The sequence below is a fragment of the Tolypothrix campylonemoides VB511288_2 genome (assembly GCF_045999855.1).
GTDB classification, from domain to species: domain Bacteria; phylum Cyanobacteriota; class Cyanobacteriia; order Cyanobacteriales; family Nostocaceae; genus Scytonema; species Scytonema bouteillei_A.
The window spans coordinates 1-57,671 of record NZ_JBFPMW010000001.1; the positions used below are offsets into that span (position 1 = coordinate 1).

At 40.6% G+C, this 57,671-nt stretch carries 53 protein-coding genes, 1 tRNA gene and 2 pseudogenes (1 of these 56 running past the window's edge); 36 read left to right on the forward strand and 20 right to left on the reverse strand.

Annotation, left to right across the window (positions count from 1 at the left end; genetic code table 11):
- Window positions 1-86 (forward strand): annotated as a pseudogene (locus AB0756_RS00005) (photosystem II protein D1); the annotation flags it as partial.
- A gap of 169 nt (window positions 87-255) precedes the next feature.
- Here AB0756_RS00005 and AB0756_RS00010 read toward each other — a convergent pair.
- Window positions 256-1,194, reverse strand: a complete 939-nt coding sequence (locus AB0756_RS00010; protein ID WP_137986193.1) for an aldose epimerase family protein — start codon at window positions 1,192-1,194, stop codon at window positions 256-258.
- A 771-nt stretch (window positions 1,195-1,965) separates the two neighbouring features.
- Here AB0756_RS00010 and AB0756_RS00015 point away from each other — a divergent pair.
- From AB0756_RS00015 to AB0756_RS00025, 3 genes are all read left to right on the forward strand, one after another.
- Window positions 1,966-2,124, forward strand: coding sequence for a hypothetical protein (locus tag AB0756_RS00015; RefSeq protein ID WP_038076519.1), 159 nt, complete (start codon window positions 1,966-1,968; stop codon window positions 2,122-2,124).
- Between the two features lie 231 nt (window positions 2,125-2,355).
- Window positions 2,356-2,802 carry a tellurite resistance TerB family protein gene (locus tag AB0756_RS00020; RefSeq protein ID WP_038076517.1) on the forward strand — a complete coding sequence of 149 codons (447 nt, stop codon included), beginning with the start codon at window positions 2,356-2,358 and terminating at the stop codon, window positions 2,800-2,802.
- Between the two features lie 295 nt (window positions 2,803-3,097).
- Entirely contained in the window at window positions 3,098-4,459 is a 1,362-nt protein-coding gene (locus AB0756_RS00025; protein WP_038076514.1) for a UDP-N-acetylmuramoyl-tripeptide--D-alanyl-D-alanine ligase, read from the forward strand.
- Window positions 4,460-5,074: 615 nt separating this feature from the next.
- Here AB0756_RS00025 and AB0756_RS00030 read toward each other — a convergent pair.
- Window positions 5,075-5,146 (reverse strand) — tRNA-Gly (locus AB0756_RS00030).
- 411 nt (window positions 5,147-5,557) lie between these two features.
- Between AB0756_RS00030 and AB0756_RS00035 the strand changes: the two genes are divergently transcribed.
- Entirely contained in the window at window positions 5,558-6,181 is a 624-nt protein-coding gene (locus AB0756_RS00035) for a hypothetical protein (RefSeq protein WP_038076513.1), read from the forward strand.
- A gap of 121 nt (window positions 6,182-6,302) precedes the next feature.
- Here AB0756_RS00035 and AB0756_RS00040 read toward each other — a convergent pair whose 3' ends face one another.
- Window positions 6,303-9,452, reverse strand: coding sequence for an efflux RND transporter permease subunit (locus tag AB0756_RS00040; RefSeq protein ID WP_038076510.1), 3,150 nt, complete (start codon window positions 9,450-9,452; stop codon window positions 6,303-6,305).
- 101 nt (window positions 9,453-9,553) lie between these two features.
- A complete protein-coding gene (locus AB0756_RS00045) occupies window positions 9,554-11,062 on the reverse strand; it encodes an efflux RND transporter periplasmic adaptor subunit (protein WP_038076507.1) in 1,509 nt (502 codons plus the stop codon).
- 371 nt (window positions 11,063-11,433) lie between these two features.
- Here AB0756_RS00045 and AB0756_RS00050 point away from each other — a divergent pair, with 371 nt between their 5' ends.
- On the forward strand, window positions 11,434-12,309 hold the full coding sequence (locus tag AB0756_RS00050) for an Npun_R2479 family HD domain-containing metalloprotein (RefSeq protein ID WP_050045481.1): 876 nt from the start codon (window positions 11,434-11,436) through the stop codon (window positions 12,307-12,309).
- Between the two features lie 79 nt (window positions 12,310-12,388).
- The gene (locus tag AB0756_RS00055) at window positions 12,389-13,507 is read left to right on the forward strand and encodes an ABC transporter permease (protein WP_038076506.1); all 1,119 of its coding nucleotides are present in this window, start codon (window positions 12,389-12,391) and stop codon (window positions 13,505-13,507) included.
- 16 nt (window positions 13,508-13,523) lie between these two features.
- Here AB0756_RS00055 and AB0756_RS00060 read toward each other — a convergent pair whose 3' ends face one another.
- On the reverse strand, window positions 13,524-14,510 hold the full coding sequence (locus AB0756_RS00060) for a PstS family phosphate ABC transporter substrate-binding protein (protein ID WP_050045482.1): 987 nt from the start codon (window positions 14,508-14,510) through the stop codon (window positions 13,524-13,526).
- Between the two features lie 288 nt (window positions 14,511-14,798).
- Here AB0756_RS00060 and AB0756_RS00065 point away from each other — a divergent pair, with 288 nt between their 5' ends.
- The 8 genes from AB0756_RS00065 to AB0756_RS00100 all read left to right on the forward strand — a co-directional run bounded on the left by AB0756_RS00065 (window position 14,799) and on the right by AB0756_RS00100 (window position 22,860).
- Window positions 14,799-15,350, forward strand: coding sequence for a protein-tyrosine phosphatase family protein (locus tag AB0756_RS00065; RefSeq protein WP_038085690.1), 552 nt, complete (start codon window positions 14,799-14,801; stop codon window positions 15,348-15,350).
- A gap of 219 nt (window positions 15,351-15,569) precedes the next feature.
- Window positions 15,570-15,878 (forward strand): ArsR/SmtB family transcription factor, encoded by a 309-nt coding sequence (locus tag AB0756_RS00070; RefSeq protein ID WP_038085687.1) that lies wholly within the window; start codon window positions 15,570-15,572, stop codon window positions 15,876-15,878.
- Between the two features lie 12 nt (window positions 15,879-15,890).
- Window positions 15,891-16,736: a phosphate ABC transporter substrate-binding protein gene (locus tag AB0756_RS00075; RefSeq protein WP_237266041.1), complete on the forward strand. Its 846-nt coding sequence runs from the start codon at window positions 15,891-15,893 to the stop codon at window positions 16,734-16,736.
- The gene (gene pstC, locus AB0756_RS00080; RefSeq protein WP_038085685.1) at window positions 16,693-17,571 is read left to right on the forward strand and encodes a phosphate ABC transporter permease subunit PstC; all 879 of its coding nucleotides are present in this window, start codon (window positions 16,693-16,695) and stop codon (window positions 17,569-17,571) included. The genes AB0756_RS00075 and pstC overlap by 44 nt, the downstream gene beginning before the upstream one ends.
- Entirely contained in the window at window positions 17,564-18,418 is an 855-nt protein-coding gene (pstA, locus tag AB0756_RS00085) for a phosphate ABC transporter permease PstA (protein WP_038085682.1), read from the forward strand. The genes pstC and pstA overlap by 8 nt, the downstream gene beginning before the upstream one ends.
- 19 nt (window positions 18,419-18,437) lie before the next feature.
- Window positions 18,438-19,232: a phosphate ABC transporter ATP-binding protein gene (locus tag AB0756_RS00090; protein WP_038085680.1), complete on the forward strand. Its 795-nt coding sequence runs from the start codon at window positions 18,438-18,440 to the stop codon at window positions 19,230-19,232.
- A gap of 327 nt (window positions 19,233-19,559) precedes the next feature.
- A complete protein-coding gene (locus tag AB0756_RS00095; protein WP_038085678.1) occupies window positions 19,560-22,046 on the forward strand; it encodes a hybrid sensor histidine kinase/response regulator in 2,487 nt (828 codons plus the stop codon).
- 1 nt (window position 22,047) lies between these two features.
- Window positions 22,048-22,860 (forward strand): response regulator, encoded by an 813-nt coding sequence (locus AB0756_RS00100; protein WP_038085676.1) that lies wholly within the window; start codon window positions 22,048-22,050, stop codon window positions 22,858-22,860.
- Window positions 22,861-22,958: 98 nt separating this feature from the next.
- Here the strand turns inward: AB0756_RS00100 and AB0756_RS00105 are convergent, their stop codons facing one another.
- Both AB0756_RS00105 and AB0756_RS00110 read right to left on the reverse strand, forming a co-directional pair.
- Entirely contained in the window at window positions 22,959-24,116 is a 1,158-nt protein-coding gene (locus AB0756_RS00105; RefSeq protein WP_038085674.1) for a cysteine desulfurase family protein, read from the reverse strand.
- Window positions 24,117-24,125: 9 nt separating this feature from the next.
- Window positions 24,126-24,404: a hypothetical protein gene (locus AB0756_RS00110; protein WP_137986194.1), complete on the reverse strand. Its 279-nt coding sequence runs from the start codon at window positions 24,402-24,404 to the stop codon at window positions 24,126-24,128.
- Window positions 24,405-24,662: 258 nt separating this feature from the next.
- Between AB0756_RS00110 and AB0756_RS00115 the strand changes: the two genes are divergently transcribed.
- The 3 genes from AB0756_RS00115 (at window position 24,663) to AB0756_RS00125 (ending at window position 26,960) form a co-directional block, all read left to right on the forward strand.
- Window positions 24,663-26,060, forward strand: a complete 1,398-nt coding sequence (locus AB0756_RS00115) for a phospholipase D-like domain-containing protein (protein ID WP_082051642.1) — start codon at window positions 24,663-24,665, stop codon at window positions 26,058-26,060.
- Window positions 26,061-26,374: 314 nt separating this feature from the next.
- On the forward strand, window positions 26,375-26,611 hold the full coding sequence (locus AB0756_RS00120) for a ChaB family protein (RefSeq protein WP_038085671.1): 237 nt from the start codon (window positions 26,375-26,377) through the stop codon (window positions 26,609-26,611).
- A gap of 157 nt (window positions 26,612-26,768) precedes the next feature.
- Window positions 26,769-26,960, forward strand: coding sequence for a hypothetical protein (locus AB0756_RS00125; RefSeq protein WP_038085669.1), 192 nt, complete (start codon window positions 26,769-26,771; stop codon window positions 26,958-26,960).
- A gap of 88 nt (window positions 26,961-27,048) precedes the next feature.
- Here the strand turns inward: AB0756_RS00125 and AB0756_RS00130 are convergent, their stop codons facing one another.
- Window positions 27,049-27,810 (reverse strand): hypothetical protein, encoded by a 762-nt coding sequence (locus tag AB0756_RS00130; RefSeq protein ID WP_050045484.1) that lies wholly within the window; start codon window positions 27,808-27,810, stop codon window positions 27,049-27,051.
- A gap of 238 nt (window positions 27,811-28,048) precedes the next feature.
- Between AB0756_RS00130 and AB0756_RS00135 the strand changes: the two genes are divergently transcribed.
- A complete protein-coding gene (locus tag AB0756_RS00135; RefSeq protein WP_038085666.1) occupies window positions 28,049-28,867 on the forward strand; it encodes a polyphosphate kinase 2 family protein in 819 nt (272 codons plus the stop codon).
- 325 nt (window positions 28,868-29,192) lie between these two features.
- Here the strand turns inward: AB0756_RS00135 and AB0756_RS00140 are convergent, their stop codons facing one another.
- Complete coding sequence (locus tag AB0756_RS00140) at window positions 29,193-30,653, reverse strand: TIGR03985 family CRISPR-associated protein (RefSeq protein WP_038085664.1); 1,461 nt, start codon at window positions 30,651-30,653, stop codon at window positions 29,193-29,195.
- A 240-nt stretch (window positions 30,654-30,893) separates the two neighbouring features.
- Here AB0756_RS00140 and crn3 point away from each other — a divergent pair, with 240 nt between their 5' ends.
- From crn3 to AB0756_RS00185, 9 genes are read left to right on the forward strand one after another with little or no spacing between them, the layout of a single operon-like run.
- Window positions 30,894-31,892 carry a CRISPR-associated ring nuclease Crn3/Csx3 gene (gene crn3 / locus AB0756_RS00145; RefSeq protein WP_237266040.1) on the forward strand — a complete coding sequence of 333 codons (999 nt, stop codon included), beginning with the start codon at window positions 30,894-30,896 and terminating at the stop codon, window positions 31,890-31,892.
- 31 nt (window positions 31,893-31,923) lie between these two features.
- Window positions 31,924-34,335 carry a type III-A CRISPR-associated protein Cas10/Csm1 gene (cas10, locus tag AB0756_RS00150; RefSeq protein ID WP_038085657.1) on the forward strand — a complete coding sequence of 804 codons (2,412 nt, stop codon included), beginning with the start codon at window positions 31,924-31,926 and terminating at the stop codon, window positions 34,333-34,335.
- A gap of 5 nt (window positions 34,336-34,340) precedes the next feature.
- On the forward strand, window positions 34,341-35,165 hold the full coding sequence (csm2, locus tag AB0756_RS00155) for a type III-A CRISPR-associated protein Csm2 (protein ID WP_137986196.1): 825 nt from the start codon (window positions 34,341-34,343) through the stop codon (window positions 35,163-35,165).
- A gap of 2 nt (window positions 35,166-35,167) precedes the next feature.
- Window positions 35,168-36,214: a type III-A CRISPR-associated RAMP protein Csm3 gene (gene csm3 / locus AB0756_RS00160; protein ID WP_063779471.1), complete on the forward strand. Its 1,047-nt coding sequence runs from the start codon at window positions 35,168-35,170 to the stop codon at window positions 36,212-36,214.
- Window positions 36,215-36,252: 38 nt separating this feature from the next.
- Window positions 36,253-37,350, forward strand: coding sequence for a type III-A CRISPR-associated RAMP protein Csm4 (gene csm4, locus AB0756_RS00165; protein WP_038085654.1), 1,098 nt, complete (start codon window positions 36,253-36,255; stop codon window positions 37,348-37,350).
- A 5-nt stretch (window positions 37,351-37,355) separates the two neighbouring features.
- On the forward strand, window positions 37,356-38,717 hold the full coding sequence (gene csm5 / locus AB0756_RS00170) for a type III-A CRISPR-associated RAMP protein Csm5 (RefSeq protein WP_038085651.1): 1,362 nt from the start codon (window positions 37,356-37,358) through the stop codon (window positions 38,715-38,717).
- Entirely contained in the window at window positions 38,711-39,478 is a 768-nt protein-coding gene (cas6, locus tag AB0756_RS00175; protein ID WP_038085708.1) for a CRISPR system precrRNA processing endoribonuclease RAMP protein Cas6, read from the forward strand. The genes csm5 and cas6 overlap by 7 nt, the downstream gene beginning before the upstream one ends.
- A gap of 21 nt (window positions 39,479-39,499) precedes the next feature.
- Window positions 39,500-40,510: a hypothetical protein gene (locus AB0756_RS00180; RefSeq protein WP_038085648.1), complete on the forward strand. Its 1,011-nt coding sequence runs from the start codon at window positions 39,500-39,502 to the stop codon at window positions 40,508-40,510.
- Window positions 40,511-40,535: 25 nt separating this feature from the next.
- Entirely contained in the window at window positions 40,536-41,036 is a 501-nt protein-coding gene (locus AB0756_RS00185; RefSeq protein WP_038085645.1) for a hypothetical protein, read from the forward strand.
- Here the strand turns inward: AB0756_RS00185 and AB0756_RS00190 are convergent.
- Window positions 41,033-41,650, reverse strand: a complete 618-nt coding sequence (locus tag AB0756_RS00190) for a hypothetical protein (RefSeq protein WP_038085643.1) — start codon at window positions 41,648-41,650, stop codon at window positions 41,033-41,035. The genes AB0756_RS00185 and AB0756_RS00190 overlap by 4 nt on opposite strands.
- Window positions 41,651-42,006: 356 nt before the next feature.
- Here AB0756_RS00190 and AB0756_RS00195 point away from each other — a divergent pair.
- From AB0756_RS00195 to AB0756_RS00205, 3 genes and pseudogenes are all read left to right on the forward strand, one after another.
- Window positions 42,007-42,687 (forward strand): annotated as a pseudogene (locus AB0756_RS00195) (ATP-binding protein); the annotation flags it as partial.
- Between the two features lie 168 nt (window positions 42,688-42,855).
- Window positions 42,856-43,449: a MarC family protein gene (locus AB0756_RS00200; protein ID WP_038085640.1), complete on the forward strand. Its 594-nt coding sequence runs from the start codon at window positions 42,856-42,858 to the stop codon at window positions 43,447-43,449.
- 433 nt (window positions 43,450-43,882) lie between these two features.
- Entirely contained in the window at window positions 43,883-46,846 is a 2,964-nt protein-coding gene (locus AB0756_RS00205; RefSeq protein ID WP_038085639.1) for a zinc-dependent metalloprotease, read from the forward strand.
- Window positions 46,847-46,889: 43 nt separating this feature from the next.
- Here the strand turns inward: AB0756_RS00205 and AB0756_RS00210 are convergent, their stop codons facing one another.
- Window positions 46,890-47,624: a DUF1995 family protein gene (locus tag AB0756_RS00210; protein WP_038085636.1), complete on the reverse strand. Its 735-nt coding sequence runs from the start codon at window positions 47,622-47,624 to the stop codon at window positions 46,890-46,892.
- Between the two features lie 176 nt (window positions 47,625-47,800).
- Window positions 47,801-48,232, reverse strand: a complete 432-nt coding sequence (gene msrB, locus AB0756_RS00215; RefSeq protein ID WP_038085634.1) for a peptide-methionine (R)-S-oxide reductase MsrB — start codon at window positions 48,230-48,232, stop codon at window positions 47,801-47,803.
- 709 nt (window positions 48,233-48,941) lie between these two features.
- Between msrB and AB0756_RS00220 the strand changes: the two genes are divergently transcribed.
- Entirely contained in the window at window positions 48,942-49,130 is a 189-nt protein-coding gene (locus AB0756_RS00220) for a hypothetical protein (RefSeq protein WP_237266038.1), read from the forward strand.
- On the opposite strand, the gene AB0756_RS00225 is transcribed toward AB0756_RS00220, so the two are convergent.
- Window positions 49,127-49,408 (reverse strand): DUF7219 family protein, encoded by a 282-nt coding sequence (locus AB0756_RS00225; RefSeq protein ID WP_038085631.1) that lies wholly within the window; start codon window positions 49,406-49,408, stop codon window positions 49,127-49,129. The genes AB0756_RS00220 and AB0756_RS00225 overlap by 4 nt on opposite strands.
- A gap of 262 nt (window positions 49,409-49,670) precedes the next feature.
- Here AB0756_RS00225 and AB0756_RS00230 point away from each other — a divergent pair, with 262 nt between their 5' ends.
- Complete coding sequence (locus AB0756_RS00230; RefSeq protein ID WP_038085630.1) at window positions 49,671-50,237, forward strand: GNAT family N-acetyltransferase; 567 nt, start codon at window positions 49,671-49,673, stop codon at window positions 50,235-50,237.
- 98 nt (window positions 50,238-50,335) lie between these two features.
- On the opposite strand, the gene AB0756_RS00235 is transcribed toward AB0756_RS00230, so the two are convergent.
- Window positions 50,336-50,683 carry a hypothetical protein gene (locus AB0756_RS00235; RefSeq protein WP_038085628.1) on the reverse strand — a complete coding sequence of 116 codons (348 nt, stop codon included), beginning with the start codon at window positions 50,681-50,683 and terminating at the stop codon, window positions 50,336-50,338.
- 151 nt (window positions 50,684-50,834) lie between these two features.
- On the opposite strand from AB0756_RS00235, the gene AB0756_RS00240 reads away from it, so the two are divergent.
- On the forward strand, window positions 50,835-51,413 hold the full coding sequence (locus tag AB0756_RS00240; protein ID WP_237266037.1) for a GNAT family N-acetyltransferase: 579 nt from the start codon (window positions 50,835-50,837) through the stop codon (window positions 51,411-51,413).
- Window positions 51,414-51,853: 440 nt separating this feature from the next.
- Here AB0756_RS00240 and AB0756_RS00245 read toward each other — a convergent pair whose 3' ends face one another.
- Genes AB0756_RS00245 through AB0756_RS00265 form a run of 5 tightly spaced genes read right to left on the reverse strand, consistent with a single transcriptional unit; the run spans window position 51,854 to window position 55,417 of the window.
- On the reverse strand, window positions 51,854-52,795 hold the full coding sequence (locus AB0756_RS00245; RefSeq protein ID WP_162002296.1) for a GUN4 domain-containing protein: 942 nt from the start codon (window positions 52,793-52,795) through the stop codon (window positions 51,854-51,856).
- A gap of 59 nt (window positions 52,796-52,854) precedes the next feature.
- A complete protein-coding gene (locus tag AB0756_RS00250) occupies window positions 52,855-53,406 on the reverse strand; it encodes a hypothetical protein (protein WP_038085624.1) in 552 nt (183 codons plus the stop codon).
- The gene (locus AB0756_RS00255) at window positions 53,397-54,029 is read right to left on the reverse strand and encodes a hypothetical protein (protein ID WP_038085622.1); all 633 of its coding nucleotides are present in this window, start codon (window positions 54,027-54,029) and stop codon (window positions 53,397-53,399) included. Before AB0756_RS00255 ends, AB0756_RS00250 begins: the two co-directional genes overlap by 10 nt.
- A gap of 43 nt (window positions 54,030-54,072) precedes the next feature.
- Window positions 54,073-55,131: a DUF6745 domain-containing protein gene (locus AB0756_RS00260; protein WP_038085619.1), complete on the reverse strand. Its 1,059-nt coding sequence runs from the start codon at window positions 55,129-55,131 to the stop codon at window positions 54,073-54,075.
- Window positions 55,118-55,417, reverse strand: a complete 300-nt coding sequence (locus AB0756_RS00265; RefSeq protein ID WP_038085617.1) for a hypothetical protein — start codon at window positions 55,415-55,417, stop codon at window positions 55,118-55,120. The genes AB0756_RS00260 and AB0756_RS00265 overlap by 14 nt, the downstream gene beginning before the upstream one ends.
- Before the next feature lie 521 nt (window positions 55,418-55,938).
- Between AB0756_RS00265 and AB0756_RS00270 the strand changes: the two genes are divergently transcribed.
- Window positions 55,939-56,592: a PAP/fibrillin family protein gene (locus AB0756_RS00270; RefSeq protein WP_038085615.1), complete on the forward strand. Its 654-nt coding sequence runs from the start codon at window positions 55,939-55,941 to the stop codon at window positions 56,590-56,592.
- A gap of 258 nt (window positions 56,593-56,850) precedes the next feature.
- Window positions 56,851-57,261: a VOC family protein gene (locus AB0756_RS00275; protein WP_038085614.1), complete on the forward strand. Its 411-nt coding sequence runs from the start codon at window positions 56,851-56,853 to the stop codon at window positions 57,259-57,261.
- Between the two features lie 278 nt (window positions 57,262-57,539).
- Here AB0756_RS00275 and AB0756_RS00280 read toward each other — a convergent pair whose 3' ends face one another.
- Window positions 57,540-57,671 carry the end of a hypothetical protein gene (locus tag AB0756_RS00280; RefSeq protein ID WP_038085611.1) on the reverse strand. 213 nt of this gene lie beyond the right edge of the window, so the window shows 132 of its 345 coding nt (coding positions 214-345); the start codon falls outside the window, past its right edge — the gene reads right to left on this strand; the stop codon is at window positions 57,540-57,542.

The window sequence follows — 57,671 nt, forward strand, 5'->3', positions numbered from 1 at the left end:
AGCGCAACGCTCACAACTTCCCTCTCGACTTGGCTGCAACTGAAGTTGCTCCTGTCGCAATCAGCGCTCCTGCTATCAACGGTTAATCATTAATTCAGAGGCGCGGTTCACCGCGTCTTCAGAAGAGAAAAAGCGCTCCTCATGAGAGGGGCGCTTTTTGATCTTGTATTTCTCCTATTAGGATGCTGTTGGCGTCGGATAATCTCCTCATTTTCAGGCTGAGCTTGGAAACGAGAAATTGAGAGATTATCGAACTTACAAACGCTGTAACTCAACAGTTAAACTCCGGAGTTGTGATGAGTGGGGAGGTAGTAGCGCCGAAGTTCCATTACGACAAGCGATTTCCAGATCGTAAGGAATATTGGTACAAGGTTCTAGCACGAGTACGTAATGATTCTGCCAACCGCCAAAACTAGCAAACACCCAAACATATGGAAAATCAGCAGTATCAAAACTCATGAGCAAAGTAGAAGCCGAGCGCTGATTGCGAATTCCGCATTGCCCTACAGCCAACTGAGAACTATAATAAAATTCCTGTAGTTGTGACGATCGCGGTGGAATACGCTGTACGTTGACTTCACTGCCATCGGCTGCAAAAGCTTTGGGAAAGGGAGTTTTTTCCTGGCGACCAATAATTTTACTGAATTCCAGAACAGCAGGCTCAATAGTGCAGTCTGGAAGGAGAACTTCATCTCCTTCTTCAATAGCTACAGCTGTATGTTGCTTAAATAAAAACGGAATGGTTTCTTCCGACTGATTTTTAAACAAATACTTTATAGTCGCTTTTGCTTGCTTTTCATCAAGAGTAATGGTTTTTTCTACCTGCACTGGTACTGTTTGACAAGCAAGTGCCATCTTGACACTTAAATCAGACTTTTCCAACAATTCCCAAGCTTGCGACCACAATTCACCGTGATCGACCAAGTGCCGATTCTGGAAAACACCCGCCGCATCATTGGGAAAAATTTCATCCCAACCACCAGTCCAATTGCCATCAAAAGATGCACCCACTTCAAGGTTGCGGGATAGCTGTGGATCGTAATCTGAAGGATGCCACAGCCACTCGTGTCCTGTTTTCAAATCTTGCAACTGGTCGATGCGACCGCCAAGGTCTGGTCTAATGGAAAGTTGAATTTCAGAATTTTTCAGGGTAATTGTCATTCCTGGAAAGCGCGATCGCGGTTTTATTGCCAATCAACTCAGAAATTCTACAATTGCGCGGAAATACGTGCTTCTATCGTAGGAATTAACCTCGGATTCTACTGCACAAGCCAACTTATCAAACTCGGCATAACTTTTCTAGGGAATAGGCAAAGAACATAGCTCATAAGGCTTAGCAAAACAGTTCTTCGATCTAAAAAGTTGAGTCTCATTGAGTAAATTGCTCGGGAAAACCAAAGGATTTAAATCAGCAGGAAAGATGAAAAATTCTAACCCATAGAGGCATCCCTTATGGTAAAGCGAGATAGCTTCTACCAAGGGGGAAAACATAATTGGAGTCCACAAGCACAATCTGCTGCTGTAAAAGTAGACAACGACGCGGCTCGTTGCGTACTCATACTGCGGGAGAGGAGTTTGCCAAGGTGAAACCATACTAATACCAGACTCATCTGTCAAAAGGTAGAAGAGGTGTTATCTATCATTTGACTTATAGATACAAGTGATAACAACTACCTTTAGCTAGTTGCTTCTTTTCTAGATGTAATAATGATTATCTAAAAGTACTAGAAGGTTTAAGATGAAGCTCAGTAAAAATACAGGAAACTGCAAGACAAGCTTTTTACTTACCCCAAACTCTGGTAACAAAAATCGAGCCAAGCACGAACAAGAAAAAGTATAAACATCGTTATGAAAGAGCTAAAGTTTTGTTAAGATGCTTATGCTAGTATTTCATCACGAAAAACGCTTATCAAGGTGTGAAGAAATCTGTAAGTACTAGCACCATTGAGTTAAAAAGATCGGACAATGAGCAGCTACATTTTCTTCGACGATGCCCTTCGGATACTTGTAAACGCCTTCCTGGCTTCGGTTTTCTTACTTATTGCTGTTTCTGGCATAGGTTTGGCAATCATCGAAACCATTGAAAAATCGGGCGATCGGGTAGACACAAAGCGATTGAATTAGGATCTACTTACCTAATTTGATACTAATAAATTTTACGTATACCAGAAGTTTTACTCCCTTTAGCGAAAAGTGTGTTTTTTGTCAAGAACCATAAAGCAGAAGTGTTCGTTTGTGAAAAATCTTGGGAACACTAAAGCATAAGAGTCTCATAGCGCTGCACTATCCACCAACAGCGATCCAAGCACGGGTAGAGGCACTGCTGATGAGACACCAATTAGGGAGTAAACAACAATGGGTCTATTTGACAAAGTGTTTGGCGCACACAGCCAAGTCTACGACATCCTTACGCCAGCAGAAGCATTTGCTGCTATCACCTTGGCTGCAACTGCCTCAGACGGATATCTTTCTGATGAGGAGGCTCGTAGTATTTCTGCTACGCTGTCTCGGATGAAGCTCTTCAGAAGTTATTCCAATGATGTCATCAACAGAATGTTCGACAAGCTTCTTGGTATTCTAAGAAGAGACGGTTTAGACGCTTTGTTTAACTTAGCAAAGGAATCTTTACCTTACGACTTGAGGGAAGCAGCTTTCGCAGTCGCTTCGGATTTGGTGCTAGCTGACGGTATCGTGACTCGAGAAGAGCAGGATTTCTTGAACGACTTGTGTCATGCTTTGGATATTTCTCGTAACATTGCTACCCAAATTGTGGAAGTGATGGTAATTAAAAACAGGGGCTAATGCTTTTCTATTTTGAAAATAGAGAATAGGGAGCGGAAATCGGGAAGAGAGATTTTCATAACAGCCAAAACTCATATAGACTCAGTTCAAGAGATTTTTATACATTAGGCTTGCCAAAGGAGTTTTATCTCTTTTGGCTCTACATACATGGCTGGTCAGAGAGTCATGCGATCGCTGTTAAAATTTCCGGGCTGTTCCGGAAAACTTAGAACAGTATTAACATTTAAGGAATCTTGTCCTACTTATGGGCGGGGTACGCCCTAAGTGAAGTCACGAAGATTAAAATTTAGAAAATATGTCTTTTTCTATCACTCTCAGCCAACTAGTTAAAATTCTTTCTGCCCGCTCGGCCAATTTATCTGAAAATGAGCTAGCAAAATCGAGCATCGGTATACAAACAGACAGCCGTATTATCAAGCCTGGTGAAATATTTGTAGCTTTACGCGGTGAAAAATTTGACGGACATGAATTTATTCAAAAGGCAATAGACAAGGGTGCTTTGGCGGCTGTTGTCGATTTTGAATATGAGAATGCTGAATTTCCTATCTTGCAAGTCAACGATACGCTCTTAGCTTATCAGAAAATTGGTAGATGGTGGCGGGAGCAGTTTCAGATTCCAGTTATTGGGGTCACGGGTTCTGTAGGTAAAACCACTACTAAGGAACTTATTGCTGCTGTTTTGGCGACAAAAGGAAAAGCCCTGAAAACCTATGGCAATTACAACAATGAAATTGGAGTGCCAAAAACTCTGCTGCAATTGGCTCCGGAACACGATTTTGCAGTCATTGAAATGGCGATGCGCGGAACAGGACAAATAGCCGAACTCACTCACATAGCGAATCCCACTATCGGAGTGATTACTAACGTTGGCACGGCACACATTGAGCTTTTGGGTTCAGAGGAAGCGATCGCTCGAGCAAAATGTGAGTTGCTTGCAGAAATGCCTAAAGATAGTGTAGCAATTCTCAACCATGATTGTCCGTTATTAATTGAAACAGCAGCGAAAGTGTGGCAGGGAAAAGTTTTAACCTACGGTTTGTCGGGTGGTGATATCCAAGGCAGACTCGTTGATAGTGAAACCATTGAAGTTGGTGGGATACAGTTACCCTTACCTTTACCCGGACGCCACAATGCAACCAACTTTCTAGCAGCTTTAGCAGTCGCGCAAGTGCTGGATATAGATTGGTCGTTTTTAGAATTGGGTGTGATGGTCGAAATGCCAGGAGGACGATCGCAGCGTTTTACTTTATCCAATGATGTGGTTATTTTAGACGAAACCTATAATGCTGCACCAGAAGCAATGCAAGCAGCATTAAACTTACTAGCAGAAACACCCGGTCATCGACGGATAGCCGTACTTGGTGCAATGAAAGAATTGGGAGAGCGATCGCATCACATTCACCAAAAAGTAGGAGAAACAGTGCGAAAATTAAACCTAGACGCTTTGTTAGTTTTGGTGGATGGAAATGATGCCCAAGCTATAGCTGAAAGTGCAGAAGGCGTACCCTGTGAATGCTTTTCAACTCACGGAGAGTTGGTCGATAGGTTAAAGACATTTGTACAAGAGGGCGATCGAATTCTTTTTAAAGCAGCACACTCCATAGGATTAGATAAAGTTGTCAGTCAGTTCCGGACAGAGTTTAACAGTGACCAATGACCAATGACCCCCCTTTTTAAGGGCAGGGCTGTTTCATTCACTCTCTTAAGGATTTTGTCAAGAGTATTAGCCAGAAATTTTCGGCAGTCGGTGAGCGAAAAATGACAAATTCAATCACTAAATTTAAGTGCGTTAGCGCAGCTTGCCGAAGGCATCGCTCTTCTCATGAGCAAACAAAATTTTTGAACTACCTGATTTTTTTGGTTCATACGCTTGTAAATTCAGTCCTTATAGGGAATGAAACAGCCATACTTTTTAAGAGGGGCTTTGCGTCAGTTTTAATATTTAATAAATTTTCTACGTAGCACTGAGTAATTTATGTGTTGATGTCGCCATGGTTTCGTCACAATGAAGCAATATGTTGTTTATTAAAACTTGTCTTTTATGTAAATTTTAAATAAGTTTATATCGGGTTAAAAACGTATTGAAAAACTGCTGTTATATTTGTTTTGGGAAATATATTGTGCGGAAAACAGACTATTTCTTAAGGTAGCCAAATCTGTGCGCTTTATTAACTGAAACAACTTTCTTATGAAGAAAATTAGCAGACGTGTAGAGCGACAAATTATTTGTCCGTGACGACGAATTATTTGTCGCTCTAGAACAAATATTAAAAGCGGGCGATGGGACTCGAACCCACGACGTTCACCTTGGGAAGGTGACATTCTACCACTGAATTACACCCGCAAATAGTTAGTATTGTTATTTAATTTAGTATTGTAGCACAATTTTTTAATCTCGGCTAGCGTGTGGTAAACTTCTTTACAAGATATCAATAATTTTAGTTGTGCTTGATACAGGGCTTGAACTTTTGTCATCTTGCCACATTTATCATAAATTGATATAAGAAAAACGAATTTAACTTCTCAGTATTTTTTGTTCGCTACACGGGTAAAAGTAGCGAATGCAAAATGGGACACAATGTAAAGTTATGTTAAAAAGTTGCGTCAATGAAGAAGCTCATTGTCTTTAGACGTGAGGCACAGGCTGAATTTGACCAAGGAGAAAACGAATCAATATACTTATAATTAAGCTAAGTTGGCTCTACTGTGTAAAACAGTTAGGACGCTTTCTTATTAGCTGGATGTCGGATTTGTTATGTCTAAACCAAAAATTTTACAAGAAGGAACTAGTTACACTTTTCGTTCTTACTTCGAGTTACCTTATGAAACAGAAGATATTTTAGCTGAATTAGGTTATAGCTTTTCACGAGCGCGTATTACTTTACCTTCTTCTCAACGCATACCACAACGTTTACCTGAATTACGTCAGCAAATTGAGGAGTTGTTACCACTAGTTACTTTATCGAGCGAAACTGCACGTCGAGAAATTATGGTAGCACCAGTACTTTCGGAACTAGCGCGTTTTTGTAAGTGTCAAATGCGTTTAGAATATCCTCTCCAGGTAAATTCTCGACTCAAAGGTAATCTAGATTATTTACTGCGAAATATGAACGCAGATGAAAGAGGTAAAAGTTTTCTGGTAGTTGAAGCTAAAAACGACGATTTATCAAGAGGTTTTACTCAACTATCAGCAGAGTTAATTGCTTTGGCAATAGCAGAAGAACAAGATATTCTTTATGGTGCAGTTACAGTAGGTGATACTTGGCGTTTTGGTTTATTAGAACAACAACATCTCCATATTACTCAGGACATTAGTTTGTATCGCGTGCCTGATGATTTAGATGTTTTAATGCAAATATTGATTGGAATTATTGAATAATGAAATTGCAAAGGACTTTCCCAGGCGGAACCTGGGAAAAAGTTGCTCGTTCTGATTCATTAATTTGCCAACAAGACCCTTACGGAAGTTAGAGATCTAAGCCGAAGCAAAATATCTCATTTCAGTTAGCAGGCGGCAAATCCCTTACCACGTTGTTCCCTTCAGCAACATTTCGCCGTTGCTTTTTCTTCATCCCAAAACCGTGTTTAACTATATTCAGCATCCAGTTTTGGAAATCATCAATATATGAGAACAACACGGGTACGACTACCAAGGTTAGCAAAGTAGAAGTGGTAAAACCTCCCAAGATAGCAACACCCATTGATTGACGGACTTCTGCACCAGCACCAATTCCCAATGCTAGGGGAACAGTACCTGCGATGGTTGCTAGTGAAGTCATCATAATTGGGCGCAAACGGGATACTCCTGCTTCTATCAGTGCTTGACGTTGGGTTTTTCCTTCCTCCATGTTGATAATCGTGTAGTCAACTAATAGAATTGAATTTTTTGTGACAATCCCCATCAACAACACAATACCAATCAAAGCATAGATTCCCAAGGCTTTTTGTGCGAGCATCAAACCTACCAACGCGCCACCCAAACAGAAAGGTAACGCAGCCATAATTGTTATGGGGTGGAGGAAGTTATTATACAACAAAACGAGAATTGCATAGATACACATTAAAGCAAGCCCCAATGCACCGCCAAAACGACCGAAGATGTCAGACATAATTTTGGCATCACCAGAGTTTTGCAACGTGACTCCTGGAGGTAGCTTCTGCATAGCAGGTAGTTGATTGACTGCTTTCAAACCATCTCCCAAGGAAATTCCTTCTAAGTTCGCTTCTAAAGAAACTTGACGGGTGCGATCGAAACGGTTTATACTTGCGGGTCCGCTGCCAAAGCGGATATCTGCAACCGCCACTAAGGGAACGACACCTCCGTTAGAAGTGGGAACTTGAAGATTTTTGAGAGTCGTGAGATCCTCACGGGCTTTGGGGTCAATTTGGATGCGGATGGGGATTTGGCGATCGGGTAAATTGTATTTTGCCAAGCTAGCATCATTATCTCCAATCGTAGCAAGAGATGCAGTGCGGGCAATAGATTGCACCGAGACTCCTAAATCAGCCGCCCGTTGCGGATCGGGAACAACCAAAATCTCTGGTTTCACCAAACTTGCACTCGAAGATATCTCTACCAATCCCGGTATTCCCCGCATTTGTTTTTCGATCGCATTTGCGGCTTGGATTAAGGCTTCGGGATTTTCACTGCGTAAGAGTAAAGTTAAATCCTTGCGACCACCAACAGAACCAGCACTTTGGAAACCAATTCTTGCACCCGGAACTTGTTCTAGCAGAGGACGCACGGATTTCTCAAACTCTACTTGAGAAACTTTTCGCCCTTCTTCTTTAGGCTTCAACCGAAGTGTAAGTGTTGCAGTATTTATATCTTCTACAGACAGCACACTCAAAACATTGGGATTGTCCTTAACAAGGTTGGTGATTTGGGTTGCGACCTGTTTGCTATCTTCCAAAGAAGAACCGGGGGGGAGTTCTGCGGAGATAATAGAAATTCCTATATCACCACCATCCACCAATCCCTTGGGAATGAGAGGAACAAGCATCAAACTAGCAATGAAGAATGCGATCGCAATCCCCATCGTAGTTAACCTGTGACGCAATGCGAATCTGAGCAGGGATTTGTAGGGTCGGAAACGCTGACGGGAGGAGGAAAGGTGTGGAGTGGGGGAATGGGAGAACTTGCCATTCTCACCTTCTCTGTTCGGATGCTTATCCTTCATCAAATACGCCCCCATCATTGGCGTAATCATCCTGGCTACCAAAGTTGAGAAGATGGTAGAAACAGCAACAGTCAGACCAAAGGGTTGGAAAAATTGACCGGGAATACCACCCATAAAAGCAACAGGTAGAAATACGGCAATAATTGTTGCTGCACTTGCTATCACAGCCAAACCCACTTCATCAGATGAGTCAAAAGCTGCTTGCCTTGCTGACTTACCCATTGACATGTGCCGTTCCATGTTTTCAATTTCTACGACAGCATCATCTACTAGGTTACCCACTGCTAGGGCAAGTGCCAGTAAGGTCATGTTGTTAAGAGTATAACCCAAAGCATACTGCACGGCAAAGGTCGGAATCATGGAGAGTGGCAATGCTACAGCCGTAATTAATGTTGCTCGCCAGTCACGTAAAAATGCCATGATAACAATGACTGCCAGTATTGAAGCTTGGATTAATTCATCAATTGTACTTTGGTAAGAGTCCCTAACAAAAGCAGCCCTTGTAAAAATTAAGTCCAACTTAACATCAGGGGGAAGGGTCTTTTGCAGTTTTTCGACAGATGCTTTGACACCTTCTTCCACTGTCACCATAACACTACCCGTACTTCGCAGGACTTGGAACGCAACCACAGGTTTGTTATTCAAGCTTGCAGATTGTCGCACATCACCGTAGCTATCTTCTACCGTTCCCAAGCTAGACAAAGGTACAGAACCACCTCCAGGTAAAACAATTTCGTAGTTTCGTAAAACTTGTACGCTAGCAGCACTACCGAGAGTACGAATATTTTGTTCGCTACCACCGAGTTCTGCACGCCCACCTGGTAAGTTAATGTTAAAAGCCCGGATCTGCTCGTTGACTTGAGTAGCAGTAATACCTAAAGATTGCAAGCGAGCCGGATCTAAGTTAATCCGAATTTCTCGGTTCACTCCACCTATCCGATTCACTTGTGCTACCCCTCGCACCGCTAGCAACGCACGGCTGATAGTTTGGTCAACCAGATTGCTTAATTCCTCTACAGAACGCTTATCAGATCTGACTGCATAGGTTAGAATAGCACCCCCAGCAAAGTCTACGCGTTGCACGATAGGGTCATTAATGTCTTGGGGAAGGTTTTGACGAATTTGGGAGACAGCATTGCGAACATCATTTGTAGCGCGGTCTGTGTTTGTCCCCAACACAAAATTAATGGTCGTTGTAGAAACGCCATCGGTGACTGTCGATCGCAATTCGTCAATGTTACCCAGCCCCGCCACAGCGTCTTCAATTTTTTTAGTAACTTGAAATTCCAATTCCGCAGGTCCCGCCCCCGGTTGCGTGACTTTTACCTGTACTGTTGGAACATCAATATTAGGGTTAGTATCAATCCCTAAAGATTGGAAAGAAAACCAACCCACTATCGTCAAAATCAAGAATAATACTATTGTTGGAACTGGCTTTTTTATCGACCAAGCTGAAACATTGAAAGACATGGAAGTTTTGTGAGTAGTAGGTTGTTAGTGGGGGCGCGGCGACCTTGCGCCCGTACAGCTGTTATGCAATGCCTTAGGCCCATTTATTTATGAGTGAGAAATTAACTATCAGCATTAACGACTCGTACTTTGTCACCATCTTTGAGATAACCAGCACCTTGAACAACGATGCGATCGCCACGTTGCAATCCTTTTTTAACTTCCACTCTGCCACCAATAAGAACCTCTCCTAGTTCTACTTTTTGGGCGCGAACGGTGTCTTCACCCGATAGCATGAATACGATGACACTGCCATCAGATTGTGGTAATACGGCTTTTTGCGGTACACCAATACCTGTTGTTGTTGTGCTAGTAATAGCAGCACGAGCAAACATACCTGGTTTCAAAGAAGTCGTAGCAGGTAAATTAATTTTTACCGTTGCTTCGCGCCTTTGCTGATTGACAACAGGTTCTATTTCTCTCACTTTTCCTTCCAATTTCACCCGACTATCCAAAGCGGAAGTGACTTGCACGGGTGCATCAATTCGGACTTGTGGCAATTGAATTTCTGGGACTCGTGCAAGTAACTCCAACTCGCCATCTTGAATAATTGAGAACAATTTTTGTGTTCCACCAACTACAGTTCCAACTTGAGTTTGTGGCGGTACGCCTGTCACATCTCCAACTCGTGCCAATTTTTCTGCCACAACTCCTGAGACAGGGGCGCGAACCACAGTTTGTCCGAGTTGAGTTTTGAGTTGTCCTATTTTAGCCGCACTACTCCTGACATTCGCTTGGGCGCTATTAATATTAGCTCGAGCAATATTGACACCTGCCAATGCACCGCCAATGTTCGCTTGAGCGTTCTTAACATTGGCTTGAGCGCTTTTTATATTGGCTTCTGCAAGGCGTACTGCCTCTCTTGCCGTTGCCAAATTTGTTGTAGCAGTATCAAATTGTTGGAGGCTAATTGCTCCTTCATTCGATAATTTTTGATTGCGATCGAAATTGAGTTGTGCTTCTCTCAATTTTGCTTTAGCTTGAGCTAAGTCAGCTAATTTTTGCTGGACAATTGCTTGATTGGAAGCAACAACTGCTTCGCTCGATGATACTGCTGCTTGTTTCGATATCAAATCAGCTTGTTTGGAAGCAACATCCGCCTGTTTTGCCTCTACTTCCGCTTGTGCTTGCCGAATTTGGTCTTTAAGAAGAGAATCGTCTAAGATAGCCATCACTTGACCGACTTTGACTTTTTCTCCTTCCTTCACAAGAATTTGTTTGATTTGCAAACCATTTGCTTGGGGTAAAACTGGAGTTAGATCGCGTGCTGCTACACTTCCCGTTGCATACAATGTACGAGCAACACGGGTTGTTTCCACTAGTGCAACAGTGACAGTCATGTTTGGTGCTATTGCCACCGATTTAGTTGCAACTGGTTGTTGGTTCACCGAAAGATTACTGAAAAGGCGCATTCCTCCAAAGGAGAGAGCAACACCCAGACCCGTACCTACTAACAACGGTATTAGCCAAGGGTTACCTTGCTTTGGAACCGTTATTTCCTCTTCCCTAATGGCGTCTTTTACCACCACTGACTCTTCTAGTTCTAGTTTCGATAAACTCTCTTCACCCACAGTATGATGCCTCCGCTTTCTAGCAAACCTCGATAAGCAGCTTTGCTTAAGAAAGTTTAAAAATGATTGCTGTACATTAAATATGACGTATTTCTCCTGCTTCCGGTTGTGTGATTCCCCGGAATATACCCATGACAAAAGTCATATCTTTAGCAGTGGCTGGTAAACAGTAAGCCGTCGGGTCACTGGTCACTGCTTTATTGCTGTGCTAAAGTCAGAAAGATTTACTAGTGAATTGGTTGTTTGCCAAGTCACCAGGGAATCTGTTCCATAAAAGCGTTCAAGGGGATACTTGTCTACTCCGGATTTATCATCTAATTATGAAAAATTAAGAGAATCGATAAAAAAATCTTATCACTTGAGTTATTACTATGTTTAATGCAACTGAGATTTTAATAGATAATTTTGTCCAGCAAATTCGTGAAGGATACACTCGTACCTATGGCTGTTACAAGCATGATTACCAAGATATCATAGCTTGGGCAGGTAACATGGCTTTGGAAAATATTGCCAACAGTGATGCTTTGTATCATAACGTAGAACATTCCATCTTAGTCACTTTAGTTGGGCAAGAAATTTTGCGTGGGAAACATATACGTGAAGGGGGGGTTTCCAGTGAAGACTGGTTGCATTTTATTATTTCCTTACTTTGCCATGACATTGGTTATGTGAAAGGGGTATGCCGTCAAGACCGAGAAGAAGAAGGGTTGTATGGTACGGGTAAAGACGGAAAAATGATTAGTCTGTCACCAGGTGCGTCTGATGCCAGCCTCACGCCTTATCACGTTGATAGAGCTAAACTCTTTATAGATGAACGTTTTGGCGGTCATAAACTGATCGATTCTGAGGTAATTAAGAGAAATATTGAATTAACTCGCTTCCCAGTACCAGCTGTCGATGACCACCAAGATACGCATAGCTTTGCAGGGTTGGTGCGTGCGGCTGATTTAATCGGTCAGTTAAGCGACCCCCGTTATTTAAAAAAGATTACTTCCTTATTTTATGAGTTTGAAGAGACTGGGATGAATAAGGTATTGGGTTATCAAAACCCGGCTGACTTACGCAAAAACTACGCCAAGTTTTATTGGAATGTCGTCTATCAATACATTCACGATGCGTTACGTTACCTTTCTCTCACCCAACAAGGCAAACAAATTATTGCCAATCTTTACTCTAACGTGTTCGTTGTAGAACACGAAAAATCTCAAGAAGATAACCTCTTGCTGATGGAGAAACTGCGTGCATAAGGAATTATGAATTAAGAATGCTGAATTATGAATATTACTATATAATTTCATAATTCATAATTTATAATTCATAATTCCTATGAATTGGTGGCACAGACTTAAAAAAAATCCTTTAGCAAAATTTGGGGCAATTGTGCTCTTGATTTTCTACACACTGGTCATTGCAGCTGACTTTGTCGCCCCTTATGACCCCTATGCCTCTCAACCAAACGGTTCTCTACTGCCACCAACTCGCGTTTATTGGGTTTCTCAAGAATCAAAACAATTTATTGGTCCTCACGTTTATCCCACAACTCAGGGCGAAACCAATTTAGAAACAGGCGATCGCGAACTGATTGTCAACTTCAAAAAGCCTTCACCCTTAAGACTTTTCGTACAAGGCTCTACTTACCGTTTATTTCAGTTAAGCCTACCCCTCCCGCCTAAATGGGAAGAAGTCGATATCATTCCCGGTATTCCGTTAAATTGGCATCTATTTGGTGCTGATGGTGAAGCAAAGTTTAACCTTGTCGGTACGGATGACCAAGGACGCGATCAATTAAGTCGCTTGCTTGTTGGTGGTCGAATCAGCTTGTTTATCGGTCTTATAGGAGTCTTACTTACTTTTCCCCTGGGACTGATTATAGGTGGAATCTCTGGATATTTTGGTAGCTGGACAGATAGTATTATCATGCGCTTATCTGAAGTGCTGATGACTTTCCCCAGCATTTATCTTTTGGTCACTTTAGGAGCAGTCTTACCACCGGGTATATCTAACACCCAGCGCTTCTTACTGATTATTGTCATTACTTCCTTTATCAGTTGGGCAGGATTAGCACGGGTTATACGCGGACAAGTGCTTTCCATTAAAGAGAGAGAATATGTCCAAGCCGCTAAAGCGATGGGAGGCAAACCGCTTTACATTATCCTTCGTCACGTACTGCCACAAACCGCCACTTACATCATTATTTCTGCGACTCTCGCTATTCCCGGTTTCATCGGCGCAGAAGCCGTACTCAGTCTGATTGGATTGGGAATTCAGCAGCCAGATCCTTCTTGGGGCAATATGTTATCTCTAGCAACCAACGCTTCTATTCTAGTCTTGCAACCTTGGCTTATCTGGCCGCCAGCTATTTTAATTATTCTGACAGTGCTGTCTTTCAACTTACTGGGTGATGGGCTGAGGGATGCCCTCGATCCCCGTAGTTTGCAACGGTAGTACAGGAGCAAACTCACTAGCGGATGCTGACAAACCCAGCTTTTGTAATTAATTCCTGTCCTTGAGCGGTCAGTAGTAAGCGAGCATAAGCTTCACCTGCTTGTTGGTCAAGCTGATTGTTCTGTTTAATCACCACTAATAATCGCCGACTTAGGGGATACTGACCGCTTAAAAAGGCTTCTACGTTGACTTGGTTGCGTTGTTGCGGACATTGAGACAGGGGAATAAAAGGTAGCTTGTAAGGAGAAACGAGTTCATTGGAGTTACGACCCACTGGCAAAGGCTTAACGTTACACTGCGATATTACCAAGGGCGCAGAGGTGTAATAAATCCCCCCAGGATTGACCGCTACTTGACGCAAAGCCTCTGTTGTCGTTGGCATAAATACAATATGACTCCCAGAATCTCGGTCTTTCTTACCGTAGGGTATAATTTTTAGGTTTGGACCACCCACTTGGTTCCAGTTGGTGATTTTGCCTGCGTAAATATCATTAAATTGGGCTACAGTTAAACCTTTGATATTCAAGCTTGGGTTAACAGCGATCGCAACGCCATCAATTGCCACAGGTATTTCTTGAAGCGAAAAACCCCGCTGTCGCGCTTGCTCGTATGCTTCATTGGGAATCGGAACAGAAGATTGAGAAAACGAGAGTTGATTGTCTAACAACATCTGGATACCTGTCTGAGAACTAGGAGCACTGCGATCGGGATCGGTATAGCGCAAGCGAAACTGAGGCCATACGTTTTCAATAACCGGATCTACTGTTTTGCGGATAGAGACCCAACTCGTGCTACCACCGTAGTTAAACACTCCAGATGGTACGTTCTGTACGGAGGAAAAACTTTCAACTTTGGACTGCCCTAGTGGTTGCGATTGATTGTTGGCTAAACCACCTATATCAAGACCTGAGTGCTTCATGAACCACCAAACACCACCTCCTACTAATCCCACTGTAATAAGCAGAGCCAAAATGAGAACAGTGGTTTCGGACTTTTGGGGCATAGACATATATGAATCGCTCGTACCGCCAGAATGGCTTCTAAAATAGCAGCTTACTCCTTTAGTATAAGTTAAGTAAAAGTTAAACATAAATTATTGTTAATTTAAGAAATCAGACTGCCAAGCACTGATTAACTGAGATAGGAGGGAACGGAAACTGTAAACATAGATAAGTTCGAGGAAGTCAAAATAGACCTCACCTCAAACATTGAGCGCGATCGCGAAGAAGTGTGAGGTTTATTGAAAGCACCTTAAACATTGTCGGTATTATCTGGAGTCAGTTTCAAAGAAATGGTTAAAAGGAGATATAACTTTGCGGCTGCAAGTGACCTCGAACCAATCGTTTTTGGTGCCTCAAGACCGGGGTATTCTGCCCAAAACGTATCCGACTGGATTCACTTTGTAAAGTGTCATGGTATACAACGGGTTTGCTGCTTGCTTCCCGATCTCCAGCTAGCGCGTTACTCAGATCTCTTAGGAACCTACCAACAGGTATTTGGGGTAGAACGAGTTTGTTGGGCACCGATTGAAGACTTTCAACTTGTTAACAGTGAAACCTTGCTCCAAAAGATTCTGCCGTTCCTAGCAGCAGCAGACCAGCTTGGGGAGAAGGTCGTCGTCCACTGTTCTGGCGGGATTGGTCGAACGGGACATGTTCTAGCGGCTTGGTTAGTGAGTAGACGAGGATTATCCAACTCAGAGGCAATTGCATCCGTAAAGCGGACGGGAAGAAATCCGTATGAAGCGGCAATTGTTGCTTTACTTAAAGGTCGCAATCCTTGGAAAGTTGTAGCACAACTGAACGCACTTTTAGATAATTGTCGTGCTAATGATATGTACTAGTTATTAAATTCAGGTATTCCAAAGATTCATTAAACGTGAGATTGACAGACCTCACATTAACTAGAATTCATCAAGGTAGCCTTTTGTATGTAAAAAATGAATGAAAATTCATATGAATCGTTCTTGAATTGCGATCGCAATTTTTAATTTTTGGCTAATACCTCTGCAAGAGATGTTCTGTTAGCTGAAAACTAGAAAAACAAACGGTATGGAGACAATATGAAAAACAGAACAAAGAAGCAAATTGACTGTGTAGAAAAGCTCAAGATACTGGGAGATGACACCCGTCTGTCAGTTTTACAACTCCTCATGAACAGTCCGAGGTATGTGGGGGAGATGAACGCAATTTTGGGTTTGGAACAAAGCCTGCTCTCCCATCATTTGCAAGTTTTGCGTCGGGCAAAGTTGGTTGTGCAAGAGCGTGATGGAAAAGCGGTTCTTTACCGCTTGGCTCCAGAAGTGGAATTGACTGCAAGCAAAGCTTTAAACCTTGGTTGTTGTGTTCTCTATTTTCAAGAAAATTTGTAGTTCGATTTGATTATGCTAAAAAGATCGCAATTTTTGGTTTCTGTTGGAATGGGGCTGCTGAGCTGTGTTTGGCTCCAAAGCTGTTCTTCAGCAAACCAAACAGCAAGTAAGGTTCAAGACAAACTTGTACTGACTGGTTCCAGCACGGTAGCACCGTTAGCAGCAGAAATTGGCAAGCAGTTTGAATCCAAACATCCAGGTGTACGAATTGATGTCCAATCGGGGGGGTCTTCTCGCGGTATTTCCGATACTCGTCAGGGAGTAGCTGATATTGGTATGGTTTCCCGTGCTTTGAAATCAGAAGAACAAGATTTAAAAGCATTCCCAATAGCCAGTGATGGAGTGACGATAATTCTTCACAAAGACAATCCGGTGTCATCTCTAACTGACGCGCAAGTCGTAAATATTTACACTGGTAAATTGACAAACTGGAAGCAGGTGGGAGGTAAGGATGGGGTGATTGCGGTTGTGAATAAAGCAGAAGGGCGTTCTACCCTAGAATTGTTTACCCACTACTTCAAACTAAAAAATACCGATATCAAAGCGCAAGTGGTCATTGGTGATAACGAGCAGGGAATTAAGACTGTAGCAGGAAACCCCAATGCAATTGGCTATGTTTCTATTGGGTCGGCTGAAAATAGCGTGGCTGGTGGAAGCTCGATTAAACTGCTACCTGTTGGTGGTGTGACGGCGACAACAGCCAACGTGCAAAATAGTACTTTTCCTATTTCCCGCCCTCTTAACTTTGTAACCAAAACTGAACCTCAAGGACTGGCAAAAGAATTTATTAATTTCGCACAATCGCAACAGGTAAGTGACATTGTTAAAAAGCAAAACTTTGTTGTCGTTTCCAAATGACCTATGGTTAGTTTGGATACTCCGCTTCCTCACCGTAATAGCAGGAGCGATCGCACTTTTAATTATCGTCTTTTTGATTTTGGAGTCGTTACCAGTCCTCAACCATATAGGGCTCACTCGATTTTTTACCGACTCTTCTTGGAACCCAACTGTAGGGCTGTATAATCTCTTCCCCATGCTTTTGGGTACACTCTTGGCGATGCTTGGGTCTGTGCTAATTGCTACACCAGTTGGAATTTTGTCTGCTGTTTTTTGCCAATTTTACGCTCCAAAAGCAGTCGCAAAGCTCTATCGCCGCTTAATAGAACTATTAGCGGGAATTCCTTCTGTAGTTTATGGTTTCTGGGGACTGGTAGTGCTCGTTCCTTCCATTAGCAAGATACATCCACCAGGACCCAGCCTTATTGCTGGCATTGCTATTCTGACAGTGATGATACTGCCAACCATTGCACTTGTTGCTGATGCAAGTTTGGCAAAAGTCCCAACCTCTTACCTTCAAGGAGCTACAGCCTTGGGATTATCCCGTTGGGCTACCATTCGCAAAGTTGTATTTCCATCTGCCAGATCGGGATTATTCACAGGTTTAATTCTTGAAACTGGTCGTGCGATTGGAGAAACAATGGCAATTTTAATGGTGTGCGGTAATGTCGTACAAGTTCCAAAAAGTCTGTTTGACCCCATACGAACACTAACAGCTAATATTGCCTTGGAAATGGCATACGCTACAGGGGATCACCGTTCTGCATTGTTTGTGAGCGGGTTGGTGCTAATGGGAGCGATTGTATTACTGGTTGCTGTTGCAGAAGTTATCAGTCAGGGAAAAATTTATGACTAAACCCATTTTACGCTCCAAAGATTGGCTCCCTGCAATTGTTGTTTGGACAACTGCTGTTTTGGTGACTGCTCTGTTTTTTTGGATACTCAGCGATCTTCTTTGGCATGGTATGGGGCATGTGTCGTGGAAATTTCTAACGACCGAACCGGAAAACGCGGGTAGAGAGGGGGGAATTGCGAGCATTCTTGTTTCTACTTTCTTGATTATGGGAGTTTGTATGGCAGTTTCCATTCCCATTGGTATTGGTACGGCTGTTTTGCTAGCCGAGTTTACCCCAACACAAAACTGGTTTGGTGCTATGGTGCGGCGTAGTTTAGATGTACTGGCTGGGGTCCCTTCTATCGTCTTTGGATTGTTTGGCAATGTCTTTTTTTGTAAAGTTTTAGGGCTGGGGTTTTCCATATTGTCGGGAGGATTGACCTTGGCGTGTATGGTGCTACCAATCTTAATTCGTTCTACAGAAGAAGGATTTCGCGCTGTTCCAAATGAATATAGATTGGGAGCCGCAGCCCTTGGCTTCTCCCGCACGACCACTCTATTTCAATTGTTGTTACCTGCTGCGGTTCCTGGATTGCTTGTGGGATTGGTGCTTGGTATTGGTCGGGCGATCGCAGAAACTGCTGCTCTAATTTTTACAAGTGGATACGTAGATAGGATGCCAGAATCGCTGCTAGACTCCGGGCGTGCTCTTTCGGTTCATATTTTTGATTTATCAATGAATATCTCTGGAGGAGATGCTAATGCCTACGCTTCAGCATTAGTATTACTGTTAGTATTGCTATTGATTAATGGTACAGCAGCATGGATTGCAGAACGTTGGTTGCATAAAAGATTTTTTTCTATATAAAAAGAACGACAATAAGCCGATGATAGTAAATGCCAGCAATAGAACGACTGAAACATTCATTCAAACAGAAAATTTAACTCTACAATACGGGCAAAAAACAGCCTTCGCTAATGTTAACTTGAGTGTAAATGCAGGGGAAATATTGGCATTAGTTGGCCCTTCAGGTTGTGGGAAAACAAGTTTTCTCAGTTGCTTGAACCGTTTGACAGATATGATTCCAAACTGTCAAGTCAAAGGCGCAATTCGGATTGGTTCTGTAGAGGTACTCAACCCTAAAATTAACGCGACCGCACTGCGGCGTCAAGTCGGGATGATTTTTCAAAAACCCAATCCCTTTCCTTTATCCATTTGGAAGAATATGGAATTACCACTGCGAGAACACGGTATCCGCAACCGCGAGGAAATTGATAGGATTGTAGAAACAAGCCTACTGGATGTGGGATTGTGGGATGAAGTCAAAGACCGATTGCATACTTCTGCTTTAGCACTTTCAGGCGGACAGCAACAGCGTTTGTGTATAGCGAGAGCTTTGGGTTTGCAACCAGAAGCCCTGCTTTTGGATGAACCTTGTAGCGCCCTCGATCCCATTTCCAGTGGGATTGTCGAAGATTTAATTACTAGTTTGCGTCAGCGCTATACCTTAATAATTGTGACGCACAACTTAGCCCAAGCCAAGCGCATTGCAGACAAAGTTGCCTTATTTTGGGTTCAGGGCGGCGTTGGACAGCTCGTTGAGTCGGGAAAGGTGGAGCAAATTTTTAATTCTCCCCAACATCCCCTGACAGCTGCTTATATAACGGGTGCAAGGGGTTAACTGTTAAGTTTAACATCCAAAACAGTATGACGTTTCTTTTGGGCTAGTTGCTCCTGATGGTGCGTATTGAACCAAAAATAAGTGGAGCTTGATTTTCCCAATCTTTAGACGCTAGGAAAGATGGTTGGGAAATACCTTTTATAATAAAGATTGATTTTTACCCAAGTAGGTCGGCAAAAAACCAAACTCTATAACGAAAAGTAAAATCTTTATATTTTGCTCTGAGTTTTGCTTTAGCGTGGCAAAGCGCAACTACAAACCAATGATAATTACAAACACCAACTTACTTATTAAGGCAGCACGATCGACAAAAGCATCCGTAAATTTATGAATTCTTGGAATCAGCACTTAACCACCAAAGTCGCCAGTTCATTTCTCATTTTATCTTTATTTACTGTCGGTGTTGTGGGAGGCGTCGCCTTTTTTAAAGCGAGGGAGGCGCTAAAAACGTCTGCTTTCAATCAGTTGCGCGTGACTGCAACCCTCAAGGAAGGAGAAATTACTCGTTGGTTTGAGGATCAACAGCGAGATTTTTTGCTTGTCACTCAGTTTCCTGATGTACAAGCAAACGTCAAGGTACTCTTAAATAACCCAATAACTGACCCAAAATATAAAACTTCTCACGAGATTCTCTCTGAATATTTAAAGAACGTTGTTAAACTCAAACTAAATTTTAAAGAAATTTTTATTATCGATCGCACAAACAAAGTCATTTTATCCACAAACAAAGGACGTGAAAATGAGTACGAAATTTTAGCCAGTATTACGTATATTGAAACAGTAGAACCGGGCAGTTCTTTCGATCCAATTTTTTATGTTTCTCCTGAGACAAATAAACCATCAGTCACCTTAGCAGCGCCTCTTCGCGATGCTAAAGGGACTCGCCAGGGAGTCATTTTAGCTCATCTCAATTTAGAAAGAATCGATCGAATTGTTCGAGAACGAAAAGGTTTGGGAAAAAGCGGTGAAACTTATTTAGTTGGTTCCCTCATCACGCAAAACACTTTTATCTCTAAAGAATCTTCCAATATTCAAGAATATCCTGAGGGTGTAAGCAGCAAAGGTATAGATGATGCGATGAATGGCATCAGTGGAGAAGATTTATATAAAAACTATGCCAATATACCAGTGATTGGAGTTTACCGTTGGCTAAACGATCAAGACCTTGCTCTTTTAATAGAAATGCATCAAGAAGAAGCTTTTTTGCCCGCACGTCAACTAGCAGGAACAATTGTGTTAGTAGGGCTAGTATCGGTGGGATTCCTCTTGGTTGGAGTTTATTGGCTGACACGACAATTAAAAATTTCCCGACAGCAACTAGAGAATTACAGTTCCAAATTAGAACAAAAAGCTCATGAAGCAGAAGCAGCTAACCGCGCTAAAAGTGAATTTTTAGCGAATATGAGCCACGAACTCCGGACTCCCCTCAATACAATCCTCGGCTTTACCCAACTCTTGACTCGCGATCCATCTTTCCAATCTTCCCAAATCGAACAACTTGAAATTATCAGTCGCAGTGGCGAGCATTTGTTAACCTTAATTAACGATGTGCTTTCCATGTCAAAAATTGAGGCGGGCAGAACAACACTGAATGAAAATGGTTTTGATATGTATGGTATGCTGGACTCCTTAGAGGAGATGTTCCGACAAAAAGGAGAATCTAAAGGTTTAAAACTGATATTTGAGCGTTACCCTGAAGTTCCCAGATATGTGCAAACAGATGAAAGCAAATTGCGCCAGGTTTTAATCAACTTAATTGGTAATGCGATTAAATTTACAGAAGAAGGCGGTGTGGCGGTTCGCGTGAAAATGGGGAACGAACAAACAAACCAGCAGGCTCCCCAATTAGATACAGACTCACGATACAAGATCTCGACAACTCGTAAACTTCATTTTGAAGTAGAAGATACTGGTTCCGGAATTGCACCCTCTGAGATGGAGAGATTGTTTAGACCTTTTGTTCAGACAGAAACTGGTCGGAAATCTCAGCAAGGGACAGGTTTGGGTTTAACCATCAGCCAACAATTCGTGCATCTGATGGGAGGTGAGATTACTGTAAGCAGTACATTGGGTCATGGGACCATTTTTTCTTTTGACATACGAGTTGTCCCGATGGAAAGGCTGGAAACTCAAATTCAGCAAAAACGACGGCGCGTTCTTGCTGTCGCTCCAAATCAGCCCAAATACCGCATTTTGATAGTTGAGGATAAATGGGAGAATCGCTACCTCTTGCTCCAAATGCTGACATCTCTGGGCTTTGAGGTCCGGGGAGCAGAAAATGGTTTAGAAGGGATTCGTTTGTGGGAAACTTGGGAACCGCATCTAATTTTAATGGATATGCGGATGCCAGTCATGGATGGGTATGAAGCAACTAAACGCATCAAAGGTCATTTAAGAGGTCAAGCGACGACCATCATTGCTTTGACAGCAAGTGCATTTGATGAGGAAAGAGCTGTCGTTTTGTCTGCGGGATGCGATGATTTTGTACGCAAGCCCTTCCGGGAAGAAGTCATTCTAGAAAAAATGGCTCAGTTTTTAGGAGTTCGTTATGTCTATGATGTCAAGGATGAAGTTAAAAGCAGCAAGGATGAAACAACGCCTTCGTCCTTTACCCTAGAACCCTCATCCTTGGGAGTTATGTCTCCTGAATGGATAACACAACTTCATCAAGCCGCGCTTTGCACTGATGAGAAGCAAATTTTTAGCTTGATCGAAGAAATACCAGAAGAATATGCAACTCTTGCAAATTCCTTAATTGATTTAGTTGAAAATTTCCGGATTGATAAAATCATAGATTTAACACAACCCAATTGAGATGAACAACCGTCAAGAGCAACCGCCAAAAGCAAATATTTTAGTTGTAGATGATACACCGGACAATCTGCGACTTTTATCCGCCATGCTCACTCAACTTGGGTATGAAGTTCGCCGAGTGATTAACGGACAAACAGCTTTAAAGACAGCACAAGCAGCGCCCCCAGATTTGATTTTACTGGATATTATGATGCCTGACATGAACGGTTATGAGGTTTGCCAACGTCTTAAGACATCACCCCTGACTCGCGAGATTCCAGTGATTTTTATTAGTGCTTTAGATGAGGTTCTTGATAAGGTAAAAGCTTTTGCTGTGGGGGGTGTTGATTACATTACCAAACCATTTAGTGAAGAAGAAGTTTTTGCTCGTGTGGAAAATAGTTTGACTATTAGAAGGCTGCAAAAGCAACTCACGGCTCAAAATATGCGCCTGCAACAAGAAATTTGCGATCGCCAAAAAGCAGAATTAGCGCTGTACCTTTCCCAGTTTTATTTAGACAATTATAAAGATGCTATCTATTTTGTAAATTCCAATGCGCGACTTATTTATGTTAATGAAGCAGCGACTCAACATTTGGGCTATACTCGCGAAGAACTATTAACCATGACAGTTCCCGATCTAGATCCCAATTTTTCAATAGATCTTTGGCAATCCTACTGGCAAAGCTGGAAACAGAAGCGCTGTTCAACTTTTGAAACTCTCCATCAAGCAAAAGACGGTCAACTTATTAAAGTAGAAGTTACTGTTAATTATATAGAATTTAACGGCGAAGGATACCATTGTGCCACCGTCCAAAAACTTCCCAACTTTTAAATGTCACTGGTTATCGATCGCCGATCGAGCAGCTTTATTAAACGCGTGTAAAACCCCGTCTCTTGTGGGTGGTGCAGTTGACTTTATAACTGCTTTTTTCAAGAGAAGCTCAGTGTCAATCTTTCTAAAATTTGCTTCAGTACCATTGCCGTCCAATCGACATCAAGTTCAGTTGTCTCACGTCCTAAGGTCATACGAATAGCGCCTAAAGCAACATTTTCTGCATATCCCATTGCTAATAATATGGGGCTGGGATTGAGTTTGCCACTATGACAAGCAGCACCCGCACTAATACCAATACCAGCTAAATTCATTTGTCTCACGAGCGTTTTTCCACTCAGCTTTTCCCCATCTGCATATTCCAGGCAAAAACTCACGTGGTGAGGCAATCGGTTTGTCAGATCGCCTGTAGGGATTAAACCAGGAATGTCGGCAAGTTGGGCAAACAAGCGATCGCGCAATGCAATCAACCGAGGTATTTCCACAGCCATTTCTTGGGCTGCTAATTCTGCAGCCACTCCAAATCCTGCAATTGCAGGTACTGCGTGAGTACCGGAACGCAGCCGATGTTCTTGTCCCCCACCTCCCAACATGGGTACTAACTCCACACCAGAACCTACATACAATGCTCCAGCCCCTTGAGGTCCGTAAATTTTGTGACTTGAAAGGCTTAATAAATCCACAGGTAAACTTTGTACATCTATTGGCAAGCGTCCCACAGCTTGCACTGCGTCGGTATGGAACAAAACACCAGCACTGCGAGCAATAGTCGCTAATTCCTCAATTGGTTGTATGGTACCAACTTCACTTTGACCGCAAACAACTGATACCAATACAGTATTGTCTTGTAACGCTGCCTGCAAATCTTTTGGGTTGACTCTTCCTTTAGAATCGACCCCCAAACGAGTCACTTGCCAACCCCATACCTCTAACAATCTGGCTGGTTCAGCAACAGCAGAATGCTCAACACTAGAAATAATGATGTGTTGGGGTCGAGTGTACAAACGGGCAACACCCATAATAGCGAGATTATCTGATTCAGTACCTCCAGAAGTAAAAACAATAGATTCGGGCTGACAAGCGTTAATCAAACCAGCAACCTGCATTCTTGCTTGTTCCACAACTGTTGCTGCCCGTTGTCCCCATTCATGCAAACTAGAAGGATTACCCCACTGTTGGGTAAGGGCTGCTTGCATGGCAGCTATAGCTTCTGAGCGAATGGGAGTTGTTGCACTGTAGTCAAGGTAAATTTGCATAATTTTAAATTAGGCGAGAACACACATAACTGGGCAGCTAGTTCTTTTTATTTTGAGCTTATATATTTCATTTGCCCAATTATTACCACCTCTGGGCATCAATTCGTAAGCGTACAGATGGATTTTTGGTAACGGATGCGGTAACAGGTATAACGAGCGCTGGTTACCGCTTACCGATCGCTGTCGTGAAACTACTGATGGCGATCGCAATAACACTAAATTAACTTCCGCAATTGCCATCTTGTTATTCTTGTTATTTAAAACAATACTAGTAGAGGTCTTATTCACAATAATTTATAGTTGATAATTCAATCCGTTTCAGATCTGACTCGCTCTCCCCTAGTCCCCCTTAAAAATGGGAATTGGGGATTTCTTTAAGGAGTAGATATTGTTAAATGAACCGTTTTCTTTGATATTTCCACACTAAATTTATAAAATATCAACAACTATTAATTGGAGAGAATTACCTACTCTAATTTTAATGAATTAGTTTATAAATGTTTGTTAACAGGGTGAAATTCATGTCATTTTTATTCTCTTACTATCATGAAATTTATCCTGAATCTTATAGCTCTTAAAAAAGATAAAATTCCCTACAAAAGCATCCTTTTTCTCTTGTTACTGCTGATTGGTGGAATAACATTATTTAATAATTTTCAGCAATCCTCAAAGGAAACGCTTCTTAAACCACTTCCTCAAGACCCTGCTATTAAAGTTTATTTTAACCACAATCCAATTTCCTTTTATAAAGATCCTTACAGAAACTTTACTCGGAAAGGGGATAATTTAGAACAGCAAATTATTGACACTATTAGTCAAGCACGATTCACTGTAGACATAGCTGTGATGGAATTAAGACTTCCAAAAGTTGTGGAAGCCTTAACTCTTGCCCACAAACGTGGAGTAAAAGTCAGGGTATTAATAGACAGCAAATATAATAAGACAATAGCTGATTATACACCAGAAGAAATCGCCAAAATGAATCAACATGACAAGCGAGCTTATGAAGAATTAAAGCGATATCCTGTTGATGCTCTGGCTATATTACGTGCTAGTGGAATTGAGATAAAAGACGACACATCGAGCCGTGCGCCCAAAGGCAGTGGGCTTATGCATCACAAATTTGTGGTTGTAGATGGAAAGACAACGATTATATCTAGCGGCAATTTGACAAATTCTGACTTACATGGGGACTTTAGCAATTTAGACAGTCGGGGAAATCCCAATAACACTATTGTAATTCCAGACAACAAACAAATTGCTAGCGTTTTTACTCAAGAATTCAATTATATGTGGCAGGGATTATTTAAATCCTATAAACCAAAAAGAAATCTGGTTGAAATTCCGGTTGGACGTGGGACGATCGCAGTTAACTTCTCTCCAAATCGCAAAAAAGACAATATTGCAACTACGAGTAATGGAATTATTGCTTCTTACATACAACAAGCCCAAAAGAGCATACACATTGCCGTGTTTGTGTATTCCGATCAAAAAATTAGCGATACTCTTGGAGAAGTTCGCGATCGCGGAATTGAAGACATCAAAGTGTTGATAGATCCTGATTTTTTTAGACAACCTTACTCCAAAGCATATGATGCTATGGGTGTTTGTCCGCACCCAAGCAAAAGCAGTCGGTTTATCAAAGTGAAACCTTGGAAGCGTCCTATAACAACTGTGGGTTTTCCTACAGGACTGATGGGCGATCGCGGAGTACACAGTAAGATGGCTGTTTTAGATGGGGTATTAGCGATCGCGGGAAGTCATAATTGGTCTAATTCAGGAAATTACTTAAACGACGAGACTTTAGTATTCATTAAAAATTCCATTGTTGCCGCACATTATGAAAGAGAATTTAATCGGCTATATGAAACAGCAGAGTTGGGACTAAAAACTCTACCATCTGCACGGAAATGTAGTATTATATCAATCCTAAATCAATTGTAAAAAATTTGGATTGCTAATAGCTAATAGCTAATAGTTAATTGCCAGTTTTTTATTAGCCATTAGCCATTAGCAGTCTTCACTCTTATTCTTATATTTTATTTAGGACTGCTATATTAGTTAGCGTTTAGTGGTTGGTAGGGTGTGCATTACCCGCTATATAAAGCATTTGTGTGTCATAATCCTACCTATCAACCACTAACTCTCTAACTCTCTATCAAAAGGAAGGTTGTGATTTATCTCTACTTTGAGAAAGAGGAAAATTTATCTTCTCACTTTCTAGGATAAAACCAAAGCTAGAGAATAGGAGAACATTGATGAAAGTTGATGAATTAGCACAAGACCTCAGAGAGCAATTACCCCAAGAAGCCCAGCAGATTTTCGTTGCAGCTTTCAATGCTGCTCAAAGCGACGGTATTAGCGAAGACGGTGCGCGTCAAATTGCTTGGAACAGCGTTCGCAACCAGTACGGTCAAGACAAAAATGGTAATTGGTATGCGAAGGGTGAAGTCACTGCTCAGCACTACAAAGCTGTTACCTCTGGTGGTAACTAGGACTCCTTACATAAAGTTATCAGTTTAAGGGAACAGCAGAAAATAAATTACTCCCGGAATGTGGGATGGGCGTCCTTGCCCATCCCTAGCTATTATTTGCTAAGATGCCAGTACAGCAAAAAATTTTGAGACATTTTTGTCTTAATGGTTTAAGTATATGCAAGACTCTGTATTTGTTATATTTATTGCTTTCGGGTGTATATGGATCTTAATGGGAGGAGCGGCTTTAATAGCTTTCCTAAAGTCAGAAGGAGAAGAAATTCGATTTGGGAAATGGGGGTTGATTGTTGCCATCCCGATTGTTATCCCCATCGTCGTTGCGCTTATCATTGGCGCATTTTATCATTAAAAGCTTACGATCTTCTTTTTTCCCACTAAAGCAATAAAAAAATATATGCCTTCGCATATATTTAGTAAAAATCACTTAATAAATTTTATTAACGATCGACGTCAACCCGTATTTTCTCGCGGGGACAGCGCCAAGGTTGAGCATTTCTTGTCCCAACATAGACACAACCTTGCGATCGCATAGCATCATCAGAGACACCATCTGGTTTATAGAAACGCCAGCGTCCTTGGTCATCCGGTCCCGATACTGCTCGGATTGTGCGTCTTTCATAGGATCGCCTGTCGTATCGGTCGTCGTAGCGATCGCCATAATTTCTATCAGAAACTTGCACCGAAATTCTCCGACTCGGACAGCGCCAAGGGATTTGCGTTCCAACATTAACGCAGCCTTCTGCTCTCATAGCGTCATCGGAAACATCGTTTGGCTTGTAAAAGCGCCACCGTCCTTGGTCGTCAGGACCAGATACCGCACGCAGAGTTTGGCTATAGGAACCTCCGCGATCGTATCGGTCATCATAGCGATCGTTATCATCCCGACTTTCAATTTCTACCCGAATTGTGTCGCGAGGACAGCGCCAACGTTGTGCATTTCTCGAACCAACATCAACGCAACCCTGTGCTCGCATTTCGTCACTAGAGACATTACTGGGTTTGTTGAACCGCCACCGTCCTTGGTCATCCGGTCCCGATACCGCTCGGATTGTGCGTTTGTCCCTATACCTCTGAGAGATTACTAAGGGAGAATCAAAAGCTTTTACTTCCTCTGCGGAGACAATAGGTGCATGCATTCCTACGGTTGTCGCAGAGATTAACAAAGCCACAGATAAAGCAGAAGTTTGATAGAGATACATTTTCGTATGGTGATGATATTTGCTTGCTTTTTAAACTGAGACCTACTTAAGAACCACTACTGAAAGAGGGTTAATAACAGGTTTGCCGATCTATGTATAATGACGGAATAATTAACAACTGAGTTCCTAAATTTTAACAGCAAGCAGTGACCAGTAACTAATGACAGAGGTCGCAAACGCTGAGATTCTTTAGGGTAAGAAATAATGCGATCGCACTTCCAGCATACAGAAAATTACTATGAATACACCAAGTAATGTTAGCTATCAAGTTCGACCAAACAAACCAATTGTCTTAGCTAAGATCGATCCCAATGCCTCTGAAAATTACAAAAACAAAAAAGACGTTGAAGAGGAGCTAGAATACCAGCGCCAGCGTCTTCAAACTTTACAAGAGAGATTGTACGCAGAACATCAACGCAGTCTACTGATTGTGTTGCAAGCCATGGACACAGGTGGCAAAGATGGCACAATCAAACACGTTTTTAGCGGAGTTAACCCCCAAGGCTGTCAGGTGTGGTCGTTTAAAACACCCTCTCAAGAGGAGTTAAGTCATGATTTTCTCTGGCGTTATCATCACCGAGTCCCACAGCAAGGAATGATTTCTATCTTTAACCGCTCTCACTATGAAGATGTTTTGATTGTTAGAGTCAAGCAGCTAGTCCCTCAAGAAGTTTGGGAAAAACGCTATCAAGTTATTAATGAGTTCGAGCATATGCTGACTCTTAACAAGATTAAGATAATTAAATTTTTTCTACATATTTCTAAAGACGAACAGAAACGACGGTTGGAAAGTCGGTTGCAAAATCCCAACAAGCATTGGAAATTTTCCCATAACGATCTTAAAGAGCGTTTGCTTTGGGATGACTACCAAGCAGCCTTTGAAGACGCAATTAATTATTGCTCAACCGCTCATGCTCCGTGGTACGTAGTTCCTGCTAACAAGAAGTGGTATCGAAATTTAGTTATTGCACGTACAATTGCTGATACCCTGGAATCGATGAATCCACAATATCCGCCAGCAGAAACGGGCTTGGATAAAATTGTTATTCCAGATTAAGAAGAGAAATGAAAAGATTGAGGCGATTGGAAATCGCGTCTATACAAGCAAAGTCCACCTACGTGGACTTCATCTTAAGTGTGTGCAAATGGACTTAGGTTTCACCGAAAACCCTAATTGTTGAGATAATTTCTTTGTGCGATCGCGCTCCAACCACCATCAATAAATAAACAAAATTCCTACTTTCACAAATCCAATGGGATTACCGCCCGAGTGCAAATTGATAATAACTCTAACTAAGGCAAAACCCCAAAAATCTTGTGGAGAACGAGGGGAAATATATTTGCTCAGTTCGTTTGCTTTTTCTGTTTAGAGAGTGGAGTTGTTATTTTTCAGAATAATTCGCTAATTCTTGTGCTACTTCTGCTATCATTTGTCTCCGAATCGATAAGGGAGCAATAACTTCGCCTTTCGGTCGCCATTCTCGCAGGCGCATCAGGACGTTGATATCGCCGTCTCGTATCCAGGCGTTGTAATAAGCATCGTCTTTAGAACGTTGACTGATAATTTCTAACAACTGTTGGCGTTCTTGCTCGTTTGAAATATTTTGAGCAATTAATTTAGGGAGTTGGTTATAGGAAACTTCACAAAAAGTAGGATGTCTTATTGTGTTTTCTACGTACCACTTGGCAAATTCTTTTGGGAAACGGAGAATGAGCCATTCTTTTTTAAGATAGAAATTGAGCCCCCAAGCATCTTTCAACTCTCGATCGACATCCGATGGGATTGGTAAATTTCCTGTTTGCCACATCTGCTTTAAGATGGTAGGAATGAGGGGATCGTTCCATGCCAGCAGTTGCAGGCGATCGCAAGCAATGCGGTCTAGGCGGTAGTTGTGCCATGCTACATTATTATCGGGATCTGTGCCATATGCACTGAGGTATTTAGCACGGCGTCGATAATGCAGGCAAACTGGGTAAACAGTCACTTTGACTTTGCTTTCAGTTGCTGCTATCCAATACTCGAACTGCACTACGCTACCAGAGGATTTGCGCCAAAGCTGTTCTAGCTGTTCCTGGTAATTATCAACTCGGTCTTGCATTTGTGGAGAAAGGATATAGTCTAGGTGTAGGAATATTCTTTGGTGCGGGTCTTTGGCATAAAGTCCTCTAGAGGCGGAAGAACTGGCTATTTGCTCCCATAACTTTCCTATAATTAACGATAAGTTTGGCTGTACAAAGGCGATGGATTCCAAGATTTGCAGGAGTTCCCACGTCTGTGCTAGGTCTAGAGAAAACAGACTCAGTTCTGGGGTTGTTTGAGTTGGGGGCGTTGGTAAATCTTTTATTAAAACAGAACGATACTTTTGTATTTCTGTAATTTGCAACCAACCCAGGCGGACTAGTTGTTTGAGATCGTCCCTTAAAGAACGATGCACGGTGGCAAAAGGATGTTGTTGTAGAGCCTTTTGTAATTCCTCTTCGCTCATTCCTGTCAGTTGAATTATGGATTGCTGCCATTTGTCAACGCTCAGATGGAAGTTTTGCTCGAAGACTATTTCTGAAAAAGTTTGATGGCAAATGCAATTGCGATCGCTACATTGGGCGGTGATGTCTTGAGCGTTTATGCGATCGCTTTTGGGATGACGGTAGGCAAATAAGCAGTCCCGCAACTGTGAGTATGTAAATGGTGTTGGGAGTTTGTTTACCCAGTTGGTTTGACTGCTGTAGAGTTTGTTGATGAGCACCCACAATCGCAGCGATCGTTGTAGTCGGTTAGCAAGTTGTCCTGCAGCCAGCCATTGCAAAATTTCTGGGGTAGGTGGGAGAAACGAATTTTCAGTCAATTTTACAACCTATCTATAATATGAGATCGTCACAATTTGTATTATCCTTTTCGGCAATTTAAAGTATTTAATAATACTTAAACAAAAGATTATCATTTACATAAAACTTAATTGTCTCCTGTAAAGCCTTGTGCAGCAATAGTTTTCCCAACTAGTTCTGAAAGTATCGGCATTTTGATGAATAGAATTGTAACAATAATATGTTTAATAGAAGACCCCTCTTCTACTGAATATGCAATAATGTCAGAGAAACAAAAGTTACCAATCAGTATGAGTGAGGCTACTATCCCAGCTTTGCGCCTGCACCTGAGTGAATCAGTGGTAGCACAAGGTTTTAAATACCAAGTGCTATCGATTGAGTTAACGAAAAACGATCGTTTGATAGAACCGCAAGATATACAAAATCTAGAATTGCCTCCTGGGATTGATACCACTGGTGGCGTGGCGATCTCCGGTCGCGCCCCGATGTGGCTTTATTCTTACCTCACTCATAAACTGGATAGTACCGATTGGGTGGCTTGCTATGACCCTCGTTTGGGAGCAGTCGTGTCTGTCACGCACTCTCATCAAGTCCGTATCGGTCAAGTTATTCCTATGAGTCCACCAAATGGAAGCCAAAATCATCCATTTGGTAAGGAAAAAAGAAACATGGAAGCTGGGCTATGTCCGGCGTTGATGATAGTAGGACCGCCAGATAGCGGTAAAAGCGTACTCTCCCATGCTTTGTTTCAAGCTTTATTATCTGACCATCCTGAGATTTACTTACAACGCGCTCACTGGGATGGAGAAGGGAACTACATTTTGGAATTAAGTGCAGAGGCGACTCATGATGAGATCGAAGCCTTCAAGAAACTTAATAAGGGGGCTTTGACAGAACGGTTTTTTCCCTATCATGCTCAAGCAATATTACAACTGCGGAAGCAAAAGTCTTTGGTGATTGTAGATGTTGGGGGGATGGTACAGCCAGAGAAACTGCCTATTTTAGAAGCTTGTACTCACTACTTGATTATTAGCTCCAAGTCAGAAGAAGTGGATGCTTGGCATGAGTTTTGTCGGGACAGGGGAAATTTAAAGCCTGTAGCAGTGATTCACAGTCGTTTGGAGGAGATAGAAGAGGTTCACAAACAGGAGCCATATTTGGAAATAACTTGCGGTCCTTGGGTAAGGGGACAGGTGAAAAGTGTTTCGGATGTGTTGCTTAAGCAAGTCAAAAAGCTGCTACAGCATTCTGCCCAATGATGAAGACTGGCTTAGCCAGCACAAGGATGTTATGACAAATTTACCAACTTCTGCCAAAAATGTCGCCTTAATCATTGCCCAACAAGCTATGTGGGCTATGGCAAAATGGGCTGATGCTAATTTACCAAGTGATTGTTACTTTCCTGAAGATTGTCATGCTACTAAGAAAGCTAAAGCTGAAGAACAGCTAAATTGGTGCGACAATACCATACTGCAAAAGCCGCCTGATAATATTTTTAAGCCTTTGCGTTTGTTATTTGACCATGTGAAACTGGATAAAGGTCAAGACAAACATCATTATTGGGAAGCACAAGCGATTGAAAATAAAGATAAGTATCCCATTATTCCCTATCCTCAATTCTATCCTCAAAATCAGAAGCCGGGACAAGATAAATTGGAGGGATTGAAACAGCAAATTAAAGATGAGATTGAGAAGCTTCAGTTAAAGCTTTATGACTGGGAAAATCTCTCTTTCTTGATGATGGTTTTGGAGAAGTTTGGCTCCTACATCAGCTTTGGTGAGGCGGATGATATAGCCCTAATTGATATGGTACGGGTAACAGCAGCAGTAGCAGCTGCCCTGGCTCATAATTCTGCATCCGACAATCTCAGTTTAATTGCAGGTGATTTATCAGGTATTCAAAAATTTATTTATACTATTTCTTCTGATGGTGCCCTAAAATCTTTAAGGGCAAGAAGTTTTTATTTGGAATTAGTTACAGAGGAAATTGTACAGCAAATATTGGATAGATTAGATTTACCACGCACAAATGTTATTTATGCTGGTGGAGGAAATTTTTACATTTTAGCATATGGCGATACAAAACAAGTAGATAATGTTGTCAAGTCTGTACGAAATAGCTTTAACAAGTGGCTAATGAACAGTTTTCAAGGAAAACTATTTTTAGCAATTGATTACTTACCTTTTTCTACTCAATATGTCAATAAAAAAGAATTCGCTACGTATTGGAAGCAGATAACAACTAAACAGTTACCTGTGCATAAAAATCGGAAATTTGAAATGTACCTTAGCGATTTTCTCAAGCGAAAAGCCAGTTATGAAACATGTCGAGTTTGTCATAGAGATGATATACCAAAACTCAAACCTTTAAAAGATTTAGATTCTTCTCCTGCTTGCTGGCTCTGTCGGAAAATGTTTGAATTAGGAGATAAATTGTTTAAAGTCAAGGCAATCGTTCGTTCATATAGAGCCACTTTCAAGAAAGAAGTAAAGGTAGAGAAGATGTACAGGTTTTATGTCTCGGGCGTGTACTACTTCTTATTTGAAGATATCAATAACGCTATGACTGTTGATGATGCTGAAAATATTTTTTTAATTAACAATTGGCAATTAAAGAACTACCGACATGAAAATATAACACCACTGCTTCTGGGAAACTATGGTCAACTCACTCAAATTGAAGGTGAATCAGGCTATATTCGATCTGGTGAAATGGCAAAAAAATCAGAAGAATCAGGGTGTATTCCTAGAGTAGGTTATTTACAAATGGATGTTGATAAACTGGGGAGGATATTTGCTGAAGGTATAAATGAAGAAAGGCAAAAATTATACTTACTGAGAATGGCTGGACTATCACGACAAATGAGTTACTTTTTTAAAGTCTATCTTAATAGTTTAGCGGCTCAACGTGAAGATACTTTTATCATACCTATTAATAATCAAGTTAAAGTTTTAGAAAAAGTAAAAATTTTAAGTAAGAATGAACGAAAAAATTTACTCTTTATATATGCTGGAGGTGATGATTTATTTATCAGTGGTTCATGGAATGAAATAGTTGAATTAGCCTTTGATATCTATCAATGCTTTCGTGCATATACAGGCCATAATCCAGATATTACTCTATCTGGAGGAATAAGTATTGATGAACCAAAATTTCCTCTTTATCAAGCTGCTTCTGCTTCAAAACAAGCGGAAGAAGCAGCTAAAGAAAAAGGTAGAGATAGGTTAGGTTTATTTGGTGAGTTTTTCAAATGGGAAGAATGGATAACTACAGAAGATTTGTCAAGCGTTATAGAAGATTTATCAAATGTTTTTAATAAGAAAGATAAAACTTTATATTATCTTAGACTAGAAACCCAGCCAGAAATCTTTGGTGTTTTAAATTTTGTCAAACAACTAACTGAACAACTAGAACCTAGTTCTGACTACTCGCGTAGTTTCATTCGCAGTCTTTTAGATACTGCTGAAGCACAAGATATAATGATCGAAAAAAAAGTAGAACAACAAAATGCTGAACAAGAAAACCAGATCCGCTACTACTTGCATCTACCTAAATTAGCTTATGCTTTTTCTCGTCTACCAGCAACAGTACGCGATAAACCAGAATTCTCTCCTATTCGTCAATCTTTAATGAATCCTCTAAACGCACGTTATTTTCGTGCGATCGCTACTTGGATTGAACTTCTTAATCGTTCTCGGTAATTAAAATGAGTAATAGCATTATCGCAAAAAGTGACAAGATTGCTAAAAGAATTCGTGACTTACGTAACCAAAAAGGACAGCCAGGAACTTTAAAAGACTATGATAAAAATCAGATGCTTCAAGATGCTGAGTCTTTTGCTGATGACATTTGGCTTTTTGGGCTAGAACTTAGTCAAATAACTTCTTTTTTAAAAAATGTAGATAGTCTTAAAAGAGAAAATAATTTTTCTAAAATTAGTTCTGAGTTACCTAAAATTAAACAAAGTCTTCAGATGCCTGCTCAAGACAATGAAGCGATTAAATCTATTAAAATGATTATAGATGCTGCAAGCGATAAGGTGAAAGATTTACAAGACTTTAAAAATTTCATTCAACTTATTGAGTTATTTACAGAAATTACTGATAAAATTATCAGAACTATCAAGAAAGGAAAAAATATAGGTCTTAAAGATTATCCGATTCGTCAACTTGTTAAAGATTCTGAAGAATTTGGCTATTATCTAAAAACAAATGGTTTAAAGACTAATCAAATTCGCAAATTTCTAGATACTGTTAATCGTCTAAAAATAGAAATAGCTGTAAAAAGCAAAGATATAGAACCTGATTCAGGAGTAATTTCCTTACAAAAAATACCTAAAATTGACACACAAGTAGTCTTACTAAAACAAAAACTAGCTTATGCTACTGCTAGAGCACCTGTAGTACAACCTTTAAAAGAAGTCATGGACGTGGCAATTGACCAAGTACATGACACCGATGATTTTGAGCGTTTCTTTCAACTTGTTGAATCGATTATCGCTTATCACAAAGCTGCTGGAGGAGGAGATTAATTATGACTGTACCATTAGCACAAAAAAGATTATTAGGCAAAGTGTATATTAAAGCCACCTTAGTTGTGGAAACAGGGCTGCACATTGGTGGGGGTGAGGGTAAACTCGATATCGGTGGAATTGATAAACTTGTTGTTCGTGAACCGATCACAAAACATCCTTACTTACCTGGTTCATCTATTAAAGGTAAGTTGCGTTCAATTCTAGAACGTTTTTTAAATAAACCTTTGAATCGCGATTCTGCTGGAGTTTGGCGCTATGAAAGTGATGACATCCTAGATGGATATACAGAAATTACACAGAAAGAGAATAAAGATAATATCTTAGTTTTGTATCAAGGTTCTCAAAGCTGTGAACTCAGTCGTTTGTTTGGTGCAACTGGTAAAGATTGCTGGTTAAAAATATCTGATGCTGATGCTGATGGATTACCTTATTTAGAAAAACCTAGAAAAATTAAAAAGAACAGTACCAATTATGGTGAGTTTGATGAAAGTGGAGAAGAATATGTAAAGGTTAAAGGAAGAAATACACCTGCACGCTTGATTGTTCGAGATTCTCATCTACTACAAGAGTCTATTAAAAAACTTGAAAAAATTGATACAGGTTTATTTATGACCGAACGCAAATTCGAGAATGGTTTAGATAGAATTACAGCTGCTGCAACTCCTAGACAATTTGAACGAGTTCCAAAAGGAGCGAGATTTGATTTAGAAATGATCTATAGTGTAGAAGTTGAAAATAAAAATGAAGTCAAAACAGATTTAATAAATATTGCACTTACCCTTGCAATGCTTGAAGATGATGCTTTAGGTGGGCATGGTTCACGAGGCTATGGTAAGGTAAAATTTGAAAACTTTGTGCTAACCCAACATAAGTATTCTTTAGATGAAAGCGGTGGCTCTATCTCGATAAAATCGACTTCCGATACAAATCCTAATTTAGATATTAAGAATACCACTGATTTATTCAAACAGTTAGACACAGAAAATAGCCAGTTACAGCAGCTTCTACAAATTAGCGAAGCGCAAGAGACTGTTGCTGTAAAATAGTAAAAATTTTTATTTATTCCTATAGTGGTGAACGTGAAGTGTGCTGTAAAATAGTAAAACTTGATTTTGGTAGTAACCTTGCTCATTTTGGTGAGTTAGGCATTGGTATTGAACAAACTAGTGAAAGAGTGCGTTCTGATACTCTCTTTAGTGCTTGGATAAGTTCTTACGCCAAATTCTTTGGTAAAGAAGATGCTGGAGATTTACTAGATAGATTAGTGAAAAATCCTCAATCACTATTTCAACTTAGTTCTACTTTTATCTACTCTAAAGAAGGTAGCCGCTATACCTATTATTTACCTAAACCATTACTTTTACCAAATGGGTACCCACAAAATGATTTAAAATTTACTAAAAAGTATAAGAAACTTAACTACTTACCCTTAAAAATCTGGCATCGTTGGTATCAAACTCAAGAGGGATTTACTGAAGATGATGAAGATGAATTAGAAAATTACCCTGAGGTTTCTCTAGCTTTAAATAAAGCAGGAACATTTAATTATCAAAAAGTTTACACAATTAGTCTTGTCCCCAAAGTTGCTGTAGACCGTACTACAAGAGCAACAAATTTCTACCATACTGGCTTTGTGCAATTTCTCTCGAAACCAGATGAAGATAAACAAGCTGGTTTATACTTTATCATTAAATTCCCTAAACCAGTAGATGAGAAACTTGTACAAAGACTAAAATTAGCTCTCGACCTTTTGGGAGAAGAAGGATTAGGCGGTGAAAGATCTAGTGGTGCAGGAAGATTTAAACCTAATTGGATAAACGAAGAAGAGAAAGAATTTGAGAAGGATTGGAAAAATATATTAAACCCATCTGAGGTAAATAAGAATAAGCCAAACTACTGCTTAATTAGCTTGTATTGGCAAAATTCGCTACCAGATGGACTACTAGACGAATCTGCTGCTTACGAGATTCAAGAACGAGGGGGTTGGATTGTATCTCCATTTTCTGGTCGTCAACTACGCCGTCAATCTTTGCGAATGTTTACTGAAGGTTCAGTTTTTCCATGTTCTCCTTTAGGAGAACTAGCTGATGTGACGCCAAAAGAATTTCATAAATATCCAGATACACACAAAATATATCGTAGTGGAATTAGCTTTAGTCTTTCAATTAACGCCCCGGAGTAGAAATTATGGTCAGTTCTCCCAACACCATCCGGAATAAACTAAACACTTACAAGGAATGCAACTATAAATCTCAACGTATTCAGTTAACAAGTCCTTTAATTCATATTGGAGCAGCAGAATCTGCTCTAACTCCCTTTGACTATATTCAGAGAGATATACGTAGTAGAGAACAAGTACATCGATTGATTTACTTTCCCAATAATAATGCTTTAATAACAGTTTTATCTCAACAGGGAAAACTAGATAATTATATTATGCTTATCAAGCACTATATTAATGAAAAAAATGCTTATAGGTTAACTCAAAGACGTGAGAGTATCCTAGAATTGCTTGAAGAAATACTGGGTAAAAAATGGTGGAATTATACTCATATTTTTCCCGCTACAAGTATTAGCCACAAACGGACAAAAGAAGAAATTAAAAAACTAAGACCTTCAATTCGCAATGGTTTTGGAGAATTATATATACCTGGCACATCTATTAAAGGAGCAATTAGAACTGCGATTGCTTACTATTTACTTAAATATCAAGTATCTACGACAAGGCTGAGTGACATTGAGCAAAAATTAAGGCAACTTAACTCCGTCTTTATTAAAAGAAAAAAGGCTTACCTAGATGACGAAAGATTAATTAAATTGGCTAACAATCAAGAAATATCTTTGAGCAGTTACTTATTCTCGAATTTTAAATTCACCCACAAATATCGCCCTTCTCAAGAAATAGATACTCCTAATACAGATTTTATGAGAGCTATAAAAGTTACTGATTCTTACTCATTAGAAAAAAATGATACTGACAATTTATCTATAGTAGCCGAAGTGATTTCCTCTAGTTTTTATGCCAATGATAGTGGAAGATTAGCTAAAGAAAGTGCGAAAAGTAATTTTGTAGAAATGGTTTGGAATGTTCAAGCAGAATTTAATCTTACTATTGATACGGAAATGCTATCCCAGTTTCAGCATGAACAGGGAATGCAGTTACCTCGCCAACTATGGACTATAGAAGGCATTCTAGAAATTTGTCAAGAATTTGCACAAGCACAATGGGAGCATGAAAAAAGATATTGGAACGGTATTCAAGATAATCCTAATGATGAAAAACTAAACTTTAGTCGTATTCGCCAGTTCTATAATAATAATTGTTCCTATAATCTTAGACTTGGCTGGGGAAGTGGAATGATGGGAACCACAATTGGTTTACATTGTCACGAAGAAACTCGAGAACACATTCGTAACGCTTGCGGTATTTCCACCAATTCTTCAGAGACTCCAAAATCTAGACGCACTGCAATAATTCCTACTCGAACCAGCACAACCAAACGACCTTTGGGATGGGTTCAGCTTACTTCTATGGAGGCCGTATGCTAATTCGATCTACTTGGACATTAACTGTATCCGAGCCAGTTTTTCTACCCCGAGCTTATAGCTTGGAACTAGTGAAGGACTTGCACAGAAGAATGCAAATATCCTTTGCCGATATAAAAATCCCTGCTGTTACTTATTCAGGAATCATTGGTTCTTGTTCTACCTCCGGAGACTTTATAACTTTTAGTCCAAATAATTTTTACAAATTATCCCTTTGTGGTTTACAAGATATGACAGCAAAGGTAATTTCTAACCTAGATCTATCTCCTTACTTTGAGTTTTTAGGAACAAAGTTTGATGTAGTAAATCGACAAAATGAAACTACCAGCTACGAACATCTTTATCACACTCTCGTTGCATCTGAACCGGAACCTATTAAGCGATTTTATCTAGACTTCATTACTCCTACTGTTTTTGCTCAACAGAGAACTCGTTTAGCCTTACCTGTACCTTACTTGATGTTTCGTAGTTGGTTAGAACGATGGAATCATTTTGCACCAGTTTACTTAGGTAGTGATGAATTAATGACTTTTTTGAGTGATGTAATTACACTGAGAAAGCATAAAATTCAAACTAGAATATTTAAATTAGCAAATGGATTTGTCAATGGTTTCACAGGTAATGTAACCCTACAAGTTTTGCACGGTACTGAGCCATTATTGGCAAATGTTGCGAATCTTCTAGTTAACTATGCTCAGTTTACAGGTACAGGAATGAAAACTAGATTAGGCATGGGTTTAACGAACATTAATTTAATGTATTAATTATATAATCTGGAGAAAAATATGGGAGTTTATCATTTAATGGGCTTGGGTCTTTCACCAGGAGTAGTTACAGGTCCAATTTCTTATCTAGCTAAACTTTATAATAATTGGGAAGTTGAAGGAAAAGAGTTCTTTGCCCGTTCAGGTGAAGAAAAGCAAAGAGAAAAAGGTGATCAAGTAGGTGGTATACAATTACTTATCCTTTTTACCACTAAAGAAGTTATTAATGGTGAAGTTGACTGCAAACCATACATAAAGAATCCTTACGGAAAAATAGGAGGCAACCCTGAGAAACGAACTGATACTATGAAAAAGATACTTGAGCCTCTTTTGATACAAGAGTGGTCAAAAATTAAAAGTAGTCAAAATAATACTGGTATTATTTACTGGTGTGAAGTGGAATTAAGTGATATTAAGACAACGTATGAAAGAATTGCTAAAGTAGTAGCTTCACTGGCAAAGGGAGGCGGTAAGCAAGGCAAAGAAATATGGATGAATCTTACAGGCGGCAATAATGTGATTAATTCGGCTTTACAAATGGTAGCTTCTTTATCACATGAAGTTTCTCGTCTTTATTATGTTCAATCTGCTAATGAAAAAGCAGAAAAATGTGTATATTTCACTAGTGAAAAAAGAGAAGAATACTGGGTAGAATTACCAGTTATACCTTTGGTTCTAAGTGATTTAAATAATGCAGTTTTAGAGATACCTAATTTAGAATTAGGTATCTCATCAAAAGAAGTTTATGGACGATTAAAGGGTCACGAACGTTATTCTATTCTCATAGAAGGAATAGATTTTGAACAATTTAGGGATACAACTTTGCGTTCGATGAATAAGTTAGGTTTAATAACAGTAAGAAAAGAATATGAAACAGGTAATGGCATCTGTACTCTAGGCCCTCAATGGGAATTGATTTTAAAATACGAAAGTATTATGAATGAAGCTAAAGCAGGTGAAGAGGTATTGACTATTGAGAAGTTAGAGCAACAAAAAACTTGGATTAATCGCCAAGAAATTAGACTTAACTAAGAGTAGTTAAAAATCAATCTATAAAATGTCCAAAATCCTTTTAGTCACTATCGGGGGTTCTTTCCAACCCATCATCACCACTATCCAAAGCTTACAACCCGACAGGGTGATATTCATTGCTTCTGATGGTGAAAAGGGTAGCAAGTCCCAAGTCATAGGTGAAGGAACTCCCTGCGAGGTGCGTCGGGGTGCAGAAGTTATCGAACGACTACCCAATATTCCCACACAAGTGGGGTTAGGCGATCGCTTTCAACCACAACGGGATTTAATTCTCGTACAAAACCCGGACGATTTAGGCGAATGCTATTCTAAAATTCGCGATCGCATCTCTAATTTACAGCAAGAAAACAGTCATGAGATTATGGCTGATTACACGGGTGGAACCAAAAGTTTATCGGCGGCGATGGCAATGGCTGCTATTGACTGCGGAATTTCACTATATATTACCATTGCTGCAAGGGATAACTTGGTGAAGGTAGAACGGGGAGAAGTTACGCAAAGAGTAGACACCAGTTTTCGTTCCTAGGAAACGAGATTGTTTAGCTGTCTTTCACACTGTTGAAATATGTAGTTAACAACAGCAAATAATTTCTCTAGCTCTTGGATTGTGTAAAAGGTAATATTTCTACTAAAAACATCTGCTTCTAGCTTGCCAAATTGCCAGCGATCGCCATTAGAAGCAATACCATAGATAATTATTTGCATATCTCCATTAAGTTTTTGAGCAGCAATCATTTCTGCCAAACATTGCGCCCAAGCAGCTTCAAAGTTATCCTGTTTGGCCTCGACCAAAATGAAGTATGGCTTATCAAACACCACTTTTCCTAAAGGAGATTTTCTCGCTACAATATACTCCGGGAAACCTGAAAGTTTCTCGTCATAATTTAAAGAATGATGACTCCAAAGAATGAAATGACTGCGATAGAATTTCCAAACTTCTTTGAGAACTGGATAAACTAAATTTTCACAAATAGCAAATTCTGAGTTATCAACAACACCATCTCTCATCATGATTTGTAAATCTTCTCGAAAATAATCAGAGATATTAAACTCTGTTTCTCCAAGAAAATTAGATTCTGTATAGGTAACCTGAAATTCTACGAGAACTTCACTTAAAGTTTTATAATTACTGAAAGCCATAATCTCCTCAAAAATTACCGATTTGACGTAAGAATTTTTTGTTTGATCTTAAAGCACACAGGCAATACAGTGCGTTAGGCGGTTTCTTAACACTCATGCATCTAGGAGCATCCCAATGAATGCACGTTACCTTCAGAATAGAAGAACCTATATACACAAAGCTTGCCTTCGCAGGCTATTAGTCCGCGTAGGCGGACTTCGTTTGTGTAGCCGTGATTTCCAATCACTTAATGTTTTTCCAAATTGCGATGCTCCCCACATCAGCCGTGCCCCTAGGACTGTGGTCTATTTACCTGAAAATGGCTGTAAAGTTAAGGTAAACTCACAAAGTGTCCGCCCGAACAGAGTGTTGTTGCATGCCTCGTTGGTTCAACATTGCAGGTCCTTGCCAAGAAGATATCCACTATATGCTACCGCCAACAGCTAGGTTGCCAGATATAGAGGAGTTAATTCAACAACGGAGTTACTTTGTAGTTCATGCACCTCGACAAACAGGCAAAACAACCGCAATGTTAGCCTTAGCAAAACAACTGACAGAAAGTGGGCGTTACACGGCAGTTGTGGTATCGGTAGAAGTGGGAAGCGCGTTTAATAATGATATAGGTGCAGCAGAATTAGCGATTCTTGGAACTTGGCGCGATACAATTGAAGTCCGACTACCCAAAGATTTGCAACCACCTGTTTGGAATAAAGAAGAACCCGGACGGAGAATTCGAGCCTCTTTACAGACTTGGGCGCAAGCGTCTTCCCGACCTTTGGTAATATTTATTGATGAAATTGACTCGCTACAAAATGAAACATTGATTTCGGTGTTACGCCAGTTACGCGATGGTTATCCCAATCGTCCTCATAACTTTCCATTATCTGTGGGGTTGATTGGTTTGCGCGATGTACGCGATTATAAAGTAGCTTCCGGTGGTAGCGATCGCTTAAATACGGCGAGTCCCTTCAATATTAAAGTGAGTTCCCTCACACTCAGAAATTTTAACGCCCAAGAAGTAGCAGCATTATACCAACAGCATACTGATGAGACTGGTCTACGCTCTCGCAAGCAGCTTTGAAGTACGATCGCGTACTTTTATGTATTATATGTATTACTCAATTATGGCTTAATTTGTTCAGGAGATTTGTTAACCTATGGGTTGAGTGAAAGTACTCTAAATTTCAGTACCTTTGTTAGAGTAACTTGGTTTAAGCTATCTACTGTGGACACTTCTATTCTGCTTAAAACTTTTCTTGCTGTCTTTGTTCTTGCAGATGCTATTGGAAACATACCCATACTCTTGGTTTTAACTAAAGGTATGGAACCAGAGCGCAGAAACAAAGTTATAGATAAAGCTATTTTGGTAGCAATTGCAGTTCTTTTAGTTTTTGCCTTTGGTGGCAGATTTATCTTAAGTTACTTGGATATTAGTTTGGGATCTTTGCGAGTAGCGGGGGGACTGCTGCTGTTGTTAATCGCTTTACAAATGCTTCAAGGAGATTTAGATACACCAATTATCGATCGCGATCGCGATGTTGCGATTACACCATTAGCTTTGCCATTGCTAGCAGGACCGGGTACTCTGACAACAGTGATGTTACTAATGGCTGAATCCCCCAGCCCTCATATCAGCGTCATTGGGGGTATTGTGGGAGCAATGTTTCTGAGTTGGTTAATTTTACGTTTATCAAATCAGATTGATAAATGGATTGGTGCAGAAGGAGAGGTCATTATTACTCAGCTTTTGGGTTTTTTGTTAGCGGCGCTAGCAATTGAAATTGGTAGTACGGGGATCAAGGAATTATTTCTTGCGTAGTTAAATAAGCTTAAGTTTTACCCCTTCCCTTTCACGTTAGGACTCAAGGGAGGTAAAGCCAAGATCTTAATTTTTGTTACATAAAAGTTGCCTAACTAAAGATAAATGCATTAACACGCTATATTTTATACTAAAAAAATACGGAAAAGTCTTGGATAACTATAATTCGGTTGCGGCTTGGCTGCCACTAATTAAAATCTATATATGGATAGATGTAAAGATAATACGTACCATGTGAGACAGAAGCAATTATTGGGAAAAATATTACAGTAAGACACAGCAACAAAGTTAAGCAACTGACACTAGGAATTTAACTGTCTGGTGTACAGCAGCTAAGGATCTTTTCCAGATCGCTTCTAAGGTTAAGCGAAATTAGCTTTGTTGGGTAGGTATCAAACAGAGTAGATAGGGAGCAGTACTGGAGATAGATTGAATGAAAAAATTTACCTTTTATGTTGTTTTGTTGCATTGCTTATTTTTAGGGATGTCATCTGCTAAAGCAACGGATGGCAAACCAGATGTAACCCAAGCAACAGATTTAGTGGATAGGTTATCCATGAAGGATGGAAATGTAAATTATGATACAAAATATACGGATAAATCTATTCTAGATACATCTTCTCGCACGGGGCTAAAGCGAGACCAAGTTTGGGTGCTTGACCAAAAAAACTCGCAAGCACAACGCAAATCTTTTACGTGGGTTGTAAATGATACTAAGAAAGTGGGGCGGCAACCTTTTCTCCAAGTACAGAAAAATTTAGATAAGTCTGAAGAAACTGGCGAAAAAGCAGGCTCTACTGCAAAACCAGCACCAAAGGAGGAATTTGAAGCTTTTGACAAAGTTATTAAAGATACCGAAAAACTTGAAGGGTTATTCACTTTATACCGAAATAAAGAACAGAATAAGATATATTTAGAAATTAAACCGACTCAATTAAATAAAAATTACTTGGCTACAGCAACGTTGGAATCTGGTATTGGTGAAGCTGGAATCTACAGTGGTATGCCCTTACAAGATTTCTTATTTTACTTTCAACGGACAAATAAAAATATCCAATTTGTAGTTCGTAACGTCAATTTTCGCGCTCGTGAAGGAGATCCCCAACAGCGATCGCTCGCCCGCTCTTTTAGCGATTCAGTTCTTTATTCGATACCAATCAAAAGCATTCATCCACAAAGCAAAACCGTACTTATAGACTTAGGCGAACTCCTGCTAACAGATTTAGCAGGATTATCTTATAGTTTGGGAATCTCCCCAGGTACGGATAAGTCATATTTTGGGAACGCTAAAGCTTTTCCTCTCAACATGGAAGTGGAGTCAGTTTTAAATTTCTCCAGTGCTAGCGGTAGCGACAGCAACATATTTCGTTATGCTTCTCTAGCAGACAGCCGTGGATTTACTTTGCGCGTTCACTACAGTTTCTCCGAACTTCCCAACAACGGTTACCGCCCCCGCCTAGCAGATGAGCGAGTCGGTTATTTTATTAGTGCGTACCAAGACTTGTCAGATGACGATCGCAAAGAACCCTTCGTCCGCTATATCAACCGATGGAACCTAGAAAAACAAGATCCCAAAGCAGCTATTTCACCACCTAAAAAACCAATTATTTTCTGGATTGACAACGCAATTCCCCTAGAGTATCGAGACGCTGTTAAAGAAGGTGTCTTGATGTGGAATAAAGCCTTTGAAAAAGTTGGATTCAAAGATGCAATTCAAGTTCGTCAAATGCCAGATAATGCGACTTGGGACCCTGCAGATATACGTTATAACACCATTCGATGGATTAACACGGTAGATGGTTATTTTGCTTTAGGACCATCTCGTGTCAATCCCTTAACAGGAGAAATTTTGGATGCTGATATTCTCGTTGATGCTAGCTTTATCAGAGCGCTGAAGGGCGAATATCGCAAACTCGTCCAACCCAACCAAGCACAAGCCCGAACTCCCCTATCAACATTGATGCAGGAACGTCTCTTGTGTAACAATCGCTTGGACGCTAAAAACAATGATACTTCCAACCAAAATCAATCAACAGAAGGACTCAACAACCGACTGTCTCAATTAGCAGGCGCATTCGATCTTTGCTATGGAATGGAAGCAGCCAACCAATTTGCTTTTGGTTCTATGGCAATTTCACTGTTGCAAGACACACCTCCAAGCAGCGAACAAATAAAAAACTATATTCATCAGTATTTACGTCTTATTATTGCTCACGAAGTCGGACATACTTTAGGGTTAAGGCACAACTTCCGTGGAAGTACTTTGCTTGCTCCCGAACAATTGAACAATACAGAACTTACTCGCAGCAAGGGTCTTATCTCATCGGTGATGGATTACATTCCACCTAATATTGCACCTAAAGGGACCAAGCAAGGGGATTATTTTCCCAGTATGATAGGAATTTACGATGAGTGGGTCATTAAGTACGGTTACGCACCCCTATCTGTTGCATCCACTACTGCTGAAAAGCCCTTGTTGGATAAAATCGCCAGTGAATCTTACAAACCCGAATTAAGTTACTCCACAGACGAAGATGTTTTAGACCTCGACCCAACTTCTAATGCATGGGACAATAGCAGTAACGTTCTAGCATATTCTCAGGGACAGTTAGACAATGCACGGTTTATGTGGGAACGTCTGAACAAAAATTACCCCAGTGCAGGTGAAAGTTTCAGTGATGTCAAAGAACGATTTGGCACTGTATTTAGTAATTACGTTCAGAATATTTACTATACTTCAAAATACATAGGCGGTCAGTCTTTCTACAGAGTTAATCCAGACAATCCCCAAGGGGAATTACCCTTTCAACCCGTACCCGTCGCACAACAACGACAAGCACTTGAGATTTTGCAAAAATATGTCTTTGCTGAAGATGCTTTAATTTTCCCACCAGAACTGCTGAATAAATTGGCTCCTTCTCGCTGGCGTCACTGGGGAAGCGCACCCCGAACCGGGCGATTGGATTATCCAATTCACGATTTGGTGTTATTTATGCAAGGCTCCGTGTTAACAGATTTGCTTTCAGGCGATCGCCTTTCCCGTCTTAAAGACCTCGAACTGAAAAGCAAACCCGAACAAGCACTGACTTTACCAGAACTATTTGATACCTTACAAAATGGAATTTGGAGTGAGGTCCTCAAACCAAACGGTAAACCCATTAAAATATCTAGTTTGCGTCGGGGTTTGCAGAGAGAATATCTCGACCTTTTAATGAGTATGGTATTGCGTAAAAGCAACGTTCCAGAAGATGCTCGCACGCTAGCATGGTATAAACTAAGACAGTTAAATGAAAAACTGGATGGAGCGAATTCCAACGACGATTACACCAAAGCTCATTTGCTGGAAACGCATGACAGAATTAACAAAGCGTTAAATGCTCAGTTAGAGGCAAAGTAAGAAGTTAGTGGTTAGTGGTTAACAACTAACCACCTACAACAAATTAATTCCTTAACGCACGTAAGAAACGTTGCAAACTTTTAAACATATTGGGCTTTTTCGCAACTGGTGTCCCTTGTGTTTCAGATGCAGAACCTTGTTTCGCTAGAATCGTATCTAGATCATCTCCTGAGGGCTTTTGCGGGAGTTCTGCAATTTTTTGATACTCCCCACGGTTTTCTAACCAGACTTCCCACTGACCGGGATAACAGCGAAAGACCGCAGTTTCATTATCTATAGGGCGAAGATAATAGCAGTTTTCAATTGTACTGATAAAGCGATCGCGTAACTGTCTCGCTGCATAACCAATACCCACCGCCCCTAAATCTTCCAAACGCGGATTTAAGATGACGAGCGGGCGATCTCCTACCAGTTGAGCCATCTTTTCGACTTCCCCAACTTCTACGACAGTAGGAGCAATCAGAAAGAAGATTTCGTCCTCTGGCTCAATTTTCTTCTCCAAAGACAATCTACCAGTGCCTATGTCAAAAATTTTAAATGGCACATCCGTCCACTCTCGACTTGCAAGGGCGGCTCCTCCAGCATCGGGAAAGAAAACCTTAAGTTTTGACCCATACTCTGCAAAAACTGCTAGAAATTGTTCTGCTACAGGCATGGGTTTGAGTTCTGGAAACAAAAAGTCAACTTGTATCCGCTTGCATCCATCTGCTAGTGCTGTTTTAGTTGCCTCGCGAGCTTGAGCGATCGCATCTTCAAGACTGTTTGGAAGTTCTGCCATGTTAAATAAAGTTTTGATTTAAGACTTTAGATCTTAACAACAGATGGGCTTGCAAGATCCCCAACAACTCAAAGGTTACTGATAGCGAATGAGGGGTGATACCCCCCACCCAGCACAAAATTTCCGTTTTCCTCTTGTTCCCAGGTTAAGCCTGGAAATGCCTTTGAAGTATTGTTTTATTTAGAACTTCCTGAATCTGAGTCTGGAATAAACTTTAGAGCAACACCATTGATACAGTAGCGTTTGCCAGTGGGTTTGGGACCGTCATCAAAGACATGACCCAAATGACCGCCACAACGACTGCAATGAACTTCAATTCTAGTCATAAATAAAGACCGATCCACAGTTGTATCGATCGCACCTTCAATGGGATTAAAGAAACTAGGCCAGCCGGTCCCACTGTTATACTTAGTATCTGAGACAAATAGCGGTTGACTGCATCCCGCACACTGATAAATACCTTGAGCGTACTCCTTGTTTAGTGGACTTGTATGAGGACGTTCTGTCGCATGTTGGCGGAGTACGCAAAACTGCTCTTGGCTCAAAGTCTCTTGCCATTCTTGTTCGGTTTTCTTGACTTCAAACTCTGTATTTTTTGAAGTTGTCATAACTTTTGATTCCCCTAATATATATAGTCATCCTAAATCATTCTTGGAAAAATTTTAGGAACTGTAAGGTAGGCATTCCTCACCAAAAGTATGTAGGGTTAGCAATGCCAACCCTATATAGATTTCAAAGATTGCCATTAGTTTTGTTAATAATTAACTGTTAACCCTATACAAGAAGGGCTTTTTTTTTAAATGTTTTTGAATTAATCTTTCATAATTATGTTATGATATCCAAATTATTTAAATATTAAAAAACAATTAAAATTACCTTAAAAAATGTTTGAAAAGTCCTTTCATCAGTAGCAAAACATTCAATAGCCTCCTAAATCCCCCGATAAATTGGGGGACTTTAAGAGTATTTTTCCCGTTTTAAGGGGGGCTAGCGGGGATCGCTAAGTGCCTAAAATCAGCTAACCACTTTTCAAACAACCCCTTATTTCAATCTAAGGAAGTCAGAGACAAAAACGCAACTATATAACGATTGAGTAAAAGCTTTGTATTTGGCTTGGAGTAGTGCTGAGAGCGTATGTACTGCAAGCATAACCCAGTGATGATTATTTGCGATCGCTGACTTCTTGCAGTTCATAAATATTTTTGTGCAAGTCAAGATAAGATTAAGATGAGGTTATCCAATTCTTCGGAATTTACTTGTATAAATTTTTTGTATTTTTCAGTGAGGAGTGCTATTAACCCCAAAATAGGAGACAAGGTGCTGATTTTACGTCCAGCATACGTAGCTGGCAAAATAGGGGAGATTTGCGGTCAAGAAGCTTCGGGTGATGGCACTCCAGAACGGTGGCTTATCCGGATTGAAGATGAAAATGCCACACAAAGTTTAGTGGTATCGCTGTTTCCAAAAGAGTTTGAGGTCTTCAAGAATGACTTTGAGCCATTTTAGGGTTCATCTGGTGGAAGTTCTATATTGTTAGGTGGCTCATCGCCGATTCCCAATTCCTTTTTGCTGCGCTTCAGCTGTTTCCAGAGGGCTTTAACCTGGTCGTAAGCTTCTTCAGGAGAAAGTTTCCCAGATGTTTCTAAACTGGTGATAATGCCTACTTTCTGGGCAAATTCTTGAAGATTGGCGTTAAAAATTAAATTTTCAGGTTTGACTTGACCGTAATAGCGACCTCGAGGGTAGAGAAAATTTTCTTTGTCTTCTTCGTTTGACTGTTCCATCTGCTTACTTCCGTTGCGATTATTTTTCTATTATACTTAATCTTTTGTTAATCTAAGTAAATTTTGTAACATAAAAAATTAAAATTACGTGGCAGATTCTATGAGATAGATTTTCCCGAGCAAAAAAAGTACACTATTTCAGGGCAACACTTAACAGAGAACATCCTGCTAAAAATTCTCTTCTTTGTCGCGAACAGCGACTTCTCTTATACGCTATTAAGTAATATTTCTGAACCTGAACGTTTAAGTCTTAACTTTAGTAATGAGTATTTATCTTCCCCTAGAAACACCACGTCTTATACTCCGGGACTTTGTAGAATCAGACTCGCAAGGAGTCCATGACTATGCTTCCGATCCAGAAGTCGTTCGTTACTTACCTTTTGGTCCCAACAGCGCAGAAGACACCAAAAATTATCTACAAACAGAGATTAAAGCTCACCGAAAAAGAAACCGCCAGCATTTTGCCCTTGCAGTCACTTTAAAAGAGGACAAGCAATTGATTGGCGCTTGTCGTATTTCCATCACAGATGCCAATAAGCCAGAAGCTTCTATAGGGTTTTCCTTGGCTAAGAAATTCTGGGGGCAAGGCTATGCAACGGAAGTTGGAGAAAAACTTTTAGAATTTGGTTTCCAGCAGTTAAAATTGCATCGCATTTTTGCGATTTGTGACTCTCAGAATAATCTCTCTGCAAGAGTTTTAGTAAAAATTGGCATGAGACAGGAAGGCTATCTGCGCGAATATGAATCGATGCGAGGAGAATGGCGAGATATGTTGCTGTACGCAATTTTAGAGAAGGATTGGATACAGATGCAGATTCGGAATATTTAGCTTGAACAGCAACTAGTTATTTTTTTGTCCTCTACGACCTGCCAATCTTATCCTTCAATCATCTTTAGCTTAATCGGTTAAACATTCCGAGCAAGAATTCACGCTGTGTATTCTCCAATAACTTCAATTTGACCCACAATGTTTTTATTCAACTGTTCCAGTTCCTCAGCAGGAACCCACCATTCCTTGTGATATGACGCTCCTACTTGATGAATTTCATATTTATCCATGAATTCTTTCTTAACCTTAAAGCGTGTCACATAACCCACCCCACTGTCTTTAACATTCCACTTAGTAGCAATTTCTTTGGCATATTCTTCGTTTGTCACGGGGTAAAAAATTGGTTGTTCGGGTAGTCGAGGTGGCCATTGAGTATAGCCACTTTGTTTAACTAATTCCAGTTCTTTCGGTCCAGTAGGACGGTATAGAGTTACTGTTTCTTCCATATTTTTTTCTGTGAATCATCATACTTGTCTATTATTGACATATTGCGATCGTGACAGCACGGGTTCAAGAGCAATACTGTTGCTCAGAATGAGCACCAGGCGATCGCACCTGACAGTTCGTCATGTATGGCAGTACACGCCCAATTGACCCATGTTGCAGTTTTCAGACCATTTCATTTATAAAAGAAATGAAGCCGTAAGTTGTTTATTATTTGTAGTTTATCCAATGGAAATTAGAAAATTAACAAAACATGATGCAGAAGATTATAGAAATATTAGATTAGAAGCTTTATATAACAATCCAGATTCTTTTGGCTCAATGTATACTGAAGAATCTTGGAAAACGATAGATGAATTTAGAGATAAAATACCTGAAGACAACAATAACTTTATCTTAGGCTATTATGAGGATAAAGAGTTAATTGGAATTGTTGCATTTCATCAGGAATCAAGAATAAAACTCAGGCATAAAGCATATATTCGCTCTATGTACGTTCAACCAGAAGCTCGGGGAAAAGGTATAGGGAAGTTATTACTCAATGAATTAATCAAAAGAGCAAAAACTATGAATGAGATAGAAATCTTATTACTTGATGTTGTTACAAATAATAGAAAGGCAAAACAACTTTATGTATCTTTTAAATTTCAAACCTATGGAGTAGAGAAAAAGGCGTATAAATTGAATGATAAATATTTTGATATAGAATCCATGTCTTTACAGATTAAATAATAAAAAACAAAAATGCTTGTAGAAAACGGGAGCATCCCAATTTGGAAAAACCACACCTGCGATGTTCTCAATCGCAGCTATACAAACGCTCGTCCCTCCGGGTATCTCAGGAGCACAGACGCTAAGCGCAAAGCGCACGCTCCGCGATGCCGCAGGCTATGCCCGTAAGGGCTATACGCGTTGCGAAGCTATGCCCGCAGGGCTATACGCTAGTTCCCAGGGCGCGGGAAACCCCTCCGGGTATCTCCTGACGGAGACGCTTCGCGTTGCGAAGCTATGCCCGCAGGGCTATACGCCAGTTGCCAGGGTGCGGGAAACCCGCCTACAGCAATGGACTCACCACCTGCTTTCCCTAGACTCACCGCCTGCGCGGACTGCTCTTAAGCCTGCGAAGGCAGGCTTGCTTGTATAGCCCCAGAATTCCATTCTGAGGGCAATATCTATAAATCGCTTTTGAATTCCTTGGTCAAAATCAGTTGCATAACTTCTTCCTTCGTTCCAAGTCCCCACCATTCCAAACAAGGAAGATGACCGACTCGGGCACACAGATTAAATTGAACGTCTTCCAGCCAAACCCATCGATTTTTATCTAATCTCCAACCCACGCGATCGCCAAATTTTTCCCACACTTCTTTCTCATCTCTTAGACCTAGTTTGCCACCGCACTCCAAAAAAATTTGTTTTTGAACGCTAAATCCAAATCGCCCCTGGCTGTATGTTATCCACAGTCGATCGATTATCTGTACATCTGCTTCTGCAATGTTCAAAATTCCTTTTAACGGTAACCAGTAATCATCATCTCGAATGGAATATTCTCCTCCAGCCAGTTCAAATACCAGCTTGCGAGTTTCACTGTCTGCATTCTTCCAGTATCCGGCTTGCAGAAACTCGTGCAAATTGCGATACTTTTGTGGAATGTTATTCAATTCAGCCATTAGCACCTTTGGTTGAGGTTTACGTCTCGGTTGCAAGCAGGGGATTTCTTGCAAGTATAAAGGGCTGTCCGGTAACTGGGAAACAGCCCGAGCTAGAGCAATATAAGCAGCTATTTGAAACGAAGAAGCTCGGGAATCAATGGGATGGTAAGAGCCTCCTGTAATTCTGACATTCGTGTTTTGATAAGGAAAGGGCACATATTGCGTGTAGCGGTAATCTTCTACTTCTTCAACAAGCGCTTCACACAACCCTTGATAAACAGCCTTCAAATAAGACTCTGTGATTAAGTATTCACGATTAAAGTTTGGGATGTGGTTTTGGGTAACTGACCACAACATAAAACACCCATCTGTATTTGGATTCGGTTCCAACTGAAGAATGACGTGTCCGTAACCATGACCATCTGCACGAATATATTGACCTTCACCAATAATCGAGGTTTGCACCTGTGGAAGGCTCCTGAAATCGCTTTTAGGTTTGTGAATCAGTGGATAATGGCTCATTCCTACCTTACCCAATCCGGCTTAATTCCATCGAGCCAAGGACGCAGCATTTTCCCAACTACCTCAACTGCGATCGCCCTTGGCGCAAGCTGGGTACAGCTTATCGCATCTTCTTGGCGGCGGAGTATGGCGTAGGGAGTATAAGCTTCAAAAGCGTCCATACATTGATGGCAACCTTCTTTGCAAAAAGCAGCAAATGCAGGAATGGAATCAAGGTTCTCCGGCCAGTAAATTGTTTCTCCATTGCGCTCTACACAATAAACTCGATACTCCAAACGCCCGAGATTGGGCAGGTTAACAGTGTCGTCATCATAATCAACTTCTGCCCGAGCGGCTGCTTCAAAATCGGGGGTATCTAAAACAGAGTAAATCAAGCAATAATGAACCGCATCTGATGCCTCATCACTCCAGTACTGAGCCACCATCATTGCCGCCGATCGCAAGGAGGGATATTTTTGAAAGTTCATTTGCACAACAGGGATGACAAACTCATCCATCAACTTTTGCCGCATTTGTGCTGCTTGCTTTTTCGTGTAAAGGTGTTCTAGTTCCATTGTTCTACTTGTTCGGTACGTTGTGCTAAAGAAAGTTTGTGCAAGTAGCACTCCAAAATGACGGGTATTCCATCACCAGATCGCTCTTTTACCCAATCCAAACCAAAAGTATCTTTGGTAATGGGCTGGTGTATATCAGCACTTCCGGTATTACTTGATACGTGTAATTCCTGAAGGCCCTCGTATTCTTGCAAGCGCCTCCAAACGTTTTCACTCATCGCCCCCTGGCATAACTGAATGTAAACGTGAGACACATCAACCGCCAGCTGCAAACCCAAATCCATTGCCCAAGCTACTTCTTCGCCATTACCCAAGCAGTACTCTGGATACATGGTTTCTAGAATCAAATGATGGTAATCGCCCAGCTTAACTCGACTGTCCCACAACTTAGCACATGGATGGTTCTTGAGAGGAGGATGTATCGAATTTGAATTAACAACACAATCGCCATTGTCGCTCCACACTTTGGCTCTCAACCGACGCCAGCTAAAACCATGATGGGTACGGACTGAAATTTGTTTTTCCTCCAGCCAATCCTGAAAGCCTTCAGTTGGAACCAACCCAGGTGTCAGCTGCAAGCCACCTATACCCAAGCTGAGTAATTCTTCAGCCGCTGATTGCATGGGTCTTCCTTGGAGACACGAGAGAGCAAGATACAACATAACCTTAAGTTTGTAAGCTAAATTCAGTGGGATCGATCCCCCAATTCACCCAACGAATGGCTTCTCTTGCACTGGTAATATCCGGAGGGACTCTCAAAGCGTGTACGTGGGCGGTACTGGGACAGGTCATTGCTAGCAGGTGAATGGGTTCTACATCATTAATGGCATCAATTTTTAATAACCTGTATTCCTGCCAAGTATCTAGTTTCTTAGCTTGCAGTTCTTGGCAAATTTTGGAGTAGCCAATACCTTGGATCAAAACCCGCCGCAATTCGGCATTGTTTTCTGTTAGCAGCCATTGAGATCGCCATTTGTTTGGATGTACCATACCGTATTTTTCCGGTAATATCACGCCATGATAAGCATAAATACTACTGAAACCATCTCTGAGTTGAATTGCCGGGTGTCCTTCACCGTGGAGCAATCCTTGAGAATCTCTCTCAAGATGGTAAGGGCGATCGCACACCAAACACACCCCTTCATAAGTCCACAGCCAACCGCAATGCTGAACCAACAATTGATAAGCCTGCCATAACTCTCGGTTAATAGAACAGTTGAGAACCGAATAGCAAAAGTCGAACAAGCAAGCCATTGAAACCAAATATTCAGTTGGAACGCAGTCTTGGGCGGGATTGAAGTAACTGGATGCATCTTCGTCATTTAAAGAGTGTATCAACTGCGATTGCTCCACAACCGCAGTGTAAATTCTCCGCCCAATTGAGTTCCACAACTCCTGGTGCAATGCTTCATACAGCTTTGAATGCAGTTCCAACCAAAGTTCGTGACTGAGTTGTTTTCTAACACTCTGTATTAACTGAGTTTCAATATCGATTGTTTGGTTTCCCCAAATCTTTAAAAAGTCAAATTGTTCTATAGCCGCGATGGGGCTGGCAAAATAAAAGACGCTGGGTTTGGGCTTACCCATCAAACTGTAAATTGCTTCCACAGCAGTTGTGGCTTGCTCGATTTCAACCTCTTGAGTGGAAAGAGCCAACTTGCACCACTTGTCCCGGTAAGTTGAAATCAGCGCTTGTTGTTCGGTTGTCAGTTTAATCTGCAACATATCTCCAACCAGCCGGTTCGTATTCTCTTTGTATCCTCACCATCCACACACCCCTGGGAATTGCTATTTCTTTATGTTCCTCATGGCTGAGCAATGCAGTTTCTGACAGCACCTGCAAGTACAAAGTCCCATCTTCTTCGTAAAGTTGGGCACTTCCATCTGTAATGCGGTGCTTGTGACCTGTCACTTCCCCTTCAGCCAAGGTGAGGTGAGGAAGTTTTTTTCCTGTAGATTGCTGTTGCTTTGTGGGGATGAGCAACACGTCTCCCTGTCGTAATGGATTCATGTCTGGATTTTTATGTATTATTTTTGTATTATAAAAAGATTATGCTTGAATGGCAAGCGATCGTTCGACGATTTTAGGCACTATTAAGAAGGAATGGCACGCGTTAGATAGGTCATTGTGAAACGGGTATACCGATCTTCATCAATAACTGAGGTTTGCAGTTGTGGAAGGCTCCTGAAAGTGCTTTGAGCTTTGTGAATCAGTGGATAACGACTCAGATAAGTTTAGACGAATTGCATTATGATATTGGTCAAACAAAATAAAAAAGAAATCGAACCAGCATTTTGTCATTTTGCTCAAAACTTTTATGCTGAATTTAAATGTAACTTTCATTCGTTTCACCTATCAACATTAATGCGATAAACCCCCAGTCCAACCAACTGCTTTTTACAAACATATATCGCAGCCAAATGTCAACAATGGCAGCATAAAGCAACTGTATCTATACAAAAATTTATAAATGAAACGGAAATGACGTTTTAGCATAAAAGCCATAAGCTATCGAAAGAAAGTAGAAAGCCTTGAATACTCAACTCGCAGTTAAGGAAAAGTTACAAACCTCGCTTGAGAAAATTGATACCCAAGGCGATGGTTCTCCTATTACCAATTTGAACCCAGACAAAACCCGTACCGCAGAAATCGAACAATTGACAATAGAATTAGAAAGTGTCAATCCCAATCCCAATCCCCTACTCTACGCCACTTCTTTGCTCAATGGAGCTTGGCAACTAAAATATTCTACTGCCAGAGAAATCCGTTCTTTAGCCTCTCTCCCATTAGGATTAAAGTTGGGCAAAGTTTATCAGGTGATTGATGTTGCAAATAAATTATTTTTTAATATAGCTCGTGTTAAACATCCCCTGGGATTGGTATCAGGATTTGTCAAAGTGACAGCTCGTTTTGAGCCAGCCCAAACAGAGTCATCAGATTCCCCGCACAAACGCATTAATGTCTATTTTGACAAACGCTACCTGTCTATTGAGAAGGTTGTTGGTATCGCAACTCCCCAACTCAATCCATTTAAGGTTGTTCCAGCTAATAATCCTACCAACAGAGTACCTACTCTAGATATTACTTACTTAGATGAAACATTAAGAATTGGGCGAGGGGGAGATGGAAGTTTGTTCATTCTGACTAAATCCAACGATTTTGCTAATTCTGGCTATTCGGGTTGAAACACAAATTATATAACAATCCTAAATCATTTGGAAAAAAGTTGGATTGCTAATAGCTAATTGCTTTTTGACCATGAGCTATTAGCAATTAGCAGTCTTCACTTTTATTTTTATATTTCATTTAGGACGGCTATACAATAACAAAACCGACCCCACAAGTTATAATGGCGCAGATGTTATAAGCTAACAAATTACTTCTCATATAAGAACAAAAATACTAATATAAAGTTAGCACAAATAACTGCTTGGTAAGCTGCTATGACTTTAGGTACAATCAACCACTTATCTTTGACGGTAAGCGATCGCACCAAATCCGAACCATTTTACGACCAAATTTTACAATTCATGGGATACCAAAAAGTAGAAAAAAATGAGTATTTTACGATGTGGTGGTTGGAAAATGGAGGAGCTTTCTTAATTTACAACAGCCGTCCGGATTCTCCCAACAAAACGCACGATCGCTATTCCCCTGGGCTGCATCACCTTGCTTTTAATGCTGAAAGTCGAGAGGAAGTCGATCGACTGTACCAAATTGTTCTGGCTCTAGGCGGTACAATTTTGGACTCACCTGCGGAGTACAACCACTACGCTCCTGGTTATTACGCTTTTTACTTTGCTGACCCAGATAGCATCAAACTGGAATTTGTACATATGCCAAACCTACCTTAAAAACTAACAAAAGGTAGCAGCTAGTGAATATTTTTGTATAAAATATTACTTTTTTGTTATGTCATTTCACTGTTAATGAGATGCCCACCCAATTTTTCAATTACGGGCAGGCACTATATCAAGATTTTTTGTTTCAAGGATTGCTTTTATATCATGTTCGACTTATGACTGATAAAGTCATAAGTTCGTAGCTGCGGTGTCCAACTGGCGGTATTCCTAACAGCGCTCGCAGGCATAGTAACTACAAACCGAGTATAAGTGTTTACCCGAACTGGATACTAATTGCTTTTGACACTTTGTTCTTCTTGGGGTTGAATTTCGCAGACAACCTCATGGAAAAAAGTTGTTGGAGCTTTAACAAACAAAGGCAACATTTCTTTGAGGATGTTATCGTAAGCTTCGCTGTGGTT

What these genes read in the sequence shown, in the direction of transcription:
- AB0756_RS00125 (WP_038085669.1), top strand. Translation starts at nt 26,769, where the DNA reads ATGCAAGACTCTGTATTTGTTATATTTATTGCTTTCGGGTGTATATGG.
- msrB (WP_038085634.1), bottom strand. Translation starts at nt 48,232, where the DNA reads ATGACAACTTCAAAAAATACAGAGTTTGAAGTCAAGAAAACCGAACAA.
- AB0756_RS00235 (WP_038085628.1), bottom strand. Translation starts at nt 50,683, where the DNA reads ATGGAAGAAACAGTAACTCTATACCGTCCTACTGGACCGAAAGAACTG.
- AB0756_RS00230 (WP_038085630.1), top strand. Translation starts at nt 49,671, where the DNA reads ATGAGTATTTATCTTCCCCTAGAAACACCACGTCTTATACTCCGGGAC.
- AB0756_RS00225 (WP_038085631.1), bottom strand. Translation starts at nt 49,408, where the DNA reads ATGGAACAGTCAAACGAAGAAGACAAAGAAAATTTTCTCTACCCTCGA.
- AB0756_RS00095 (WP_038085678.1), top strand. Translation starts at nt 19,560, where the DNA reads ATGAATTCTTGGAATCAGCACTTAACCACCAAAGTCGCCAGTTCATTT.
- AB0756_RS00240 (WP_237266037.1), top strand. Translation starts at nt 50,835, where the DNA reads ATGTTGCAGTTTTCAGACCATTTCATTTATAAAAGAAATGAAGCCGTA.
- AB0756_RS00260 (WP_038085619.1), bottom strand. Translation starts at nt 55,131, where the DNA reads ATGTTGCAGATTAAACTGACAACCGAACAACAAGCGCTGATTTCAACT.
- AB0756_RS00065 (WP_038085690.1), top strand. Translation starts at nt 14,799, where the DNA reads ATGGTTAAAAGGAGATATAACTTTGCGGCTGCAAGTGACCTCGAACCA.
- AB0756_RS00035 (WP_038076513.1), top strand. Translation starts at nt 5,558, where the DNA reads ATGTCTAAACCAAAAATTTTACAAGAAGGAACTAGTTACACTTTTCGT.
- AB0756_RS00210 (WP_038085636.1), bottom strand. Translation starts at nt 47,624, where the DNA reads ATGGCAGAACTTCCAAACAGTCTTGAAGATGCGATCGCTCAAGCTCGC.
- cas6 (WP_038085708.1), top strand. Translation starts at nt 38,711, where the DNA reads ATGCTAATTCGATCTACTTGGACATTAACTGTATCCGAGCCAGTTTTT.
- csm5 (WP_038085651.1), top strand. Translation starts at nt 37,356, where the DNA reads ATGGTCAGTTCTCCCAACACCATCCGGAATAAACTAAACACTTACAAG.
- AB0756_RS00105 (WP_038085674.1), bottom strand. Translation starts at nt 24,116, where the DNA reads ATGCAAATTTACCTTGACTACAGTGCAACAACTCCCATTCGCTCAGAA.
- crn3 (WP_237266040.1), top strand. Translation starts at nt 30,894, where the DNA reads ATGTCAGAGAAACAAAAGTTACCAATCAGTATGAGTGAGGCTACTATC.
- AB0756_RS00055 (WP_038076506.1), top strand. Translation starts at nt 12,389, where the DNA reads ATGAATTGGTGGCACAGACTTAAAAAAAATCCTTTAGCAAAATTTGGG.
- AB0756_RS00205 (WP_038085639.1), top strand. Translation starts at nt 43,883, where the DNA reads ATGAAAAAATTTACCTTTTATGTTGTTTTGTTGCATTGCTTATTTTTA.
- AB0756_RS00070 (WP_038085687.1), top strand. Translation starts at nt 15,570, where the DNA reads ATGAAAAACAGAACAAAGAAGCAAATTGACTGTGTAGAAAAGCTCAAG.
- AB0756_RS00075 (WP_237266041.1), top strand. Translation starts at nt 15,891, where the DNA reads ATGCTAAAAAGATCGCAATTTTTGGTTTCTGTTGGAATGGGGCTGCTG.
- AB0756_RS00255 (WP_038085622.1), bottom strand. Translation starts at nt 54,029, where the DNA reads ATGCAATCAGCGGCTGAAGAATTACTCAGCTTGGGTATAGGTGGCTTG.
- AB0756_RS00025 (WP_038076514.1), top strand. Translation starts at nt 3,098, where the DNA reads ATGTCTTTTTCTATCACTCTCAGCCAACTAGTTAAAATTCTTTCTGCC.
- AB0756_RS00120 (WP_038085671.1), top strand. Translation starts at nt 26,375, where the DNA reads ATGAAAGTTGATGAATTAGCACAAGACCTCAGAGAGCAATTACCCCAA.
- csm2 (WP_137986196.1), top strand. Translation starts at nt 34,341, where the DNA reads ATGAGTAATAGCATTATCGCAAAAAGTGACAAGATTGCTAAAAGAATT.
- csm3 (WP_063779471.1), top strand. Translation starts at nt 35,168, where the DNA reads ATGACTGTACCATTAGCACAAAAAAGATTATTAGGCAAAGTGTATATT.
- AB0756_RS00135 (WP_038085666.1), top strand. Translation starts at nt 28,049, where the DNA reads ATGAATACACCAAGTAATGTTAGCTATCAAGTTCGACCAAACAAACCA.
- AB0756_RS00185 (WP_038085645.1), top strand. Translation starts at nt 40,536, where the DNA reads ATGTCCAAAATCCTTTTAGTCACTATCGGGGGTTCTTTCCAACCCATC.
- AB0756_RS00020 (WP_038076517.1), top strand. Translation starts at nt 2,356, where the DNA reads ATGGGTCTATTTGACAAAGTGTTTGGCGCACACAGCCAAGTCTACGAC.
- AB0756_RS00250 (WP_038085624.1), bottom strand. Translation starts at nt 53,406, where the DNA reads ATGGAACTAGAACACCTTTACACGAAAAAGCAAGCAGCACAAATGCGG.
- AB0756_RS00060 (WP_050045482.1), bottom strand. Translation starts at nt 14,510, where the DNA reads ATGCCCCAAAAGTCCGAAACCACTGTTCTCATTTTGGCTCTGCTTATT.
- AB0756_RS00265 (WP_038085617.1), bottom strand. Translation starts at nt 55,417, where the DNA reads ATGAATCCATTACGACAGGGAGACGTGTTGCTCATCCCCACAAAGCAA.
- AB0756_RS00040 (WP_038076510.1), bottom strand. Translation starts at nt 9,452, where the DNA reads ATGTCTTTCAATGTTTCAGCTTGGTCGATAAAAAAGCCAGTTCCAACA.
- AB0756_RS00180 (WP_038085648.1), top strand. Translation starts at nt 39,500, where the DNA reads ATGGGAGTTTATCATTTAATGGGCTTGGGTCTTTCACCAGGAGTAGTT.
- pstA (WP_038085682.1), top strand. Translation starts at nt 17,564, where the DNA reads ATGACTAAACCCATTTTACGCTCCAAAGATTGGCTCCCTGCAATTGTT.
- AB0756_RS00190 (WP_038085643.1), bottom strand. Translation starts at nt 41,650, where the DNA reads ATGGCTTTCAGTAATTATAAAACTTTAAGTGAAGTTCTCGTAGAATTT.
- AB0756_RS00275 (WP_038085614.1), top strand. Translation starts at nt 56,851, where the DNA reads ATGACTTTAGGTACAATCAACCACTTATCTTTGACGGTAAGCGATCGC.
- cas10 (WP_038085657.1), top strand. Translation starts at nt 31,924, where the DNA reads ATGACAAATTTACCAACTTCTGCCAAAAATGTCGCCTTAATCATTGCC.
- AB0756_RS00090 (WP_038085680.1), top strand. Translation starts at nt 18,438, where the DNA reads ATGATAGTAAATGCCAGCAATAGAACGACTGAAACATTCATTCAAACA.
- AB0756_RS00115 (WP_082051642.1), top strand. Translation starts at nt 24,663, where the DNA reads ATGAAATTTATCCTGAATCTTATAGCTCTTAAAAAAGATAAAATTCCC.
- AB0756_RS00015 (WP_038076519.1), top strand. Translation starts at nt 1,966, where the DNA reads ATGAGCAGCTACATTTTCTTCGACGATGCCCTTCGGATACTTGTAAAC.
- AB0756_RS00100 (WP_038085676.1), top strand. Translation starts at nt 22,048, where the DNA reads ATGAACAACCGTCAAGAGCAACCGCCAAAAGCAAATATTTTAGTTGTA.
- AB0756_RS00130 (WP_050045484.1), bottom strand. Translation starts at nt 27,810, where the DNA reads ATGTATCTCTATCAAACTTCTGCTTTATCTGTGGCTTTGTTAATCTCT.
- AB0756_RS00050 (WP_050045481.1), top strand. Translation starts at nt 11,434, where the DNA reads ATGTTTAATGCAACTGAGATTTTAATAGATAATTTTGTCCAGCAAATT.